Origin of the sequence: Actinoplanes sp. NPDC020271, assembly GCF_044388125.1 — a bacterium.
Taxonomy (GTDB): Bacteria; Actinomycetota; Actinomycetes; order Mycobacteriales; family Micromonosporaceae; genus Actinoplanes.
The window spans coordinates 1-54312 of the sequence record NZ_JBIRWQ010000015.1 but is presented as its reverse complement, the minus strand read 5'-3'; the positions used below and the strand labels follow the sequence as shown (position 1 = coordinate 54312).

Genomic DNA, 54312 nt, shown 5'->3' with positions numbered 1-54312 from the left:
TGCCCGGCGTCACGTGTCTGGTAGCCGAACATCGACTCGGCGACCTCGTCGAACGACTCCCCGGAGTAGATGTTGACCTGCGGCACCACGTACGGCGCGGCGACCGTCAGCGGCACGTCGATGAACTCGGTGGCCCCGTCCGGCGCGTCGGTGAGGTCACCGGAGTGCACCGCCCCGTCGTGCCGGTAGTTCGTCCACGACACCTGCCCGGCCTGGTGGAACGTCTCGTCGAGCAGCAGCACCGACAGGTCGTAGTCGGTGCTCCGGCTCGTCTGCCGCCAATACGTGAAGAACCGCAGCAGCTCACCGGTGACCGGGGCCCGCGACCCGCGCGGCAGCACCGCGAACCCGGCCTCGGACGTCTTCCCGGACAGCGGCAGAGCCACCCGCAGCACCCCCGGGTCGACCAGCAACGGCCGTTCCGGCTCGGGCAGCCGCGCGCCGATCTCCGCGTCGAGCAGCGCGGACACCTCCTCGACCAGCCCGGACGGCAGCGACGGACGCTCGTCCGCGCCGACCCAGGCACGGCGCGACCTGGTCACGTACATCCGGGAAGGGGCCGGCGTCAGCCGGTTGGCGACGTGCTCGCGCAGCGACAGCAGCACCCGCCCGGACGCGGAGGTGAGCGCCCCGGTGAGTGCCGTGACCACGGCCGAACGCTCCGCCTCCGGCGCGAGGCGCAGCAACCGGTCGGCCGAGCGCAGCAGCAGGCCCGGCGCGGCCGACAGCACCGTCGCGGCCGAGCCGATCGCCCCGTCCCGGAACGCCGCTTCGGCGCGACCGGCGATGGTGCGGACCCGGCGCTCGCCGCGCGCGACCGCGAACACCTCCCGTGCGTGCGGCCACTGGCCGAACTCGTGCGGGTGCAGGCGCTCGCCGAGCCGCTTCCACCGCTCGGCGTACCGGCTGATGTCGCCCAGCTTGGCCGGGCTCGCGCCGATGATCCGGTCGAGCGCGGCGAGCAGCACCCGCCGCTCCGGCCGCCGGAACGAGCGGAACCGGGTCGGCTCGGCCAGCGAGACGTCACCACCGGAGACCTGGCAGGCCAGGCGCAGCACGTCGGTCGTGGTGTCGACGGCGACCAGCGGGCGGCCCCGCGTCAGCCGGACCCCATTGAGCACGGCACGGTTCTCCCGCACCGGGATCTCGGCCGGCTGCGGACCGTCCACGCACGCGGCCGCCAGCTCGGCGAGAACTGCCAGGTCGGCCTCGCCGTGCGGCGTCGTGCTCCCGGCCAGCGCCAGGTAGAGCCGCTCCGCCTCCACCTCGGCGCTGTCGCCGAGATGCAGCACGGTCAGCCGATCACCGGTGGAGGCGATCAGCTCGTCACGGCGGAGGAGCATTTCCGCGTACGTGTGCTGGTAGGTGCCGTACCCCGGGAGGCCGAGCAGATCGACGGGGCCGGAGGGGACCGCCTCGCCGCCACCGACGAGCACGGCCGCGCGCAGCCGCTCGGCCCAGAACTCGATCGTGTCCGGCACCCCGGCCGGGAAATCGATGAAGTACGGGTTGTGCCGCACGTGGTCGCCGACCAGCTCGCGCGCCGCGGACACGACCGTGGCGGCCACGTCCATGGCCGGGCCCGGTGCGAGCCCGCCGACGTGACCGAGCAGCGCCCGCGACGCCGCGAACCCGGCTTCGAGCAGCGCCGCGTCGAGCTGCCGGGCCACGCCCGTGCCGTCGCCGGCGGCACCGGCGCTCGCCGGCACGCGCAGGGTCTTCTGGATGACGATCTTGTCGAGCATGTGGCACCTCGTTCCGGATGAAGTGGGCCGCCGGGGACTCGAACCCCGAACCCTTCGATCCCTGAGAAGAAGGAAGCGCCCCCATGACCGCTGACGCGGGGAGCGGAAGCACTGTTCACCCGAATGCTCTGCCAGTTGAGCTAACGGCCCGGCGAGGATCCTGCCACGCCCGTTCGCGGCGACGCCAACGGTTATCGCGACGGCGCCGGGCTCGCCGGGACGGTGACCGCCGGCTGCGGTTTGTTGAGCTGTTGCTGCTGCATCGTTGATGCGCTTCTGCTTCTGGAACGCCCCGTAGACGGCGATCGCCGCGACCACGATCGCGGTGCCGTTCGCGGCGGTTTCGGCCGAGCCCGATCCGTCGACCGGCCCGACCTTGGTGAGGCTGATGGGGGTGGAGAAGAGCGGCGCGGACCGTTCTGTCGTGATGTTCTGCACCGACCTCGGGTACTGGCATGAGGCCCAGCAGAAGAAACCCGGGGTCCGGGCGGATCGGGCGGTCGTCGAGTCGTTCGTGACGGAGAACGTCCCGACCGGCGACGGCGAGAAGCACTGGCTCGTCGACCGGCACTTCGACCCCGATACCGACCGTCGTGACCGCGCTGATGCCGGTCGGCGGCCTCGCCGAAGTGCAGGGCTCGGTGCTGAGCCCGCCGATCGGGGTGTGAACCGAGGTGCTGAGCCGGCCGATCGCGGTGTGAACCGGGGTCGGCCGATCACCCTCGCTGTCTCGTGATGTCTCGACTCTCGCGCGCCGGGGCACGTGGCGCACCAGGGAATGTCACTGGCCGCATCCGGGTCAGTCGGTGTCGGTCGCGGTCAGGACGGCCAGGCGCCGTCGGTCGGCGGAGACGACGGTCAGTTCTTCCGCGGTGTGGGCGGAGGCGAGCAGGGACGCCGCGGACCGCGTCCGGCGCTGATCGTAAACGGTCGAGGTGAGCCGGACGGCGGGTTCGACCGCGCCCGGTGCAAGGGCCGGCTGCCGCACGAGGCGGTTCAGCAGATCCCGGTACTGCCAGGGCGATTTGGGCGCGTTGCCGGAGCGCCGCCCCCAGGGGGTGCCCAGATTGACGACGAACTCGCGGTCACCGATGGTGAGCTTCTTCGCGGCGAGCCGTTCCAGGGCGGCCACGCTGTCCAGCTTGATGATCCCGGCCGCGATCGCCGGTGTCTCGTCACCCACGCCGAGCACTGTAGGACGCCGGCACACCGGACCGCTCGCATTTACGCGCGCGGAATTGTCAACAAAACGCGGGCTGATGCCGTACGCGCAAGCCTGGATTTTGAATTTCACCTCACACGAATTTCACCGTCCATTTGCGAGGGTCCACCGGCATCGCAATCGACGGGGAGGAATGCCGACAGTGGTTCGATTTCGACAGTGGGCGTGGGGGCTCGGTATCGCGACCGTGACCGCGGTGACCGCCTTCAGCGTCGCCTCCTGGCAGGCGAACGCCACGCCGAGCGCGCCGCCCAGCAGCCCGGGCGCGGCCGCCGCCGAGCAGGCCCGGGTCTCCGATCCGAGCCCGGTTCCGGAGGCCGCCGCCGGCACCGGCAGCGACCCGCTGACCACGAGCGAGGTGGACAAGGCGCGGGCGATCGCGCTCACGCCGCAGCTCGCCGCGGACGCGCAGGACGTGACCGGCAAGGCCGGCCCGGAGTATCTCGCGGCCGAGCTGGACGTGGACGGCTCCCGGCAGGCCGAGCTCTACTACTACGACTACCAGAGCGAGAAGCTGTTCAAGCAGGTCGTGGACCTGAAGAGCGGCAAGCTGACCAAGAGCTACTCGTCGGCCGGGATGCAGCCGCCGGCCTCGCCGCAGGAGGCGAGGACGGCGCTGGAGCTGCTGGTCGCGGATCCGGCGAGCGCGGATCTCAAGGAGGCCTACCGCAAGGCCACCGGCAAGACGCTGACCGGCACCGACGGCATCGAGCCGATCGCGCACATCTACACCGCGAAGCCGGCCGACAAGGGCGCGAGCCAGTGCGGGAAGAGCCGCTGCGTGCAGCTCATCGTGAAGACCGCCGACGGCCACTTCATCAACGTCACCGGCGTCGTCGTCGACCTGTCCGGGCGCACGGTCGCCCGCCTCAAGTGAGTGGAGAGCCCAGCAGCATGACGTATCGATTGTTCGCCGGCGCCGCGACGCTCGTGACCGCCGCCGCGCTGGCGGCCACCGCGCCCGTCGCCGCGCAGGCCGCCCCGGCCGCGGCGACCCCGTGCGGCGCCCAGGCGATGGTCAAGGAGACCCTGCCCAACGGCACCACCTGGCAGGCCTGCTGGCGCATCAACGACAAGGCCGGCCTGGTGCTGAGCAACGTCTTCGTGTCGACGAAGCGTTACCCCGAGCCGGTGCAGGTGCTCGACTCCATCCGGCTCGCGCAGCTCAACGTGCCGTACGACAACGGTGACACCGAGTACAACGACCTCACCGCGATCGGCATGGGCAGCTACGGCATGGAGACGCTGACCGGCGACGACTGCAAGGGCGGCTCGATCCGGCTCGGCTCCGACGGCGGCGGCGAACCCACCCAGCGCAACGTCCTGTGCGTGAGCGCCGAGCCGCGAGGCCTGGCCTACCGCCTGCACGAGCAGGAGTGGGACGACAGCAAGGACGAGCCCAAGGACACCTTCTACTCCCAGCAGGGCCACGACCTGGTGCTGCGCACGATCAGCAAGCTCGGGTGGTACGAGTACGTCACCGAGTACCGCCTGCACGACGACGGGCAGATCACGGCCCGGCTCGGCGCGACCGGCGACCTCGCCCCCAGCGAGTACTCGGTGGCCAGCAACGGCTGGCCGATCGGCAAGGGCGCCAAGGACTACTCGACCATGCACTACCACAACGCGTTCTGGCGGGTCGACTTCAACATCGCCGGCAAGGGCGGGGAGAAGGTCGAGCAGTACGACACCGCCACCGACGGGCGCGGCAGCATGACCGCCAAGCTCAAGACCACGAAGACGGCGATCGTCAAGGAGGGCACGTTCTCCCGGGTCAATCAGCGCTGGTGGCGCCTGGTCAGCCCGACCAGCAAGAACGCCGACGGGCACGCGCGCTCCTACGAGGTCGTCACCACCGGCGGCGACAAGTACGAGGGTCACCCGGAGACCAAGCCGGACATCACCTTCAGCCAGAAGAACCCGTGCGAGAAGTGGGCCAGCGACAACGCCTCCGACCCGGAGTGCCCGCTGGACATCCAGACCGTGGTGGACTTCGTCAAGAACAAGGAGACGCTGACCGACCCGGTCGCGTGGGTGCGGGTCGGCTTCCACCACGTGCCGCGCGACGAGGACCAGAGCCCGATGCCGATGCACTGGCAGGGCTTCGAGCTGGTCCCGCGCGACTTCACCGAGATGAACCCGTTGACCCCCGACGGGCGGGGCGGCGTGAACGGCAACCAGTCCGAGACGCGCTGACCCCCGGGCCGGCCCGGTTCGCCCCGGGCCGGCCCGTTCCTTGTCCGAAAGGGACCTCGTGAACCTTCGCCGCCTGGCCGCCGTCGTCGTGCTCGCCGTCGCCGGCGTCGCCGTCCTCCTGCTGCGCACCGGTCACCCACCGGCCCCGCCGCAGCCGGTCGCGGCCCCGGCCACCGCCGGGCCGTCCGGGATCGACGTGCACTACGCGCAGATGATGGTCGAGCATCACGAGCAGGCCGTCGCGATGAGCCGGACCCTGATCGCCAAGGGCGGCGCCCCGGAACGGATCCGGCTGATCGCCGAGTTCATCGTCCACGACCAGCAACGCGAGATCGACCAGACCAACGACTGGCTCAGCGCGTGGGGTGAGCCGCCGGCCGGTCCCGCCGAGGGCGGCGCCGAGCACGGGATGCTGACCGACGCCCAGCTGGCCGAGCTGACCGCTGCGACCGGCAGGGACGCGCCGGACGTCTTCCTGCGCCTGATGATCGAGCACCACCGGGGTGCGATCGCCATGTCACGCTCGCTGCTCGACGGGCCGGACGGCAACGCGTACATCCACAGTCTGGCCAAGCACGTCATCAACGAGCAGACCGCCGAGAACGACGCCATGGCCGCCCTCCTGCGTCACTGAATTGTTCGCAGAAGTTCAACGGTCAGCCGGGTACCAGCGCAATTCGACGGTATTGCCGTCGGGGTCCGCGACGTAGACGGAAATCGCATTCCCGCGCGCGCCGAAACGTCCGACCGGTCCCTCCAGGACGGTGAAGACACCGGCCGCGATCACCTCGTCCCAGTCCAGCGGTTCGACGACCAGGCACAGGTGGTCGACGTTGGAACCCGCCGGTGGGCGCCGGACGAGGTCGATGATCGTGTCCGCGGTGACCCGCAGTGACGGGAATCCGGCCTTCCCGGCGCGCCACTCGTCGACGCGCACCGGGGCGAGCCCCAGCGTCCCGCCGTAGAAATCGAGGGCCCGCTCGACGTCGGCGACGTTGAGGACGAGATGGTCGAACTCGGTCACGCGTACTGCCGCTGTGCTGTTCATGCCGTTCACGATTCCCGCATCGGGAACACCGTCCAAGCTCGATCTCGCCTACGATCGTTGACCCTGGGGCAATGAAGGGCGGGGCATGCTGGAGCGGCACGAGCTGGAGACGTTCCTGACGCTCGCCGGGGAACTGCACTTCGGGCGTACGGCCGAACGCCTGCACGTGAGCACGGGCCGGGTCAGCCGCGTCATCCGCCGGCTGGAACGTCGCGTCGGCGCGCCCCTGTTCGACCGCACGAGCCGCCGGGTCGCGATCACCGCGATCGGCCGGCAACTCGCCGACGACCTGGCGCCGCTCGTGGCCGGGATGGACGCCGCGCTGCTGCGGGCGATCACCGCGGGCCGCGGGGTGACCGGGCAGTTGCGGGTCGCGTTCCTCGGCGAGTACGTCGCGCCGGTCCTGTCGGCGGCGGTCGCGCTGTTCGGCCGCCGCCACCCGGAGTGCGACGTGCAGATCCGCGAGGCGCGGCTGCTCGACTCGCGGGCCGGCCTGATGGACGGCTCGGTCGACGTGCTGATCGCGTCGTTCCCGTTCGACGGCATGGCGACCGGCCCGGTGCTGATGGTCGAACGGCGGATGCTCGCGGTGGCGGCGGCGTCGCCACTGGCCGGGCTGGCGTCGGTGTCACTGGAGGTGCTGGCCGGGCATCCGGCCGTCCAGTACCCGGAGGTCACGTCGGCGGAGTTCAAACGGGACCGCACGCCGAGCCGTACGCCGGAAGGGCTTCCGATCCCCGAAGGGCCACGGGGCGCGACGTTCTCCGAGATGCTGTCGCTGGTCGCGATGGGCCGGGGTGTCCTGCCGGTCGGCGAGCTGACCGAGAAGTATCACCCGCGGCCGGACATCGCCTACGTGCCGATCGCCGACGCGCCGCCGATCGAGCGCGGGCCGGTCTGGCGCGCGTCGAACAGCACCGCCCGTGTCCTCGAGTTCGTCCGCGCCGCGGCCGACGCCAACCCGATCCAGTCTCAGCCCGTTTCCTGACCTCCGGCTTGCGGCGGGGCAGGCTGTCCGGCTCGGTGAAGCCGCCGGCGAGGGGTCTGTCGAGGGGGCCCGGCATCGAGACGGATCGGTCGGTGCCGGCCGTGCGCGCGACGCGGCAATGTGATCCGGCCGGCAGCGCGCCGCGAACCCCGGCTGGCTCTCACCGCGGTGATCCGGCCTCCGTGACGACGGTGAGAACCAGCTGAGACCTGGCGCCGGCGCAACGACCTCTCCGGTCGCCGGTCGCGCGTCGCGGCCGGGCACAGGTCCACGGCGGACGGCCGGCGGTCGCCTGAAGATCTGCGGCGGCGGTATGGCCGACCAGCGATCGGATTGGCTTTCGGGTGGGCTGGGTACAGAGCCGCCGGCGGGAGAGGCCCGCACGCGAAATGGAGTAAGTCATGCTGGTTATGGGACTCATCCTCTTGTTGCTGGGCATCCTGCTGAAGGTGTCGATCCTGTACACGATCGGCATCGTCCTTCTGGTGGTGGGCGCTGTGCTCTGGATTCTCGGAGCCATCGGCCGGCCGGTCGGTGGTCGAAAAGTCTGGTTCTAGTCTTACCCGTCAGCAACGCGAAAAGGGCGTCCCGCAACGGAGCGGGCGCCCTTTCGCGTAGCGGAACCCTGAAACAGGCGGATACCGAGCTCGGCAGACAAGCGGCTGTCTCGCAACCCGTTGCCGCAGCCAGCGCGAATATCGGCCGGCTGATCTCGGTCTCGGCCGCTCGTAGGACCCGCACGGTGCCGCTGGTGCGAACGCCGCGATGCGGAGGCGCCGGAGCTTGATCCGGTGTCCAACCTCCCCGGCAGAATGACGGCGCGGACGGGATCGCTTGGGGGAGATCGTCGATGCCGCGCTGAGATAGTAGATGCGGTGTCGCATGTGATCGAAGCGGACCAGGATGCGACGATCCGTCTCGTGAGCGGGCCGAAGTGGGACAACGATGCGTGGCAGCAGATCCGGGACGACGAGCAGTTCTGGACTCCGTTCGACGACCGCTTCCACTTTCGGGCGGGGATGGACCCTGCCACATGGCCCGCGATCAAGGAGCCGGCCGGTTCGGTGACGTTCGATCTCAGTGCTGTCTTCCAACGTGCCGGCGGCTTCTCCGCCGACGGGGATGCGCTGAACGAACAGGTTCTCTCCGCCATGACTGCCGTCTTCTCGGCTGACCTTCCTCTGGTCGCTCTCGATTGGCAGCACACGTCGTACTGGTTCTGGCCTCATCGGCAGGCCGTCGAAGGTCAGTCGTGGCGGGTCCCGGCCTTCCCCGACGGCGACTACCACGCGTTCATCACGCAAGATCTCGAACAGGGAACGTTCGGCCATCCTTGGGAGCAGACGATCTGTGTGTTCGGCCGCGACCTGACCGAGGTGCTCGTCCCGGAGTTCGCCCTGTGTCTGCCGGTGAAGCATAAGAACTGATCCGCACCCACCACGCGAGCCGGGGCGGGTGTCATCCCGAGGCGCCATCTCGTTGTCGCCGGTGGCCGCGTAGCCGGCTCAGGTCGCCCCGGCGAGGGTGGCGTGGTCTTCGGCGCATCCGGGGGCGCAGCGCCAGGCGAAGCAGGAAGCAGGCTCAGTCGCGCAGGCCGTCGGCCAGCAGGTCGAGCATCCGGCCGGCCTGTTCGGGGCCGGCGGCGGCCGACATGATCCCGGCCATGCTGGCGACCACGTCGTCCGGGCGGACATCGGTGCGCAGCCCGCCGCGGGCCCGCCCGGCGTCCAGGATCACGGCGACGGCACCGCTGAGGTGCTCGCGGGTGTGACCGGAACTGATCGCCCCGCTGGCGATCGCGGCGCGCAGGGCGTCGGCCATCCCGCGCTTGGTGGCGACGAAGTCCTGGTAGCGGCGCAGGAACTCGCGCATCGCCTCGAGCGGCGGCCGCTCGGCGGCCAGGTCCGGGGCGGACTCGCAGAGCCGGGCCAGCCCGCTGCGGTAGACCTCCTCGATCAGGGCCTCCCGCGACGGGAAGTTGCGGTAGAGCGTGCCGACGCCCACGCCCGCCTCCCGCGCGATGGCCTCGATCTTGACGAGGTCCTGCCCGGAGGCGAGGGCCCGGGTGGCGGCGTCGATGATCCGCTCCCGGTTGCGCTGGGCGTCCTTGCGCGCGGCGGGTCGCCGTTCGGGCACCGAGATCACTCCTCGACGGGCTAAGCGGAATCGATTCCGCTTCTGTTATGGTCGTCCACGGTCAAGCGGAATCGATTCCGCTTGGACTGCCATCGTAACGGGAGGGCCATCATGACCATGCACGGGAAGCTCGGCGACCACGACGTCCTGCGCGTCGGCTACGGCGCCATGCAGCTGGGGGACGGCGACGCCACGGCCGCCGTCACGATCCTGCGCCGCGCCGTCGACCTCGGCGTCGACCACCTCGACACCGCCCAGTTCTACGGCGCCGGCAAGGTCAACGACAGGATCAAGAGCGCCTTGCGGCCGTACGGCGTGAACCTGCGCCTGGTCACGAAGGTCGGCGCGGTGTCGCACCCGGTCGAGCACCTGGTCGTCGCCCAGAAACCAGCCGAGCTGCGGGCGCAGGTCGAGGAGAACCTGCAGGCGCTCGGCACCGACCACGTCGCGGTGGTGAACCTGCGCCGCACCGACATGCAGCCGGGCCTCGTCGCGACCGGCGACCAGATCGTCGACCTGGACAGCCAGCTGGCCGAACTGATCGCCCTGCGCGACGAGGGCAAGATCGGCGCGATCGGGCTGAGCCACGTCAGCCTCGACCAGCTTCGCCAGGCACTGCCGGCCGGGATCGTCTGCGTGCAGAACCTCTACAACGTCCTCACCCGCGACCATGAGGACGTCCTGAAGGAGTGCGAGGCGCGGGGGATCGCCTGGGTGCCGTACTTCCCGCTGGGTTCGGCCTTCGACCGGATCCCGAGTGTCAGCGCGCACCCGGTGGTCGTCGCGCACGCCGAGCGTCTCGGCATCACGCCCGCGCAGGCCGGCCTGGCCTGGCTGCTCGCGCACAGCCCGGCCACGCTGCTGATCCCCGGCACCCGCAGGCTGGACCACCTCGCCGAGAACGTCGCCGTCGCCGCGATCGAGCTCGACCAGGAAGCGATCACGGCGTTCGACGCGCTGGGCTAGACCAGTTGGTCGCGGCGGCGAGTGAGATGGGCGGTCTCGGCCGGGTTGGCGGCGAGTGCGATCGCCCGGTCGTAGGCCTCCTTCGACTCGGCGCCGCGGCCCAGGCGGCGCAGGAACTCGGCCCGGGCCGTGTGGAACGCGTGATACCCGGCCAGCGCCGCCTCGAGGCGGTTCACCGTGGCCAGGGCCACCTCCGGGCCGTCGAGCTCGGCGACCGCGACGGCCCGGTTCAGGGCCACGATCGGGGACGGGTCGACACGGAACAGAAGGTCGTAGAGGGCGACGATCTGCGACCAGTCGGTGTCCCGGGCGTCGCGGGCCGACGTGTGGACGGCGTTGATCGCGGCCAGGAGCTGGTAGCGGCCCGGCGCCACGCCACTGGCCAGGCGTTCCCGGACCAGAGCGTGACCCTCCGCGATCAGCGCCCCGTCCCAGGCGCCGCGGTCCTGCTCGGTGAGGACGACCAGGTCGCCGCCGGCCGAGACCCGGGCGGCGCGCCGGGCCTCGGTGAGCAGCATCAACGCGAGCAGACCGGCCACCTCGCCGTCGTCGGGCAGCAACGAGCGGATCAACCGGGTCAGCCTGATCGCCTCCGAGGTCAGATCATGGCGTACGGGATCAGGCCCCGAACCGGTCGCCAGGTAACCCTCGTTGAAGATCAGGAACAGCACCGCCAGCACCGCGGAGACGCGCACCGGCAGATCCTCGGAAGCCGGCACCCGGTACGGGATCCGCGCCGTCCTGATCTTGGCTTTCGCCCGGGTGATGCGCTGCTCCATGGCGCTCTCCCGGACCAGGAAGGCGCGCGCGATCTCGGGCACGGTCAGGCCGCCGACCATGCGCAGGGTCAGCGCCACCCGGGTCTCGACGGCCAGCGCCGGATGACAACAGGTGAAGATCAGCCGGAGCCGCTCGTCGTCGATCGCACCGACCGGCTCGGGCGGCTCGTGGTCGTACCCCATCGAAGCCTCCTGCTCCAACTCGTCGCGCCGCTTCTCGCGGCGGAGCCGGTCGATCGCCTTGCGGTTCGCGGTGGTGGTCAGCCAGGCGCCCGGATTCGGCGGGACGCCGTCGGCCGGCCACCGCGCGACAGCGGTCGCGAACGCCTCGGCGGCCGCCTCCTCGGCGACGTCCAGATCACCGAAGCGCCTGGCCAGGCCGGCGACGATCCGGGCCCACTCGGCGCGGTGGACCCGGGTGACCGCCTCGTGGACGCTCACCGGAACGGACGGACCTCGGTCTTGCGGTTGCACGCCCGCGACCCCTCCGCGGCCAGCTTCAACGCCACGTCCAGATCCGGCGCCTCGATGATCCAGAAGCCGATCAGGTACTCCTTCGTCTCGACGAACGGGCCGTCGGTGATCAGCCCGGCGCCGTTACGGTTGTCGATCGTGGTGCCGGTGTCCGGGCCGCCCAGGCCACCGGCGAAGACCCAGTGACCGGCGGACTGCAGGCCCGCGTTGAACACGTCGATCGCGGCCTGCTCCTCGTCGTCGGCCAGGCCGGTGCCGTCGTCGATCACCGAGATCAGGTACTGCATGTCGGACCAACTCCCGTGCGTCGGGGCCACCTCTTGCCGGCAGCCTCTCACCACTGCCACGAACCGGGCGGCCCCGAGCCGACAACACTCCCGGGGAATTCGCCCGGAATCCTGTCCGCGCGTGTCGGGGCGGGGCTCGGGTTCAATGGTCGCTTCGATGGGAGGACTCGATGGTCAAGGTGAAGATCCGGCCGGCCGATCATGACGCGTTCGTCGAGGCCGCGGCGGCGCTGGGCGTCAGCGTCGATCGGTGGCTCGTCGCGGCCGGTCGTCGTCAGGCGCTCGCTGACGCCGCGGTCAGGGGCCGGCCCGGCGCTCGGATCGTAACCGTGCCGGTGGCTGCCGCGACGGCGGCCCTGCTGGACGAGCACGCTGATCGGGCCGGGACGACCGATTGGGCGTACGCGGCGCGGCTGCTGCACGACGTGGTCGCCGCGCCCGCGGTGGACCCGGCGCAACTGTGGACCGAGGTGCTCGCGTCGATCGGGGAGGTGGTGGCGTCGGCGCAGCAGCGGGCGTACCTCGAGCGGATGTGGATCGACACGATCGTCGGCAGTACCGTGCTGCTCGTCGCGGGGGACGCGTATGCCCGGGACGTGGTGGAGCTGCGGTTGCGGGCGACAATTGCTGAGGAGCTGTCGCGGCGACTGGGGCGGCGGGTGCAGGTCGCGGTGACCGTCGAGGAAGCGCCGATGCCGGCTCGGCGGGTGCATCAGGAGCGGGATCGGGAGCGGCGGGAGACGCTGGAGCGCGCGCTGCGGAAGGTCCGCGACCTGCTCGACGGTCTCGAACCGGCGCGCGGCTGAGACCGACCCGAGGTTTGCTCCCGTGCCGGATCGACGCCGGGGGGAGTGGGGGTGGGTCTCACGACCGGCTGGCGGCTTGTGTGCGGGGTCGGAGATCTTCAGGGGTTCAGCAGGGCGATCTCGTTCTCGGTGAGGCTGCCCAGAGCGATGGTGCCCTGATGTTCTGCCACTGAAGTCACGAAGCCGTATGAGCCGTCGGTGGTTCGCAGGTCGTGTACCAGTCCGCCGTTCAGGTCGAAGGCCATCGCCCAGGCTATGGGGGTGGCCTTCGGGCGGACGGATTCTGGAAGGTTCCACACCAGCAGGCGCAGGAAGCCCGGTAGGGGGAGCAGGCGGTCCACCAGCGGGTTGCGGGGTGCGGCGATCGCCACCCAGAGCAGGTTGTCGCTGCCCAGCCACATGTTGTCCGGGAAGCCGGGGAGGTTCTCCACCAGTAGGTCCGTGTGGCCGTCCGGCCAAAAGCGGCGGATGCGGTATCCGGCGGTTTCGGCTACCAGCACGTACGTCTCGTCGGGGGCCAGGGCCAGGCCGTTGCCGAACTTGAGGTCGTCCAGGACGGTGGTGACGGCGCCGTCCGGAGTGCGGCGGATCAAGCGGCCGGTGCAGCTGTGTTCCATGATGTCGCCGAGGTGCTCGTCCAGGGTCCATTCGGTGGTGGACGTGGTGAACCAGATGGTGCCGTCGGTTGCCTCGACCACGTTGCTGGCGAACCTCAGAGGCTTGCCGTCGACCCGGTCGACCAGGACGTGGGTGGTGCCGTCCGGGCGTACCTCCACGAGGCCTTTGTCGTGGTCGCAGACCAGCACGCTGCCGTCTGCGCGGGGGTGCAGGCCCAAGGGACGGCCGCCGGTCTCGCCCAGCACGGATCTCGCGCCGGAACCGGGATCGATGCGGACGATCCGGCCGTCGGACAGGCCGGTGACGATGTGGCCGGTGTGGTCGAAGACGACGTCCTCGGGGCCGTGGCCGCCGGTGGGGAGGCGGCGGTCGATCCGCAGGGGTGCGGTCCGGCCCGGATCGGTCAGGGTGGGGGGAGTCCATCGGCGGGGGTGAATGAGGCGTCGGGGCATGTGGACCTCCGGAGGCTTTCCGTGAGTCTGCCCGGCCCGCGGTGCGGGATCAACGGGGTGAGGGAAAGGCAGAAGCCCGCCCGCTGGTCCTGGCGACCTGCGGACGGGCTGCAGCGGAGAAGCGGGAGGGTCAGGCGCCGTACTTGTCGAAGGGGACGGTCCAGTCGCCGAGGCCGTTGTAGATCGGGAGCTTGCGCGGGCTGTTCTTCACGTCGACCACGTCGCCGAGGATGAAGTTCTCGTAGACCCACTTGGCGTCCGACATGCTGAGGTTGATGCAGCCGTGCGACAGGTTGGCGCGGCCCAGCGAACCGTTCCACGGGGCGGCGTGCAGGAACTCGCCGGAGTAGGTGATGCGCGTGCAGTACTCCACGTTGTCGGACACGTAGTAGTTCGGGTTGCTCGGGTCGTTGACGCCGTAGCTCGCCGAGCTCATCGTGTGGTAGCGCTCCTTGGAGAGCACCACGTGCGGGCCGCCGGCGGTCCAGAAGCTGATGTGCTGGCCGTTCGCGCCGGTGGTGCCGCCGCCGCGGCCGAGGCTGCTCTTCATCGTGCGGACGAGCTTGCCGTCGATGTAGACCTTGGTGACGTGGGTGCGGTTGTCGGCGATCGCGATCAGCTGGCGGCCGATCTTGAAGTTGGTCGAGGCGTTCTTGGCGCCGTAGAGGCCCTTGCCGAGGCGGACGCCGAGCGCGTCGACCTTCACCTTGATCGTGGTGCCGGCCGTCCAGTACTTCGCGGGGCGCCAGTGCACGGTCGTGCTGTCGGCCCAGTAGAACTTGCCCTCGACCGACGGCGACGTGGTGATCTGGATGGCCTTCTCGGCCGCGTTCTTGTCGACGGCGCGGCTGAACGCGACGATGACCGGCTGCCCGGCCCCGTACGTCTTACCGGTCTTGATCGACGCCAGCCCGTTCGCCTGGAACGTCACGTCGACCGTGTGAGCCGGCTCGATCGTCTTGAACGTGGTGGTCTTCGTGCTCGACGCGCCCAGGCTGTCGGTGGTGGTCACGACGACCTTGTACGTCTTGTCGTAGGCCAGGTCGTCGGTCGACTCCCACGAGCCGTCGGACTTGAGCTCGCCGTCGACCTTCGTCTTGCCGGCGGTGACGGCGACCGACTTCAGCGTGCCGCCGGTGACGGTCACGGCGATCGGCTTGGCCGGGGAGATTCCGGTGGCCTTGTCGGCCGGGGTCACGGTCACCTCGACGGGCGCGGCGGTCGGGGGCGCGACCACCTCGTTGTTCGCCACCGACTCGGTGAAGACCGTGTTGTCACCGTTGGCCTTGCTGCCGCCCGACGAACAACCGGCGGCGGTCGCGGCGGCGGCCACGCCGAGCGATCCGATGATGACCTTGCGTCGCTGAATCATGGCTCTCACAATCGAGGGGGGTCACGGTGGCGCCCATCGAGGCCGCACGTAACCACAGACGCGGTCAAGACCCGGAAAGTTGCCTGCCAGGTCGATCAATTTAGCGATGCGACGCAACCTCGACAACCCGCTTCCGGCGCAATATGTCCGGCATGACAATCGATGGCCGATTTGTCGGCACGACCGTGATCAGAGCGACGTTTCACGAGGTGGGACGGGCCCACGACGTACGCCGGAAATAGGCTTTTTGTCGTGAACCCGTCCCTGGACCGCATCGGTCAGCGGACGCGACGCCGATCCCCGAGCATGTCGTCCAGCGGCACGTCGGACGACTGTTTGGCGGTGATCGACGCCGGCACGCCGGCCCAGCGACGCAGCAGAGCCGTGGCCGCCGCCGAGTCCTCCGGGGCCAACTTGGCGATGTTCGCACCGTGGTTCGCACCCGGCGCGACGAACAGCGCGGAGTCCCGCTTGCTCGGGGTGAACCGCTCGGCGCTCCACGGGTCGTTCTGACCGTAGACGAAGAGCATCCGCTCCGACGCCGTGCGCACCCAGAGGTCGACGTCGATCATCGGCACCGGGTTGTGCTTGCGGCGCAGCTCCGGCGGCAGCGACGAGTTCGCGGTGTAGAGCCCGGGGTAGTGACGCAGACCGCGCAGATGCTCGAAGCGCAGGCTCGGCCAGCCGAGCTGGCTCGCCGCCTGGTAGTAGTACGGCCAATAGGGCTCCAGGCCCTGATCGGTGTAGAAACTCCAGCCGGCGACGGTGTCGATCCACGTGTAGATCTCGTCGTCGGAGGCGGTCGCCGCGGGCACGGTCGCGCAGTCCGCGGCCGTGCTGTACTGCCAGAACGCCCACACCGAGTCGAGCACCGTCATCTCGAACGAACGGTCCGCGGTCCCGATCGAGCCGCTGAACGTCCAGCCGTTCGCGGCGGCGTCCGCCACCAACCGGGGCACGAGCCGGTCCCGCCGGCGCAACGCCTCCTGCTGAACGCCGTCGAGCGTCGCGCGGCACCCGGCCGTGCCGACGGTGTCGAAGAAGGTGTCGTAGGCGGAATCCTCCGGGTTGATCACGTCGTCCGGCGCCACGTAGGCGACCACGCCGTCCACGTCACCCGGGTAGAAACGGCGGTGATAGACCGAGGTCATGCCACCCTTGCTACCACCGGTCTGGATCCACTTGGCGGCGTAGACGCTCTTCAGCGCGGAGACGATCCGGTGCTCGTCGGACGCCTCCTGCCAGATGTTCAGATCCGACCAGTCGGCCGGTGCCGGGCGCGACGGCGTGAAGAACCGGTGCTCGACCGACACCTGGTTGCCGCCCAGCAGGGCGGCCGGCTCGGTCTGCGTCGGCCGCGGGTCGGCCGCCAGCCCGTAACCGTTGGTGTAGAGCACGGTCGGCGAAGCGGTCGACCGGTGCAGCAGCGTCAGCCGCTGCTCGAACGAACCGGCCTTCGGATGCCGGTGATCGGCCGGCTGGCGGTAGGTCAGCACGAAGAACCGGTATCCGGTGCCTTGAGTCTCGGAGACGACGGTGAGGCCGGGAATCGCCGCTAGCCGGTCCAGCAACGGGTCGTCCGCGGCGTGCGCGGCGGTGGCCGGCGACAGAATCATGAGGACGGAGGCGAGAATTGCCACGATGCGAGATCTCACGCCCGTCACCATATCGACGAGCAGCGATCACAGAAAGCGCCACCGGTCGATGAGTGAGACTCACGAGCGGCGATTGATCGCGTACGGCCGTGGAGCGCCGCGCCGGCGCCTTGTCAAGCGCGTCCACAGCGGAGGGTTGTCCACAGGCGGGCGGCGTGATCTTGGAGCGGCGCGCGACAATGGTCGTGGGTTCGCCCCCCGGTGGTGGGTGGGGACTCCGTGGTGGGAGCCGGTCGCCGCACGAAGATCACCGCACGGCCTCGCCCGACGCCCCGGTGGTTTCGCCCCGGCTGTTCGGGCCGCGCGTGACCTGGCGGCCCACTCCCGGTGGCTCCGCCGGTCCCGTGAGTGACACGCCGCGAGGCCGCGGCCCTATCCCGGTGGCTGCCGCGCTCCCGGCCCCGGCCGGGTCTCACCGTGGTCATGCGGCACGAACAACCACGGTGAGAACCGGCCGGAAACTCGCGGCGCGCTGCGGCCCGGTGCCGGGGTCAGCTCGCGGGCACGACGGGCGGGCGGGTCCTCACGGCGTACCGGGAAATGGGGTTGATCCTGGCGGCAGGAAAGGCGGCCCGGGACCGATCGGCGAGGTGCTGACTGTCAGCGGGGGTCCGGGGCGGGGTCGTCGCGGAGGCGGCTGTAGAGGTAGCCGTCGCGCCACTGGCCGGCCCGGAACTCGCACGAGCGGATCACACCCTCCAACTGGAACCCGGCCTTGACCAGCGATTTCTGCTCGGCGAGGTTCTCCGGGTGGGTCCCGGCCTGGATCCGCGGCAACGGCGTGTGCGTGAACAGGTAGTCGCAGAGCATCGCCTGCGCCCGCCACCCGATGCCCTGCCCGCGCCGTTCGGGAAGCAGCGCGATGCCGATCTCCCAGCACGCCGTGGTCGCCGGGTTGCCGAAGTGGCGCTGTCCCCACGCCACGAATCCGGTGGTGACCTGGTCCTTCTCGACGATGAGCCGGCTGCTGGTGCCGCCGAGGTACCCGTCGGCGGCGTACCGCCGGGCCGGTTCGTGCGGGTCGGTGAAGCCGCCCCAGTCGAGCCCGACCAGGCCGGGTTCGGTCACGAACCGGCGCAGCAGGGGCAGGTCGTCCTCGGTCACCGGTCGCAGCACGACAGTCATGGTGCCGATCGTAGGGTGTTCAGGCGGCGTGCAGCACGTCCTGGACGGCGATCTCGGCGGCCGGCACCGGACGGGCGTAGTGGTAGCCCTGCCCGCGCTCGCAGCCGATGCCTCGTAGCAGCGCGCCCTGCCCGGGGGCTCGATGCCCTCGGCGACCGTGGTCAGTTCCAGGCTGCGGGCGAGTTCGACGACGGCCCGGACCAGTGCGATCTGCCGGGTGTCGCGTTCGTCGGCCGGCATCAGCGAACGGCCGATCTTCAGCGTGCCGATCGGCGGATCGCGCAGGTGGGCCAGGGACGAGTAGCCGGTGCCGAAGTCGTCGACGGCGATGCGGATCCCGTCGGCGCGCAGCGACTCGAGGTGGGCGGAACACGTCGATCACGGAGAACCGCGGCCCGTCCGGGCCGAGCCACGGCGCGCCGACGACGAGGATGCCGGCGACCGCCAGGACCCCTCACGCCGCAGGACTCCGCACCACGCACCCGCTTCCGCCGCGAATGCCGCCTGTCGCCCGTGTCATCGGCACCCGACCGGCCGGCATGAGGGCAACCGGGCCGGTCGCGCCCCGGTAGGGTGGGCCGGTGCCGAAGACGCATCGATATCAGGCCACGGTGACCTGGACCGGGAACACCGGGACGGGCACCAGCGGATACCGCGACTACTCCCGCGCGCACGACATCGCCGGGGACGGCAAGGCGCCGATCGCCGGCAGTGCCGATCCCACGTTCCGCGGTGACCCGGCCCGGTGGAACCCGGAGGAGCTGCTACTGGTCGCGCTCTCCCAGTGCCACATGCTGTCGTTCCTGCACGTCTGTGTCACGGCGGGCGTCGTGGTCACCGCGTACACGGACGAGCCGCAGGGCACCATGACCACCACCGCGGACGGCGGCGGCAGCTTCGACGAGGTGGTCCTGCGGCCCCGCGTGACGCTGGCCGGCCCGGTTCGGGCGGGACTGCTCGACGAGCTGCACGAGCGGGCGAACAAGCTGTGCTTCATCGCGAACTCGGTGAACTTCCCGGTCCGGCACGAGCCCGGTCCGGTCGCCTGACTCACTCGGTGCGGGCGTGGGCCGGGCCGGTCACCCTCCTCAGCAGCGGCATCGTGGACAGGATCACCGCGGTCGAGGCGAGCAGGCCGCCGGCCACGATCAGGTAGTACTCCGGGCCGGGCGCGTGCAGGTCGTATTGCATCTGCGAGCGCAGGAACAGGTGCGCGGTCAGGAACCCGGCCCCGGCCGCGACCACGGAGACCGCGACCAGCGGCACCCCGGACTCCAGCGCGACCACGCCCCGCAGCTCGGCCAGCCGCACCCCGGTCAGGCGCAGCATCGCGAACGGGCGCTGCCGCTCGGAGAGGCCCCCGGCGACGCTGACCGCGAGGCTGCACCCGGCGATCACCAGACTCGAGATGACGGCGACGTCGGCCAGCCGCTGGAACTGCGACAACTGACGCGTGAAGTCACCGGCGTAGTCGGCCTGGGTGCCGGCGCCTCGCCCGTACGGGAAAAGGGTGTTGAGGGTCGTGCGGGCACGCTCGATCGCAGCCGGTGAGCCGTCGGTCGCCACCAGGACGTCGATCACCGGCAGGCCGGCCAGCTGATCGGGGGTCTGTGTCGCGGCGGGCCAGACCGGGCCGGTCGTCGTGCCTGTCATCGACGCCGGTTCGGTGAGGTCGGGGAACACCTCGGCCACCGTGGCTCCGGGCGGGCAAGTCCCGGCGCCGCGGATACCGGCCAGCTCGGCGCAGGCGATCAGACCGGGCAGCCGGTGGAACTCCGGGCTCTTGTCCGGGTTGGCCCGGATGAGGTGGGCACCGAGCGCGGGGGGCAGGTGCAAGCGGTCGGCCGGGACCCCGGCGTCGTCCGGGCCGGTGGCGACCGACACCACGTCGTGGGCGGCGACTCCGGCGCCCCCGCCGCCGCGCTCGGCCACGATCGTGGTGATCACACCGGTGGCGGTGCTGGTCACGAAGAGCGCCAGCATCAGCCCGCTGACCGCGCGGAACCCGGCCCGCGGGTCGTCGGCGAGCCGTCGTCCCGCGATCAGCGTGGCCGGGCGCCGCGCCCGCCGGGCCAGCAGCCGCGACCCGGCCATGGTCAGCCACGGCCCGGCGATCATCAGCCCGATCATCACGCCGAAGATCCCGGCCAGGTAACCGATCGTCTGCCCCTCCCGGGTCTGCGGGCGGTTCCCGACCAGGTACGCCAGCTCGGCCAGCGCGACCAGCAGGGGGATCGCCCGCCACGCCCGCGGCGGCTCGGGCGTGACCCGGCGGGTGACGCCGAGCGGGGAGATCCGCACCCGGCGCAGCGCGACCCGGGCGGCCACGGCCGCGGCGAGCGGGACGCCGGCCGCGACGACCAGCACGTCGGTGAGGGTCAGGGACAGGTCGCCGGGGAAGAACGGCTCCCCGGTGAACGGGATCCGGGCCAGGCCGGCGCGGATCGCGAAGAACACCCCGAACCCGGCCAGGGTGCCGGTCAGCGCGGCGGCGGCCGACTCGACGACGGCGAGCCGGGTGATCTGACGCGGGGTGGCGCCGACCAGCCGCATCGCCGCGAACCGCTGCTCCCGGCGCGCGGCGGAGAGGCGGGTCGCCGTACCGATGAAGATCAGCAGGGGGAAGAGTAGGGCCGCGGCGACGACCGAGAGGGTCAGGACGATGCCGTTCGCGCCGATGCCGACGACGCAGCCGTGGCACTCGTCCGGTGAGATGGTGACCATCCGGGTGATCTCGGTGACGCCGGCGATGCGACTCACCTCCTCCTTCGTGCCGCCGACGACCACGATCAGCGACTCCGGCGAGGGCAGGGCGTCGTCGCCGAGGACGGCGGTCTGCCGGCCGGGGAAACGGTCGCGCAACTGATCGGCCGGATGGTCGCGCAGCAGCCGGTCGAGGGCGGGGGAGACGTAGTACTCCCCGGGGCCGGGCAGCGCGCTCATGCCGGGCGGGACCGGGCCGTCGGGGCCGGAGACGGCCACGTCGATCCGGACCGTCGGATGACCGTGGAAGTAGTCCTCGCGCGCCGCCCACAGCACCGGGTCGCGGGCCTCGGGACCGGTCGCGGCGCTGGTCACGCCGCTGTTCAGCCACGGGTAGCGCATGTTCTGCGCGTGCACCGCGTTGATCCCGGCGACGGTGGCCAGCAGCATCCCGACCCCGACGGCGACCGCGGCGGCCAGCACGGCGAGGCGCACGACGGCCTCCCGGCCACCGGCGACGGCGAGACGAAGACCGAGACCGATCACGGGGCGACCACCTCGGCGGACGTGGTGACGCGACCGTCGCGGACCATGACCTTCCGATCGGCGTACGCCGCGACCCGCGCGTCATGCGTCACCAGCACCACGGTCGTGCCCTGCTCGCGGGCGGTCGCCACCAGCAGGTCCATCACCTGCTCGCCGGTGAGCGAGTCGAGCGCGCCGGTCGGCTCGTCGGCGAAGAGCACCTTCGGGCTGTTGACCAGCCCCCGGGCGAGGGCCACGCGCTGGGCCTGCCCGCCCGACAGCTCGCCGGAGCGCCGGTTGTCGAGCCCGTCGATGCCCAGCCGGCCGAACCACTCCCGGGCCTGCCGGATCGCGGCGTCACGGCGCACCCCGCCGAGCAGCAGGGGCAGGGCGACGTTCTCGGCCGCGGTCAGCTCCGGCACCAGCTGACCGAACTGGAACACGAACCCGAACCGGTCACGACGCAGTTCACTGCGGTCGTTCTCGGAAAGATCATTGAGGCGTACGCCGTCGCAGGTGATCTCCCCGGCATCCGGCACCAGGATCCCGGCCAGGCAGTGCAGCAGTGTCGACTTGCCCGACCCGCTGGGCCCCATCACGGCGACGACCTCGCCCGGCGCCACGCTCAGATCGACGCCGCGCAGGGCGGGGGTCGCGCCGAACGACAGCTCCACCCGGTGGGCGGCGAGCGCGGCGGTCACGACGTCACCGGCCGGATCTCGGTGCGCAGCGCGTCCAGCCGGGCCGCGGTCATGTCGACCCAGCGCAGGTCGGCCTCGAGGTGGAACAGGGCGTGGTCGGCCAGCATCTTCTCGATCAGCCCACCGGTCTGCTTGACCGCGGTCAGTTCGCGCATCCGGGCCAGGTGGGCGCGGCGCTGCCGGTCGAGGTAGGCCTCGGCCGGCCGGTCCAGCATCAGCGCCAGGACCACCTTGGTGAACAGGATGCTCTGCAGGTGCGGCTCGGGGGCGACCGGGTCGGCCAGCCAGGTGTTCACCTCGGTCGCGCCCTGCTCGGTGATCACGTAGCGCTTGCGCTCGGGGCCGTCGCCGGGGGAGACCTCGTCCATCACCACCTTGCCGTCCCGGGTGAGCCGGCTCAGCGTCGCGTAGACCTGCCCGAACGGCAGCGACTTGCCCACACCGAAGAAGGTGTCGTAGTCGCGCTTCAGGTCGTAGCCGTGGCTCGGTGCCCGTTCCAGCAGGCCGAGCAGTGTCAGAGGAACACTCATGGAAATTACTATACGCTGAGAGTATACGCCGAGTACATATAGGCTCGGCGGGGATCGCCCCCGGATTTCAGCCGCCGGCCACTCACGGCCGGCCCGCCCCGGCCGAACAGGGAACCGGCACCCGCCGACAGGCGGGACGAGGGAGAGGTGGGCCGTGTCCCTACGGCAGTCGATCGCCCGCACCGGGGTGTTCACCGTGCTGTACGTGCTCGCCACCTGGGCCGGCCGCCTCACGATCATGGACGGCACCAACCTCAGCCTGGTCTGGCCCGCCGCCGGGATCGGCGCGATCTGGTTCATCTGCCAGCGCTCGTCCCGGTGGCGGCTGCTCGACGCCGCCGCGATGGCCGCCGTGACCATGGTCGTCAACGTGCTCACCGGCGCCGGTGCCGCGCTGGCCGGCTTCTTCGTGGTCGCGAACCTGGTCCAGGCCGGGATGTTCGCCCACCTGTTCCAGCGCTGGCTGCCCGGCCTGTGGGGCAGCGGCGGCACCGCGCACGTGGCCCGCCCGCAACACCTGTGGCGGCTGGTGTGCATCGCCGTCCTCAGTACGTTCTGCGGCGCGCTGATCGGCCCGACCGGCGTCTGGCTCGTCAACGGCCACTACTCGGGGCCGGCCGCCGCGGTCTGGATGGCCCGCAACTCGGCCGGCATGCTCCTGATCGGCATCGCCGGTCTGCGCCTGGGCGCCGTCGGCCGGCAGGTGACCGGCGCCCGCCTGGTCGCCATCGCCCGCTCGACCCCCGGCCGCACGTGGGCCGAAGGCGTCGCGCTGCTGATCGTCTCCGCCGTCGCCTACCTGGGCGTCTTCGCCTTCGACCGAGGCGTGCCGCTCGCCTTCGTCCTGCTCACCCTGACCGTCTGGGCCGCCACCCGGATGAACACCACGTTCGTGATCCTGCACGACCTCGCCTTCGGCAGCCTGGCCGTGGTCTTCACCCTGCACGGCGACGGCCAGTTCGCCGCGATCGCCGACCACACCACCCGGGCCCTGGTCTCGCAACTGTTCGTCGCGGTCGTCGCCGTGGTCGGCCTGGCTGTCGCGCTCGGCCGGGACGAACGCGCCGCCCTGCAGAAGGCTGCCGCGGAACAGGCCCGGATGTTCGGCACCGTCATCGACGCGATGAGCGAAGGCCTGGCCGTCATCGCCGCCGACGGCTCGTTCCTGCTGAAGAACCCGGCCAGCACCGCGCTGATGGGCGGCCGGGGCAGCACCACCGGCCGGGTCGCCGACAACAGCTACTACGGGCTGCTGCACCTCGACGGCACGCCGATCGGGCCGGGCGAGCTGCCGTACCAGCGGTCCCTCGCGATCGGCGACCCACAGCAACTGGACATCCTGGTGCGCAACCCGGACGTCCCGGAGGGCCGCATCCTGTCGGTGCGGGCCACGCCGCTGCCGATCGACCTCGACGGGCGGCGCTACGCGGTCAGCGTCTTCTCCGACGTCACCGCCGAACGCCGGCACCGCGACGAACTGGCTGCCTTCGCCGGGGTCGTCGCCCATGACCTCTCGAACCCGCTCACCAGCGTCGAGGGCTGGTCGGAACAGGTCGCGGAACTGCTCGGCCCGGACGCCGGGGCGGCCGCCGACGGCATCGCCCGAGTACAGCGGGGCGCCGCGCGGATGCGCAACCTCATCGTCGACCTGCTCGCGTACGCCACCGCCCGGGACAACGCGCTGACCCTGAGCAGCTTCGACGTCGCGGACGTGGTGGCCGGCATCGCCGTGGCCCGCGTCGACCAGGCCGAGACGACCGGGGCGCCGGTCCCGCGCGTCCGCATCGGCGACCTGCCACCCGTGCACGCCGACCCCGCCCTGGTCCGGCAGCTGCTGGACAACCTGATCGGCAACGCCGTCAAGTACACCGCGCCGGGCGTCGTCCCCGACGTCACGGTCAACGGCCGCCTCGACGGCGAACGGGTTCGCATCACGGTCAGTGACAACGGCATCGGCATCCCGGCCGGGCAGCACGCCACCGTGTTCGAGAACTTTCACCGCGCGCACCGCGACGCCGGGTACAGCGGCACCGGCCTCGGCCTGGCCATCTGCAAACGCATCGTGGAACGCCACGGCGGCACCATCACCGCCGGTGACAACCCGGGCAGCGGGACCACGGTCGGATTCACCCTCCCGGTCGCCGACGTGCCGCTCCCCGCCCCGGTGCCGGAGGTGACGGCCAGTAGGGTGGCGGGATGACGGACGCGGCACGGTCACTGCGGTGGTACGGCGGGCTCGCCGTCCTCTTCTTCGGGGTCCTCCCGGCGGTGATGGTGACTCTGCTGGTCGTCCAGGGCCGCACACCCGCGTCGATGGGCCTGCTGCTGATCCCCGGGATCGGCCTGGTCGTCGCCGCGCTCGTCTACGCGGCCAAGGGCATCACCGGCTCGGACCCGGAGCTGAGCGCCCGCTGGATGCAGCGCAGCATGGCCCTCGTCGCCGGAGCGGACCTGGTGCTGCTCGGCGGCAACGCCCTGATCCGGATGGCCGCCGGCTGACTGTACAGACGCTGATGGCCAGGCGGCGGTATGTGGCGCGGGGCGTTCCCGGCGGTTACCGGATCTGGGACAACCACGCCCGCCGCTGGTGGGGCGACCTCTACGAGCTGTGCCCGGATGACCTGCTCACCGAACTGAACGGCGACCGCGACCCCGGCCGCATCACCGCGCTGCTCCGCGTCCACCGCCGCCGCACCCGATAGACAATCGAGGTCGACCTCTGCGCGGGATGCACGGCGAGTTCCCGGCCGGATCCCGTCGCCGGCGCCGGTCACGACCGCGAGGCGGCCGCTCGCGGGGTCCGGCGCGAGCAGGAGACCGCCTGCTCCTGCACGTACGGGCTGATCGGTGACAACGCCGGCCAGTTGCCGGGGTTCTCCGGTTCGCCGGGGTTCGCCGTGATCGGGGCGAGTGGTGGGGCGGGCGGCATCCCGTCGTCCGAGTCGTGCAGCGGCACTGTGGGCATCGTGCGTTTCCGTCTGCGAGATGCGTTCCGCTGTCGCCCGGTCGGGTGGGCGTCGCCGTGAGCGGATCGGGCGGCACGCAGGCAGCTAGCCGGCGGAATGCCACGGCCGGAGCGTCCACGGCAGGGCGGAAAAGGTAAACCGTTTACTTGTCCGGGGAGCTCATTACGGCGTACCCCCGGTGATCTTCATTCGGGGTTTTGTTTCCTCCAGGCATGCCATTGCCTGGAGGAAAGCGCGTTACTCCGCGGGGCGGCGGGTGAGGACCTGCGGCCCGTCCTCGGTGACCGCCACGGTGTGCTCCGAGTGCGCGGTCCGCGACCCGTCGGCCGACCGGATCGTCCACCCGTCCTTGTCGTACTTCACCTTGTCGGTGGTCGCACACAGCCATGGCTCGATCGCGATCGTCAGCCCCGGCTGCAACCGGATGCCGCGCCCGGGCCGCCCGTCGTTGTGGATGTGCGGCGCCTCGTGCATGGTCCGGCCGACGCCGTGCCCGCCGAACTCCAGGTTCACCGTGTACCCGAACTCGCGGGCGACGGCGCCGATCGCGGCCTCGATGTCACCGAGGCGGCCACCGGGTCGAGCGGCGGCGATGCCGGCTTCGAGGGCGACCTCGGTGGCCTCGATCAGCCGCAGGTCGGCCTCGGCCGGCGTGCCCGCGATCACCGAGACCGCGGAGTCGGCGACCCAGCCGTCGATCGCCACCGCCATGTCGATGCTGAGCAGGTCGCCGTCGCGCAACGTGTACTTGTGGGGGAGCCCGTGCAGCACCGCGTCGTTGACCGACAGGCACAGCACGTTGCGGAACGGCCCCCGCCCGAACGAGGGCGAATAGTCCCAGTAGGACGACACCGCGCCGCGCTCCTTGATCCGGCCGCGGGCGTGGTGTTCCAGATCCATCAGGTTGACGCCGACCTGGGTCAGGCCGGCCAACTCCGCCAGCAGCTCGCCGACGAACTGCCCGGTCACGGCCATCCGGGCGATTTCCCCGGGCGCCTTGAGCTCGATCACGTTGATCCCTCCCTATGCGGTATAGTTATACCACCACCGGAGAGGAGACCGATGATCCGCCCACCGCTCACCCCGGACCTGATCGCCGCCGGCCGGCGCCTCGGCGCCGCCCTGCGCGCCGCCCGTGGCACCCGCAGCCAGGCCGAGATCGCCCTCGCCGCCGGCATCTCCCCGGAAACCCTGCGCAAGATCGAGGGCGGCCGGGTGCCGACACCGGCCTTCGGCACCATCGTCTGCCTCAGCGAGGTCCTCGGCATCCCCCTGGCCGACCTCGCCGACGCCTGGCTCACCGCGGTCCCGTTCGACGAGCAGAGATCAACCCCCGTTTCCCGTACGGCGTGAGCCGCCCTTGCCTTGCGAAGGCACGGGCTCGCGTGAGTGCGCCGCACGTCCGGCCGCGACTCCGGGAGATGCGCTGCGGAGCGCGGGCGCAGCCACCGCGCAACCGGGCGCTCCGGGTCCACCGGTTGCCGCTCAGCGCTCCGGGTCCACCAGTTGCCGCTCAGCGCTCCGGGTCCACCAGCTGCCGCTCAGCGCTCCGGGTCCACCAGCTGCCGCTCAGTGCGCCGGCTCAGTGCGCCGCGATGTTCACCGCATGGTTCAGCGCGCCGGGGTCGCCACCGCGCGCGGCAGTCAGTGCTCTGGAGTCGCCACTGCGTGCAGCAGGAAACCGACGAGCTCGCGCGCGTGGTCCGCGGCGCGAGCCGTAAGTGCGGCCCTCTCCTCGGGCGGGGTGGTCAGCGCGTGCATCATCGCGCCGCCCGCGAGGGTGTCCAGGAGCAGGGTCACGGACGTACCCCCGGGAAGCTCTTCGCGGTGGATCCCGCGCCGGATGATGTCCCGGGCGGCCGCGATCTGCTCGGTCCGCAGGCGTGCGTAGTGCTCGGCGATGCCCCCGATCGAGGCCGCCTCCAGATTGAGCCGCAGCGCCGCCTTGCTGCACGGCCCGGCGTAGAGAGTGATCATCTGGGTGGCCAGCTCGACCAGGTCGCCGTGCAGGGTGCCCGTGTCGACGTCGCTGATCCGCGGCAGGCCGGCCGTCAGGGCATCGGTGAGCAGCGCCTCCTTGCTGCTCCAGCGCAGGTAGAGGGTGGCCTTGCCGATCCCGGCGCGGCGCGCGACCGGTTCCATCGCGAACCCGGCCCACCCCGCGTCGCCGAAGACGTCCAGCGCCGCCTGGGTGATCCGCCGATCCACGCCGGGGTCCCGCGGGCGCCCCGGCCCGGCCGCCGTCGTACTGCTCATCGCGGCCACCCTCCGTATTCCTGAACGCCTCCCGTCAGGTTACAACCGGCTCGTGGCCGATCGTCGCCCATCCGTCGCTGCGCCCGGGACGGAAACCATGCCGGCCTCCGGCCCGTCACCCCGGGTGCCGGTCCCGCACCGGCCCGGTCCGGCGCGCATCGGTCCGGCCCGGTCCGGCGCGCATCGGCCCAGCTCGGCCTGGTCCGGCGCGCATCGGTCCGGCCCGGTCAGGTCGCCGGGGTGGTGCGGGTCTTCAGGTCCTCGTCGGTGACGGGGCGGACGACGCGGCAGGGGACACCGACCGCCACCGTCATCGGCGGGATGTCGCGGCTGACCACGCTGCCGGCGCCGATCACCGAGCCGTAGCCGATGCGCACGCCCGGCAGCACCACCACGTTGCTGCCGATCCAGACCTTGTCCTCGATGACGATCGGCTCGGAGAAGCGGCGGAAGTCCTCCCTCAGGTCGGGGTGGATCGGGTGGCCGGTGGTGGTCAGCGTGACCCCGGGCGCGATCATGACGCCGTTGCCGATGCGGATCTCGACGTCGTCGACGAACGTCAGGTTGACGTTGCCGAAGAAGTCGTCGCCGAGGTGCACGTTGCTGCCGAATCCGGCGTGGAACGGCGACAGCAGCACGGTTCGCGCGCCGACCGACCCGAGGATGCGCTCCAGCAGGTCGCGCCGCCGCCCGGTGTCGCCGGGCCGGGTGTTGTTGTACTCGAAGACCAGGTCGGTGCGGCGCAGCGGGTCCTGGAACGACGCCTCCGACTCGGTGTGGAGCAGCCCTTGCCGGATCCGCTCCCGCACCTCGTCGTGGTTCTGGTTGATCTCCACCCGCCCGTGTCTACCACAGCACCGCCGGTCAGCGGCATCCATAGGCGGCTATTGACGTGATTGACGAGCGCGGATAGCGTGGCGATCACCACCGCGTTAAAACGTTTCATTTCTCGCCCGTTCCGGGAGCGTCGCCGGCCGGCGTCGGCGCTGTCGCAGCCGATTCGTCGCCGGCGGCACCACCCTGGGAGTCACCGATGAAACGTCGTGCCGTCATAGCGCTCGGGGCCGCCGCCGTCGCGCCCTGGCCCTCCGCCGTCGCAGCGTCCGCCGCGAACCCGGCCCCGGCGGAGAAAACTGCCGGGTTCCTGGCCACCGAGGTCAGTGACGGGGCGAAGTTCCGGTGGTGGTGGCCCCACGGCCTGGTCGACCCGGTGGAGATCGCGCGGGAGGTCGACCAGATCGCCGACGCCGGGTTCGCCGGGGTGGAGATCCAGGACGTGCACCACAGCGTGAAGTTCGACCTCGATCCGGCCGGGCACGGCTGGGGCACCGGCCCGTGGCGCGACGCCGTCGAGTCGGCGCTGCGCCAGGCCGGGCGGCGCGGGCTGACCGTCGACCTGGCGGTGGGTCCGAGCTGGCCGGCCGCCGTCCCCGGCATCACGCCGGACGATCCGGCCGCCGCGAAGGAACTTTTCCACACCGTCACCCCGTTCACCGGCAGCATCACGGTGCCGGTGGCGGCCGAGACTTTCGCCGTCCAGATCGCCCGCCTGGTGTCGGCCGGGGTCCTCGACCCGGCATCGGTGCAGACTTTGGAGCCGGTGAACGGGCAGGTCACGGCCACGGTGCCGGACGGGAACTGGCTACTTCTCACCTACCTGGTCCGCGGCTCGGGGCAGCAGCCGGAGGGCGGCCCGCACACCGACCCGCCGTCCTACGTGGTCGACCACTTCAGCCCGGCCGGCACGAAGGCGATCCGCGACGCGTGGAACGAGCACGTCCTGACGCCCTCGATCCGGCGACTGCTCCGGGACGCCGGCGGAGACCTGTTCGAGGACTCCCTGGAGCTCGAGACCGACTGGACGCTCTGGACGCCGGCCCTTCCCGCCGAATTCGCCGAACGCACCGGCACCGAGCTGCTGCCGGTGCTCCCGGTGCTGCTCGCCCCGAAGGGCAAGTACCTCTACGCGTTCGGCAGTGACGCCACCAACCACCTGCGGGACGCGTTCAACCAGGTGCTCTCCGACCTCTACCACGAGCACCACCTGCTGCCGCTGCGGGATTTCGCGCACTCGCTCGGGCTGAGACTGCGCGCCCAGCCGTACGGGCTGTCCACCGACGCGATCCGCAGCGCCACCCTGCTCGACGTTCCCGAGGGTGAGTCGCTCGGCTTCAAGAACCTGGACGACTTCCGGGTGCTCGCCGCCGCCCGGGACATGGCCGGCCGGAGGATTCTTTCCTGCGAGGCGGCCGCGTACGCGAACGGGGCCTACAGCACCACCTGGAACAAGGTGCTGCAGACGATGGGCAGCGTCTTCGCCGGTGGCGTCAACCAGGCGGTGCTGCACGGATTCGCGTACCGGGACGCGCCCGGCGCCGCGTGGCCCGGTTTCGCCGCGTTCTCGCCCTACAACGGCAACGGCATCGGTTACGCCGAGGCGTGGGGCCCGCGGCAGCCGACCTGGCGGCACGTCGGCGGGGTGGCCGGCTGGTTCCGCCGTACCCAGAAGATCCTGCAGGCCGGCACCGCGCGTGCGGACCTCGCATTCTTCCGGCAGAAAGGTTTCACCGCGACCGGGATCGGCGCGCCGTGGGCCACCAACGACGGCATCCCGATCGGCTGGACGCACGGTTTCGTCGACGAGGCGTCGCTGTCGCTGCCGGCGGCGAAGGTGCGTGACGGCCGGCTGGGCCCGCCGCGCTACAAGGCGGTGATTCTCGATGGCGACGTGTTCCGGGGCAAGGACCACACCCTGTCGGTACGGGCCGCCCGCCGACTCGTGGCGATCGGCCGCGCCGGCCTGCCCGTGGTCGTCGTCGGCGACTGGGCGGATGTGCACCCGGTTGCGCTGCAGCCGCCGCTGGCTCAGCTCCTGGCCCTGCCCGGTACCCGGGTCGTCGCTGATCAGACCGGCATCCCGGCCGCACTGGAGGCCCTCGGCGTGCGGCGCGACGTCGAGTACGACCGGTCGTCGCTGATGACCGTCCACCGTGTCGACGGCGACCTCGACCACTACTACCTGGCCAATGCCCGCCACGCCGAGAACCGGGTGATCACCGCGATCGACCAGGACGTCTGGCTGACCACGACGTCGCGGACGAGCGTGCCGGTCGAGGTCGACGCGTGGACGGGGGAACGGCGCGGCCTGCCGTACACCCGGGTCGGGAATCGACTGCGGATCCACGTCACGCTGCAGCCCGGTCAGTCGCGGCTCGTCACCTGTCAGCGGCAGAGAGTCTCCGTCGCCACCCGCACGTTCACCGGCGCCGAGACGCCGCTGACCGGCTGGGCCCTCGAGGTCGAGGACTGGCAGCCGACCGGCGTGACCACGCACCGCCTGACGCTCGACGGCCTGGTGCCGTGGTCGTCGATCCCGGAACTCGCCGACGTCTCCGGCGTCGGCCGGTACCGCACCACGGTCGACGCCGGTGCCGGGGGACGGGCGTCGCTGGTGCTCGGCAAGGTGGTCGACACCTGCCGGGTCCGGCTGAACGGGCGCCTGCTGCCCCCGATCGACGTCCTCGAACCGGTCGTTGATCTGACGCTCGGGCCCGGCCGGAACACCATTGAGGTGGAGGTGGCGACGACGCTGCTCAACCGTCTGCGCACGACCAGCCCGGCCGTGTTCGGCGTCGCCGCCCGGCAGGCGTACGGCCTGCTCGGCCCGGTCTCCCTGAGGTGGTACCGATGAGACGCCGCACGTTCTCGCCTCCGGGCGACGCTCGCCGACGTGCCGCCGGCCGTTCCCGATCAGGCCGCCGAAGCATCGCCGCTCGCCGGCGCCGCGGTGAGCGAGCCGGCCCCGACGCCGACGAGGACTGACCGGCCGGCCTACACCGCCCGCCACTGCGCCGGCGTCACCGCATGCTCGGCCCGGAACCGCTTGATGAAGTAGCTGACGTCCGGATAGCCCACGCGCCGGCTGATCGCCGCCACCGTCAGATCAGTTTCGGACAGCAACATCCGAGCCTCCTGCAACCGCCGCTGCGTGATCCACTGCTGCACGGTCCGCCCGGTCTTCCGCCGCACCACGGTCGTCAGGTGGTTGCCGGTCAGCGCCAGTTCGGCCGCGATGTCCGCCAGCGAGATCCCTTCGTGATACCGCTGCTCGATCAGGTCGAACACCGCCCCGAGCAGCGGTTCCTCGGCCGACCGCAACTGGTCCCCGACGTCGGCCGACAGCCGCGCCAGACCGACCAGCAACAGGGTCAGATGTGCGATCGACGCCTCCCGATACCCGTCGGCCCGTGTGCGGACCTCGGCGTCGAGCGCCGCGAACCGCCCCATCCAGGCCTCCCGCTCCTCAGGCGGGATCCGCAGGCGCTGCGCCCGCTCCGCGCCCCGCGCGAACGGGAACAGCAGCGGATGCGAGCGCCACGAGGCATAGGCGCCGGAGCGCACCAGTTCGGCCGGGAACCACACCACCCAGCCGTCGTCGGCGATCCGGTCCGCCGCGCCGAACCCGATCACCTGCCCCGGCGCGAACACGAACAGATCACCATCGGACACCGTCCACTGGCGCCCGTCGATCCGGACGTCCGATTCGGCCCGATGCGTGTAGCACAGCACGAGGAAGTCGTGCGCATGCTCGGCGATCCCCGGTTGCGGCACGGCACCGGGCAGTCGCGCCGACCCGATCGGCAGTTCCGCGGCCGAGCGACCGAAACCGTAGACCGTCACGCCGTCCCCGGTCCGCCCGACCGGAACCGAGAATTGTCGGATCATCTCCGCGAATTCGCCGCTGTGCGCGTCATTCTCCGCCACGAAGCTGAGAGTACGACCGAGTTTCGTCGGATACCAGGAGCGTGACATGACCCAGCAGACGTATCTTCCCGCCGCCGGACTGCGCTGGCTGCTGCCCCTCTACGACCCGTTCTGCCGCCTCGCCGGCGTCCAGCGCATCCACCGGCAGCTGATCGAGCACGCCGCCCCGCGCCCCGGGCACCGCGTCCTGGAGATCGGGTGCGGCACCGGCACGCTGCTGACCGCGCTCGCCCGCACGCATCCCGGTGTCGAGGCGATCGGCATCGATCCCGATCCGGCTGCGCTGCGCCGCGCCCGGCGCAAGGCCGCCAGGAACCAGATCAAAGTCAACTTCCAGCGTGCGTACGCCGGAAGCCTCCCCCTGCCCGACGCGAGCGTCGACCGGGTCCTCTCCGCCCTGATGCTGCACCACCTGGAAAGGGCCGAGCACGAGCGCGCGCTGCGCGAGGCCCGCCGCGTGCTGCTCCCCGGCGGCGAACTGCACGTCCTCGACCTCGTCGCCGACCACGTGCGCCCGTCCCGCCTGGCCGCGACCGAACCTGATCGGGTCCTCACCGCCATGTTCGACGCCGGCCTGACCCAGCCGGTGGAGCTCGCCCGGGCCCGCGTCGCCTTCGGTCGCGTCGTCTTCTACCGCGCCTCCGCCTGAGCCGCGGGCCGCACCGGGATCGGAGCCGGCCCAGGAAGCGCAGCCCGCCCGGCGTCGCCGGGCCCGCCTTTCCGTCCGGCGGGAAGCGCGCCGTGCGGAGGGCGCCGCGCGGAGGGCGCCGTGCGGAGGGCGCCGCGCGGAAGGCGCCGGCAGTGGGGCCGGGCCGGACGCGGCGCGGGCCGGCACGTCCGGAGGAGACGTACCGGCCCGCGCCTTGCGGGGGAATCAGGACGGGATCAGCAGGTGGGCTCGCCGGACTGGGCCGGCAGGCTGACCGCGTTCCACGCGGCCTTGACCGCGTTGAACTGGGTGCAGCTGCCCGGGTACAGGTTCTTCGCGGCCTGCAGCGTCCACACCCGGTACTTGGCGTAGGACGAGCTGGACGTCTTCAGCAGCATCGCGTTGTACATGATCTTGATGGCGGTCTGGATGCCGACGCCGGTCACCGTCGAGCTGTTGCAGGTCGGGCTGGCCGGCTGCCCGTTGCCGCCGCTGCCCTGCGCGAGCAGGTAGAACCAGTGGTTGCCGGGCCCGGCCGCGGCGTGCACCTCCTGGCTGGGCGTACTGCTGGAGTAGCAGTTGCTGTCACCGGCGAGCGACGGGTTGTACATGTAGCGGATCGGACCGCTGCCGACCAGGTTGACCTCTTCGCCGACCTGGTAGTCCGGCGGGTCGTTGGGGTTGTTGGCGTACCACTCGGTGGCCGCGCCGAACGTGTCGGCGACGAACTCCTGCGTGCCGCCCTTGGAGATGCCGCCCGGCGTCTTGTCGTCGATGCCGTGGCCCAGTTCGTGACCGACCACGTCGGCCGAGGAGATCCACTTACCGGCGGTGTTCTTGCCGATCTGGACCTGCGTGCCGTCGTAGTACGCGTTCTGGTCGTTGAGCCCGACCCGGATCGGCCACGCCGCGCCGGAACCGTTCTGGGCGTTGCGGCCCAGCCACGAGGACAGCATCGCGACCTGCTTCTGCGCGACGTAGAGCGCGTCGACGCAGCCGGTCTCCTTGTTGGTGCCGGTGCCGTTGCCCCACACGTTGTCCGAGCCGGTGAACGTCGCCTTGGTGGACGCGTCCTGGCAGCTCAGGTTCGTGACGGTGGGGTCCTTGAGCGAGTACGTCGAGCCGGAGAGCGTGGTGTTCAGCGACACCGAGCCGTTGATCCAGCCGGTGCCGGTGCCGGTCACCTCGGTGACGTGTTCCTCGGTGCCGAGCACCCTCCCGGTGACCGCGTCCACGTCGACGGTGAGGCGGCTGACGCCGTTCGCGCCGGTGCCGTTGACGGTGGTCTCGTAGGCCAGTTTCGCGGTGTCGCCGGCGATCACCACCAGCGACGTGCCCTCGACCCCGGTGACGGTCTTGAGTTGCGCCTTCGCCGTGGCGACGGCGGTGCTCGCGGTCACCTTGGCGGTGGTCGACAGCTCCCCGATCGGGTTGCTCTGCGCCACCGAGGTGTAGCGGGTCTGCCCGGCGCTGTCGGTGACGACGACCAGGTCACCGCCCTTGACCGCGAGCCCCTTGTAGGTGCGGTCGTAGGCCGCGTAGGTCAGGCCGGCCGACTGGACGACCTGCCGCCGCTGGAAGGCGTCGTGCGAGCCGGCGTGCAGGGCGGCCGGCCGGGCCGCGATCATGGAGTCGGCGGCCGCCACGGCGTCGACGGCCGGCGCGGACGGCTGGGCCGCCGCCGGACCGGTGGCCGCGACCAGCGCCGAGGCGGCCGCGGTGCCGACGGCCAAGCCGACGACCAGGGATTTTCGTGCCATATCGGAACTCCTTTCCCGCCCGCGGGGGTAGGGGGGCGGGTTGGTCCTCCGGTCCGGCGGGGTAGCCGTACCGGGTGAGTCAGGAGTGACGATATATATGCAGGTCTATTGACGGAATAGGGAAAACCCTAAGGATCAACCCGATTTGCGCGTACGCCGTCAGTCGCCCCGGACGTTGCCCAGTTCCCGGTTCCCCCACAAAAGGGGCATAGCCCTGCATAGCCTGGACGCCGACCGCGTCCTCGCCCGAAGGGAACCAGCCGTGCGCCGCCTACTGACCCTGACCCTCGTGGCCACCGGCCTGCTCACCCCCGCGCCCGCCGTCGCCGCCCCGGCCGCCGGGACCGCGGTGGTGACCGCGGCGAGCAGCCCGCGCGACGATCTGTCGGGGCACCGCTATCGCAGCCCCGGCAGCGCCAGCATCTACCTGGTCGACCCGGAGGGATACGCCCGCGCCTTCCCGGACATCGCCACCTACTCGAACTTCTACGGCGACACCGACGACGTCGAGGTCGGCTACGACCTGGATGACATCAGCCGCGGCCCGGCCTTCAGCCGCGACGCCTACCTGCTGCGCGTCCTCGGTGACGACGACGTCTGGCTGGTCAGCGACGACGTCCGCCGCCGCGTCACCTGGCGCGCCCTGGACCGCTACGGCTTCGACGCCGACCGCGCCCGCGAGGTCCCCTGGGGCGCCGCGGACGAGATCCCGGAAGGCCCGGTCTGGCGCTGACCGCCGGTCACTCCTCCAGGTGCTGCCGCCACTGGTGCAGGCCGTCGGCGAGCTGGTCCAGGGTCTGCCGGGGCAGCGCCGCGCCGAGTTCGGTCACCGCGGCCGCGAAGGTGGGCAGCGCCGCGGCCAGGGCCTGCTCGCCGGCCGGGGTCAGGAGGAGCAGGGACGAGCGCCGGTCGTCGGGGTTGGCGCGGCGTTCGCACCAGCCGCGGGCGACGAGCCGGTCGACGGCCTTGCTGGTGGCGCCGACGGTGATGTCGACCTCGTGGGCGATGTCGTAGACCCGGCAGACCGGGCGGCCGCCGATGATCCGCAGGAACTCCAGGGAGCCGAGCGGCATGTCGTGCCCGGCCCGCAGGCGTGCGTCGATGCGGTTGTAGAGCCGCGTCTCGGTGCGCACCAGGTCGGTGAAGAGCGTCGTGGCGTCCGTCACAGAGCTACGTCCATTCATGGGAATTAGCTTCGAAGGAATCTACTTTGATTCCTAGGAAGTCATTTTCTCATGGAGGCCGACATGAACCGACAGCAGCAGCGCGACGCCGTCCGGGCTGCCCTGGCCGCCGGTCCGCGCGAGCGCGGCACCGTGCAGCAGGAACGGGCCGGGTTCGAGGCGTTCGGGACCGCCCGCCCCCTCGCCCCCGGAGTGACCGCCGGCGAGGTGACCGTGGCCGGGCGCCCGGCGGTGCGACTGCAGGCCGGCACGAGTCGCACCGTGCTGCTCTACCTGCACGGCGGCGGCTACGTCGTCGGCTCGGGCCGCACCGGCGCACGGCTCGCCTCGGCGCTGATCGCCCGCACCGGCGGCACCGCGTACTCGCTGGACTACCGGCTCGCGCCCGAGCACCCGTTCCCGGCCGCGGCCGACGACGCGCTCGCCGCGTACCGGGAACTGCTGCAGACCACGGCGGCCGAGGACGTCCTGGTCGCGGGCGACTCGGCCGGCGGCGGGCTCGCGGTCACCACCCTGGTCGCCGCGCGCGAGGCCGGCCTGCCGCAACCGGCCGCCGCCGCGGTGTTCTCGCCGTGGACCGACCTCACCCTCAGCGGCGACAGCATCCGCACCCGGGCCGCGGCCGACCCGCTGTTCACCGCCGCCGCGCTGCGCTGGTACGCGGACCACTTCACCCCGGAGCCTGCCGCCGCCCGTGCGGCCAGCCCGATCTTCGCGGACCTGTCCGGGCTCGCGCCGCTGCTGGTCCAGGTCGGCTCCGACGAACTACTGCTCGACGACGCCGTACGCCTGGCCACGCGCGCCGCAGCGGACGACGTCGAGGTGACGCTCGAGGTGGGTACCGGGCTGCCGCACGTCTACCAGTTGAACTTCGGTGACCTCGACGACGCCGACGACGCCCTCGACCGGGCCGGCACCTTCCTGGCCCGCAAACTGCCCGCGACCGCCGGCGCAAGCAAAATTCCAGCAGGCAGGAGCGGTTATGCGGAAGCTGTGACCGTTCTAACCAACCCGGCCTGAGACGGAAGAAACCGGCTGCGCGGGGGCTTGTCGCGATTGTGGCCGAAACTCAGACCGTAACCCCACCCGACGACGACCTGTCCGCCGGAGAGCTGCTCCCGCCCGGGCGCCGCTTCCGGATCGTGCTCGTGCTCGGCTTCCTCACGGCCCTTGGCCCGCTCACCATCGACATGTACCTGCCGTCGCTGCCGACGATCACCACCGACCTGCACGCGAGCGCCGCCGCCGTGCAGCTCACGCTGACCGGCACGCTGGTCGGCCTGGCCTTCGGGCAGCTGCTGGCCGGCCCGCTCGCCGACGCGCTGGGACGGCGCCGCCCGCTGCTGGCCGGCATCGCGGTGCACGTCCTGGCCTCGGTGCTCTGCGTCCTCGCGCCGAACCTGGCGGTCCTCGGCTCGCTGCGGGTGCTGCAGGGCCTGGGGGCGGCCGCGGCGGCGGTCGTCGCGATGGCGATGGTCCGTGACCTGTTCGACGGGCTGGCCGCGGCCCGCCTGTTCTCCCGGCTGATGCTGGTCGTCGGCGTGGCGCCGATCCTCGCCCCGACCGTCGGCGGCCTGGTCCTCAACTGGACGTCGTGGCGCGGCGTGTTCGTGGTCCTCGCCGTGACCGGCCTGGCCATCATGGCGGCGACCGCCCTGGTGCTGCCGGAGACCCTGCCACCCGCGCGCCGCCGCAACGGCGGTGTGCTCGGCACGGTCCGCGACTACGGCCGGCTCTTCACCGACCGGGTGTACGTCGGCCTGATCCTGGTCGCCGGCCTGGCCATGGCCGCGCTCTTCGCCTACGTGAGCGGCGCGTCCTTCGTCTTCCAGGACGGGTTCGGGATGACCGAGCAGCAGTTCGCCTACGTCTTCGCGGGCGGCGCGGCCGGTCTGATCGCCGCGACGCAGTTCAACGTGCGGCTGCTGCGCCGCTGGACGCCGCAGCAGATCATGGGCGGCGCCCTCGTGGCCGGCCTGCTGTTCGCCGTGGTGCTGCTGATCCTGGCCGGCACCGGGACCGGCGGGCTGGCCGGCATCCTGGTCCCGCTCTGGCTGGTCCTGATCACGGTCGGCCTGGCGATGCCGAACGCCCCGGCGCTGGCCCTCGGCCGGCACGGCGAGGCCGCCGGCACCGCGGCGGCACTGCTCGGTGCGGTCCAGTTCGGCGTCGGCGCGCTGGCCGCACCCCTGGTCGGCGTCCTCGGCGTCGGTGCGGTCGCGATGGCGATCGTGGTCTTCGGCGGCATGCTGGCCGCGACGCTGGTCTGCTTCCTGGTGGTCCGCCCGCACCGCCTCCCCGTCGAGCACGTCGATCAGCCGGTGGTCGCCATGGCCCACTGACCGGGCCACCCTCGCCAGGTCCGGGCGAGGGTGCGGGGCGACCATAGACTCCTGGCTCCACAAAGGAGGGGAGTGGCGTGATCACCGAGCACCTGCGCGACCTGGCCGTGTCCGTGGCGATCTTCGGGTTCTTCGCCTCGACCTGGTTCGGCTGGGCGCAGGAGGCGCCGCCCCCCGCCTGGCGGCGGTGGCTGGGCGCCGCTTCGGTGCTCAGCCTCCTGACCCTCGGGGCCGGCGTGCTGCTCGCCGTCCGGCACCGGCACGGCGGCACCGTCTTCGACGACGACACCAGCCGCACGTTCGGCATCGTCGTCGGCGTCGAGTTCGCCGCGGCCGCCCTCGGCGCGGGTCTGCTGGCCTGGCGCCGGCACGCCGAACTGATGGCGGCGTGGATCGCGTTCGTGGTCGGCGTCCACCTGTTCCCGGTTGCCGCGATCATGGACTACCCGCTCGTGCACGTGACCGGCGCGCTGATCACCGTGACCGCGGCCGCCGCCGTGCCGGTCGCCCGGTCCCGCGGCCTGACCCCCAGCGCCGTCGTCGGCGCCGCGACCGGCCTCGTCCTGCTGGCCACCGCGGTGGTGTCGGCCGTCGCCGCGTAACCGCCGCCCGGCGCCCGGACGTGTGCGCGGGCTCGCTGCCCGCGACGCCGCGCCGAGCCGGGGGGCCCGGACGTGTGCGCGGGCTTGCCCCCGCGAGGCGGTGACGATCGGGCCTCCGAGGTTCGCGCTCGGTCCGGCTCGCGAGGCAGCGACGATCGGGCGCCCGGAGATTCGCGCGCGGGCTCGGCCACGCTGCGGGGTGACGATCGTCTGCTCGGCGGGCAGGCTGTGGGAACGTACGGGGACATCGGGGTGGTCTTCCGGATGGGGATCTTCCGGCGTGGGCCCGGACGGCACGTGTGACGATGGTGCCGTCATGTCCAACTCCTCGCTGGTCCGGGCCGGGATCGGGATCGATTGCCGGGCGCTGTTCCGCAGCGCCCCGGTCGCCCTGCTCGTGCTCGACACCGACTTGGTGATCGTCGAGGTCAGCGACGCCTACCTGGTGGCGACCATGCGGGTTCGCGAGGAACTGGTGGGCCGGGAGATCTTCGCGGCCTTCCCGGACAATCCCGCGGACGCCACGTCGGGCGGCCCGGCGCGGCTCCGGGCCTCGCTGGAACGGGCGCGAGGCCCTCGGCGTGATGCAGCGCGACACCGCCGGCCTGCGCGACATCGTGATGCGGCTGCTCGACGTGGCCGGGCTGCGCTCGGGGCACATCGAGCTGCGGCGGGCACCGGCCGACCTGAGCGACCTGGTCTGCGAGACGGCCGGTGGACGGGACGGCATCCTGGTCGACGCCACCGGGCCGGTCGTCGTCGACGGCGACCGCGACCGCCTGTGTGAAGTGCTGACCGAGCTGCTCGACAACGCGGTGACCTGGGCCGCGGCCGCGACCACGGTCGGCGTGCGGTTGAGCGCCGAGGCCGGGGCGGCGATCGTGGACGTCACCAACGTGGGCGACGGGATCGCCGCGGACGAGCGGGAACGGCTGTTCGAGCTCTTCTTCCGCGGGGAAGCGGCCCGGCATCGAGGGGTGCCCGGTAACGGGCTCGGTCTGGCCGTGGCCCGGGCGATCATCGGGCAGCACGGGGGGACGCTGACGGTGAGCGAGGCCGGGGCGACGACCACGACGTTCACCGTGCGGTTGCCGCTCGCCGCCTGATCGGTGCCGGAGCGCTCAGCGGCGGCTCATCGACAAGGGAGACTCCGGCCGGCGTGGGGCGATGATCGCCGCTTGAGGTGAACCCGGGTCGAGGGTGCACGCTGTGGCGATGACAGTGACCGAGGAGGCACGGCAGGCGCTCGACCGGCACCGGACCGTGGAGATCACCACGATCGGCCGGCGCAGCGGACAACCACGACGGATCGAGACGTGGCGTTACCGGGCCGGCGGGCGGTACTGGCTGACCGGCAGCCCCGGCACCCGCGACTGGTACGCCAACCTCACCGCCCATCCCGGGTTCACGCTCCACGTCGAAGGGCACGACCTGCCCGTACGGGCGCGGGTTGTCACCGACCCGGACGAACGGGCCTGGGTCTTCGGCGAGATCGTGCCCGGCCTGGACTGGGCGGGCAACCTGGAGAGCTGGATCGACGGCAGCCCGCTGGTCGAGATCGAACTGCCCTGACCCTGTCAGGCCGGGACGGTCGCCGCGCGGCGGACGGTGACGGCCGCCGCGATCACCGGGAGCATGCAGACGGCCTGCGCGGCGGTGTACCAGATCGGACAGACACCGGGGATCAGGTCGACGCCGACGATCGCCACCGGCAGGATCGCCGACAGAGTGCGGACCCGGTCGAGCCGGCCGCGGGCGGTCAGCACGTAGAGCAGGATCGCGGCGGCGGGGAGGAGCAGACCGCGTACCCACATGAAGGTGTTGATCGTGTGGCCGGTGCTCGCCATCGCGATGACAGCGCCGAGGGCGAAGGTGCTCAGAGCGGCGAATTCCTGGAAGTACTGCTTCAGTTTCTCCATGCCGGCAACGCTACGGAGACGGCGGGCCGGTCGGAATCCGTCCAGGCGCCCGCCCGGGTGGGGCCAGACCCACCGTCCACGCCCGGGCCGGTCCGGATCGTGGCGCAGGGACCGAAGACCAGGAAGGGAACCGCTACCTGCGCGACGGGGGCGCCTCCCCCGCGGGGAGAGGCCATTCATGACCGTGGCGTATCAATGGCGCGGGTTCGGCATTTCCGTGGTGCGGGCCGCGGGCTTAGCGTCGGTGCCATGAGGATCCTGCTCGTCGGGGGCACCGGCACGCTCGGTGCGGCCCTGCACAAAGAACTGGCCGGCCGGGGCCACGAGGTGCTCACCGTCGCCCGGAACGGGGGAGACCTGCGCTACGACGTGACCGACCCGGCCCAGGTCGGCGCGATGTACGCGCAGGCCGGCCGTCTCGGTGCCGTGGTCAGCGCGGCCGGCCACGTGCCGTACAAACCGGTGATCGAGATGACCACTCAGGACTACCTGGACGGCTTCCGCGGGAAGGCGCTCAGTCAGATCGAGCTGGTCCGGCAGGGGATCCCGCACGTCGCCGAGCGTGGCTCGTTCACCCTGATCACGGGCATACTGGCCCGGGAACCGATCGTCACCGGCAGCGCCGCCTCGATGGCGAACGGCGCGGTGGAGGCGTTCGCACGGGCGGCGGCCGTCGAGATCGCCCCGCAGCGGGTCAACGTGGTCAGCCCGGCCGTGTTCACGGAGAGTCTCACGGCGTACGCGCCATTCTTTCCCGGCATGGAACCGGTCGACCTGAGCCGGGTCGCGCAGGCCTATGTCCGCTCGGTCGAGGGTGCGCAGACCGGGCAGATCTACACCCTGTGAAGGCCCCGCCGGGGCCGGCACTTCTCAGCCCTGAGCGGCCTCGGCCTGGATCCGGGGGAACTGCGCGTTCATCGCCTCGGCGAGTGCCTGCGCGGCCGACAACGGGCGCACCATCACCGTGAACTCGTCGATCAGGCCGTTCTCGTCGAGGTGAAGGAAGTCGCAGCCGGTGAGGGCCTTGCCGCCGACGGTCGCCTCGAAGACCAGCGCGTGGTCGCGCTCGCCGGCGGCGGAAAGTTCCTTCACGTAGCGGAAGTCCTCGAAGACCCGCAGGACTGCTCGCAGGATCGCGGCGGTGACCGCCTTCCCCGGGTACGGCTTGAACGCCACTGGGCTGGTGAACACCACGTTCTCGGCGAGCAGGGCCTCGATCGCGGCACTGTCCCGGGCCTCGACCGCCTCACGGAACGCTTTCACGTGCGACTCCTCCTACAACGACGACAGGGTGACGACTTCAGAGCGGCGACGGCGCGACGACTCCAGGGTGCCGGCTTCAGGGCGGCGACTTCAGGGCGGCGACTTCAGAGCGGCGACAGCGCGACGACTCCGGGGTGCCGGCTTCAGGGCGACGACAGGGTGACGACGATGCCGATGCCGGCCGGGCGCCTCAGACGCAGGAGACGGACGAAGAAACCGCCGATCCGCGCCGTGACATACCGGCTCTCCAGCAGGCGGCGGGCATTCTCGGTCTCCGACTCCGGCAGCAGCACCGCGGTGCCGCGGACCGTCTGCGCGCCCGGCGTGACCTTCCCCCGCAGGTCACACGCGGTGACCTCGACCTGCGGGTTGTTACGGATCCGCTTGACCTTCCCCGCGTCGGCCGCCGACACGGTGGTCACCGTGTCGCCGTCGGCGACGTGCCAGACCGCGGTCGGCACCGGCGTCCCGTTCTTGCGGAACGTAGTCAGGCTGATCTGCTTGCTGGCGGCGATCTCCGCGGGGACGGTCATGACGCTGATCCTATGGTGGTGCCGTGACTGACCGGGACCGGCCGACCCGGAGTTCTTCCCGTCGGGCGTGAACCAGGCGTAGCCGGGCGAGGGACGGGTATTGGACCGGTGTCGCCCGCCGTCACGAGGAGTGCCCGTCATGATCCCGAACCTGATCCGCCGCTTCGTCATCATGGCGATCGCCGTGCCGCTGGCGGCAGCCGGTGCCCGCAAGCTCGGCGACGTCCTGGAGGCCCGGCGCGGCAAGAACCGGACCAGCAACCTGCTGCGGCAGGGCGCCGACACGCTGCAGGGTTTCGGCCGCCAGAAGAAGCAGCAGCGCCGCTTCTCCCTGAGCCGCTGACCACGGTACCGCCGGCGACGCCGGTCACGGACAATGCCGGCGGCGACGCCCGCCGCTGACAGTGCCGGCGACGCCGGTCGCTGAGCGACCAGGTGCCGCCACGTGGACCGGAACCGGAGCGGCGCGAAGTGGTACACGCATTCCCGCGGCGCATACCGCCGGTGGCGCGGTTCGAGTCCCCGGTCCCGAACCTGACGGGCCCGCGCGTGACAGTTGGTCACCCCGCGTTTTTCCGGTACCAATGTCGCGTGCCGGAATTGCTGCCCGAGCCGCCCGCGCGGCGCCCCGACCTCGACGACGACTTCACCGGCTCGCGCCTGCGTGACGACCTGTGGATCGATCATTACCTGCCGCACTGGACCACCGCGGACCGGTCGCGGGCACGTTACGACTTCGACGACGCCGGGCTGCGGCTGCGCATCGACGAGGATCAGCTCGACTGGCGCCCGGAGGACGCCCCGCTGCGCGTCTCGAACGTGCAGACCGGCAACCACCAGGGCACCCACCGGCACCGCCCGGACGGCTTGGTGGTGCGCACCCCGTCACCCACGCGACTGCTCTGGGCGCCGTCCGCGGGCCGCGTCGACATCACCGTGACCGCCAGCACCGACGCCGGCTGCATGCTGGCCGCGTGGACGGTCGGCACCGAGCACCTCGACCCGCGGGAGAGCGGCGAGATCTGCGTCTTCGAGATCGACGCCGGTTCGGCCGTGGCCCGCTGCGGGGTCAAGGCGCACCACGACGACCGGTTGAGCACCGACATGTCCGAGGTCCCGGTCCCGGCCGGGCGCCACACGTGGACGGCGATCTGGGGTCCGGAGGGCACCGTCATCGGCTGTGCGGGTGTGGTGGTGAAACGGTCCGCGCAGGCGCCGCTCTACCCGCAGTTCCTGCTGGTCGACCTGTTCGAGATCGGTCCTCGTTCCGGGTCTTATCCCAAGACCGCACACCTTCATCGCGTACGCGGGTGGGATCTCACGCCGTGACGATGTTGCCGTCGCTCTCCTTGACCGCGGTCTCGGTGAGCGACTTCGTGGCGGGCCCCCGGTCGGTGCGCCGGTGGTGATGTCGAATGTGCTCCGGTGGCAGTTGCACGTGATCGCCTTGTCGGCCACCTCGGCGACTTTGCAGCCCTGGTGTGTGCAGACGTTGGAGAACGCCTTGTAGGTCCCCGACTCGGGCTGCGTCACCACGTACGTGTCGGTGATGACCCCACCGCCGACCGGCACATCGGCCGCCTTGGTGATGACCGTCCCGCCGGCGCCGGGGGCGGGGGCCGTCGTGGCCGAGCTTCCCGCACCGGAACTGGAGCTGGAGTCGCTGTCGGAGTCCCCGCAGGCCGCCAGCAGCATCCCGGTGCCGGCCACCCCGGCCATCCCGATCACCGCGCGCCGATCCACACCGCTCATCGTTCTCGCTTCCCCGTGACCTGGATGTCCCGCGCGTCACTGTACCGAGGTCGGGACGGCGGTCAGGCGATTTCCATCGCGTCGAGCGAGGCGATGGTGCCCTGCACCCGGCCGTGGTGGCCGCAGTTCGCGCAGGTGTGCTCGGCGGCGGAGCTGCGCCAGCAGTTGAGTTCGCCGCAGCCGCCACACCGGACGAAGTTGTCCGCGCCGCAGCCCGGGCACCCGGGGTAGCCGCTCGCCGTCCGGAACTCGCCGGACATCGCGATCCGCCCGGGGATCGCACCGCCCTCCGGCAGCGGGTCCGTGGCGACCTCGGTCAGTTCCCACGCCGTGCCGCGGCGGCGGAAGGTGGCGACCCGGGTCTCTCGGCCGGTCTCGCAGTGAAAGTTGAGCCACGCGTTCTCTGCCATCGATGACCTCCTGGCCGCGAGCGTATGGCTACCGGTCAATCGACTGTCGTCATCGAGGTCCGTCGCCGGGCGACGTGTCGAAGCCGGCCGGGTCGAACTCGTCGAAGACCAGCAGCGTGCGGGTGTTGACGACGCCCGGCATGCCCTGGATCTCGTCGAGCACCAGGCGCCGCAGGTCGGTGTTGTCCTTCGCGCGGACCAGCATGATGACGTCGAACTCGCCGCCGACCAGCGCGATGTGCACCACCCCGGGCAGCGTGCGCAGCCGTTCGCCGACCTCGCGCCACTCGGCCTGGTGCAGGTTCACCGTCACGTAGGCCGAGGTGCCCATCCCGGCCGCGGCGTGGTCGATCTGCGCGCGGAAACCCTTGATGACGTTGGTCTCGCGCAGGCGCTGCACCCGGGCGTACGCGTTGGCACGCGAGATGTGCAGGGACTCCGAGAGCTGCCGGATCGACATGCGGCCATCCCGGGTGAGCTCGGCGAGGATGCGGCGATCGATGTCGTCGAGCTCACTGACCACCTGTCTGCCACCCCTCGCCTGAACGTTCACTTGGTTGGACGGTTGGCACCGTCACGGCGTACGCGGAACGCATTTTTCTCGATCTGTCTCAGATTATGGAACAACTGTGGTCCAGGGCACAGCATTACCGCATGACGCCTGACTCCCGTCGGCTGTTGCCGTCCGATGCCCCCGTCACCATGATCAACCCGCAGGGAGAAGCGCTCGGCGAGGTGCCCGGCGACGCGGCGCTGCTGCGTTCGCTCGGGCTGCTGATCACCGCCCGCCGACTCAACGACCAGGCGTATGCGCTGGTCCGGCAGGGGCGGCTGGCCGTCTACCCGTCGTCGCACGGGCAGGAGGCCTGCCAGGTCGCGGCCGCACAGGTGCTCGACGCCGGCGACTGGCTGTTCCCGACCTACCGCGACACGATCGCCGCGGCGGTCAAGGGCGTCGACCCGGTGGAGGCGCTGAGCCTGCTCAAGGGCGACTGGCACTGCGGCTACGACCCCTACGAGCACCACGTCGCCCCGCACACCACGCCCCTGGCGACGCAGCTGCCGCACGCGGTCGGTGTCGCGCACGCGGCCCGGCTGCGCGGCGAGCCGACGGTGGTGATGGCGATGTGCGGCGACGGTGGCACCAGCGAGGGAGACTTTCACGAGGCGATGAACTTCGCCGCCGTGTTCCAGGCGCCGGTGGTCTTCTTCATCCAGAACAACGAGTACGCGATCAGCGTTCCGCTCGCCCGGCAGACCCACGCGCCGTCCCTCGCGCACAAAGGAATCGGCTACGGCATTCCCGGGGAACGCGTCGACGGCAACGACATGGCCGCCCTGCTCAGCGTGCTCGGTGCCGCCGTCGCCCGGGCCCGCGCGGGGGAGGGGCCGCAGCTCGTCGAGGCGCACACCTACCGCATGCAGGCGCACACCAACGCCGACGACGCCACCCGTTACCGCGACGAGGGCGAGGTGCAGGCGTGGGTGGAGCGTGACCCGATCACGCGGCTGCGCACCTACCTCACCGGTCGCGGCGTGCTGACTCCCGCCGCCGAGAAGGAATTCTCCGCCGAGGCCGAGCGCGCCGCCACGCATCTGCGCGACGGCCTCAACCAGGACGTCACCCCCAACCCCGAAGACCTTTTCGCGTACGTCTTCTCGACACCCACCCCGCAGCTGCGCGCGCAGTCGGCGCTGGTGGCGGACGAGCTGAGCCGGGAGGTAACGGCGTGACCACCGTGACGCACGACAAGCTGTCGATGGCGCAGGCGCTGAACCATGCGCTGCGCGACGCGATGACCGAGGACCCCACGGTGGTGATGTTCGGGGAGGACGTCGGCCCGCTCGGCGGCGTCTTCCGGATCACCGACGGGCTGACCGCCGAGTTCGGGGAGAACCGCTGCTTCGACACTCCGCTGGCCGAGTCCGGCATCGTCGGGCTGGCGGTCGGGATGGCCATGAACGGCATGCGCCCGGTCGTCGAGATGCAGTTCGACGCGTTCGCGTACCCGGCGTTCGAGCAGATCGTCAGCCACGTCGCGAAGATGCACAACCGCACCCGCGGCCGGGTCCGGCTGCCGATGGTCATCCGCGTGCCGTACGCCGGTGGCATCGGCGGCGTCGAGCACCACTGCGACTCCTCCGAGGCGTACTACGCGCACACCCCCGGCCTGCAGGTCGTCGCCCCGGCCACCCCCGGTGACGCGTACGCGCTGCTCAGAGCGGCGATCGAGGCACCCGACCCGGTCGTCTTCCTGGAACCGAAGAAGCTCTACTGGAGCAAGGAGGAGATCGAGTTCCCGGTACGGGCGCCGGGCATCGGCACCGCCGTGATCCGCCGCCCCGGCACCGACGCGACGCTGATCGCCTACGGGCCCAGCGTCCCCGTGGCCCTGGAAGCGGCCGAGGTCGCCGCCCAGGAGGGCCGCAGCCTGCAGGTCGTCGACCTGCGCTCGATCGTCCCGTTCGACGACGAGACCGTCTGCGCCGCGGTTCGTGCCACCGGCCGCGCCGTGGTCGTCACCGAGTCGGCCGGCTTCGCCGGGGTCGCCGCGGAGATCGCCGCGCGGGTCACCGAGCGGTGTTTCAGCAGCTTGGCCGCGCCGGTACACCGGGTGACCGGGTTCGACATCCCGTACCCGCCGCCGAAACTCGAACACCTCCAGCTGCCCGGCGTGGACCGGGTGCTCGACGCCGTCGACGACCTCCAGTGGGAGCAGTGATGATCTTTCGCCTGCCGGACCTCGGCGAGGGGCTGACCGAGGCCGAGATCGTGCGGTGGCTGGTCGCCGAGGGGGACGTGGTCGCGGTGGACCAGAGCATCGCCGAGGTGGAGACGGCCAAGTCGATGGTGGAGGTGCCGTCGCCGTACGCGGGAAGGGTTTCCGTTCTGCACGCGAAGGCCGGTGAGACCCTCGCCGTCGGGGAGCCGCTGATCACCGTGGAGGACGTCGCCGCCGAGACCTACCGCGAGGAGGAGAAGGCCGGATCGGGCAGCGTCCTGGTCGGTTACGGCACCTCGACCGCGGTGTCGTCGCGGCGGCACCGCAAGCCGCGGGTGCCGGTGCGTCCGGCCCCGCACGTGCGCCCGGCGCAGGTCGTGTCGCCGCTGGTCCGCAACCTCGCCCGGAGCAACGGCGTCGACCTGGGCAAGGTCGAGCCGACCGGGCGCGGTGGCGTGATCGTGCGGGCCGACGTCGAGCGCGCGATGGCGGGCACCGGCGCATCCGCGTCCGGGGAACGACGCGTGCCGCTGAACGGTTTCGGGAAGGCCGCCGCGGCGGCACTGACCAGGAGCCGGGCCGAGATCCCCGAGGCGACCGTGTGGGTCGACGTGGACGCCACGAAACTCTGGGAGCTGCGGGAGAGCAACCCGGACGGGCCGGGACTGCTGGCCTACCTCGCGCGGTTCACGGTGGCCGCGCTGCGGGAGTTCCCGGTGCTCAACGCGCGCTTCGACGCCGCCACGCAGGAGATCGTCACCGTCGACGCGGTCAACCTCGGCATCGCCGTACAGGGTGATCGGGGTCTGATGGTGCCCGCGGTGCTCGGCGCGGAGAAGATGACCACCACGACCCTCGGCGACCACATCCGCCGTCTCACGGCGGCCGCCCGCGAGGGGCGCGTCTCCGCCGAGGAGCTGTCGGGGGGAACCTTCACCCTCAACAACTACGGCAGTTTCGGCGTCGACGGCAGCGCTGCGATCATCAACCACCCGCAGGTGGCGATCCTCGGCTTCGGCCGCATCCTGGACCGGCCCTGGGTCGTCGACGGCGAACTGTGCGTTCGTAAGATCACGCAGATGAGCTTCGTCTTCGACCACCGCGTCGGCGACGGCGCCGTGGCCGCCGGTTTCATGCGGCGCGTCGCCGACGCGATCGAGAACCCGGCCTCGGTGATCGCCCGCCTGTGATCCTGATCGACCTCTCCGGCAGCGGCCCGGCGCAGGACGTGGCGCTCGGGCCGCTGCTGCTGCGGCACGGCCTCGGCGACGCCCGCGACATCCTCCGGGTCTACTCGCCGGCGCCGACCGCGGCGTTCAGCCGCCGGGACACGCTGCGCCCCGGCTACGCGCGGGCCGCCGCGGCGGTCCACGACGAAGGTTTTCTTCCGGTCGTCCGGCCGCAGGGCGGCAGCCTCGCCGCGTACGACCGCGGCAGCGTCGTCATCGACCACGTGCACCGCTCGGGCGCCGCGCTCGCCGACCCCGGCCCGCGGTTCCGGCACTTCGCCGGGATGCACGCCGACGTTCTGGCCGGGCTCGGTGTCCCCGCGCGGGTCGGGCCGGTCCCGCGCGAGTACTGCCCCGGCGAGTACAGCCTGCACGCCGGCGGGGCGAAGATCGTCGGATCGGCCCAGCGCGTCACCCGGGACGGCTGGCTGTTCAGCACCGTCATCCAGGTCAGCGGGGCCGCCCGGCTCCGCGCCGTGCTCACCCCGGCCTACCGGGAGCTCGGTTACGACTTCGACCCGTCGACGGCCGGCGCGGCCGAGGACACCACGCCGTCGGTGACCCCCGCGTCGGTCACGGCGGCCGTCCTCACCGCCTACGGCGTCACCGGCCCGCCGATGATCCTGCCGAGCCCGGAGGAGTGACGATCCCGCGGTGCCTGCCGATCCGCGGGGCGACGGCCTCCGGGTCGCTCGGGAGGCGCCTCCGGACGGGTCGCGGACGGCCCGGCGGTCAGCCCTTGAGCAGTGGCAGCAGCAGTTCGAGCACCCGTTCCAACTCGGAGTGGCCACCGGAGCAGTCGTCGGCGGTGTAGGTCCAGGACGGGGTGGCCAGCCGGTACCGGAACCCGTCGGCACAGATCGCCGAGCCCGCCGACGGGGACGCCGTCGCCAGGTTCGGCGCGCTCAGCACCTGCTGCAACGCGGCGACGACAGCCGGGTCGGCCGCGACCGGCGGCCCGCCGACCCCCTTGTGCGACACCGTCATCATGCCGTCGGCGCCGAGGTGCAGCCGGTCGTCGAACCCGGCGAAACCACCGGTGCGCGAGAAGTCCAGCGGGAACATCGCGGCCGCCGGGGTCGCGGCGTCACCGCTGACCCGCGGGGTGGAACCACCCGGGGCGCCGGTCTGGTCGGCGCAGCCCGCGATGACGGCCACGAGCAGGAGCACCGGAAGAAAGCTTCGAGTCATGGAGTTCTGACGTACCCGCCGTGCGACCGGTTCCCACGTTCGGGTCGCTCCGAGGGTGGAATGTGCCGCCGTGTCCGCGTTGCCGGTCGCGGACACGGCGGGTCGAGGTGTAGCGAACGGGGTGATATGGCTAGACTCTCGCCGTTCCGCCTCGCCTCCTCTCTGGGCGAGATAGTTTGAGTGCGCGGGCGAGGAGATCAGTGAGCCGAACGTAACTTCATAGTGACTGATCGTTTTGGCAATTGCCAGCGGCGATTGACGATTGGCATTGCCAGCGGCAATTGCCACGTGGCACATTGGCAGGTAGCTGTTTACGACACGGTTCTTGCTGATCCCCGGAGGTCCCGATCATCCCCAGCCACCCTGGGCCGTTGGTCCGCCGCCGGCAACTCGGGTCCGCGTTGCGGCAATACCGCATCGACGCGGATCTCAGCGTGAAGGACGTGGCCGGTCGGCTCCTCTGCTCCCCGTCGAAGATCAGTCGCATGGAATCGGCGCAGCGCAACATCTCGGCGCGCGACGTCCGCGATCTCATCGACATCTATCGCATCACTGATCCCGACGTCCGGGCGCATCTCATGCAACTCGCGGAGGAGAGCCGCGAGACCGCGTGGTGGGCGCCCTACAACCTCGGTCCCGCCTACGAGAGGCTCATAGGCCTCGAGGGGTCGGCGACCGTCATCTACGACTATCAGATGGGAGCCGTTCCGGGCCTACTGCAGATACCCGAATACACCGCCGCGGTGGTCGGCGAATGGAACAGCGACCCGGACGCCGTCCGGAAAGCGGTCGAGGTTCGCCAGGCGCGGCAGAAATTCATCAGCGAAAACACCAAATTAGAGTTCGTGGTCGACGAGTCCGTGTTCCGCCGATCGGTGGGAGGGCCGGAGACCATGCGTGCCCAGATCCGTAAACTCGTCGACCTGAGTGAAGGATCTACCATCGAACTCCAGGTCGTACCCTTTTCCTCCGGTGCACACCAGGGGATGGTCACTGGGTTCAACATTCTGCGATTTGCCAGCTCACAACCGCTCGATCAGGCAGCCGGAATGTCCGACGTGGTGTACCTCGAGGGTGTCGTCGAGCCGGCTTATCTGGAGCAGGCCGACGAGGTGGACGGCTACCTGACGGCTTTCTTCGGTCTGCAGAGGAAAGCGCTGACGAAGCAGGAGACCATCTCCTTCATGAGGGCGGTCCTCCGGGATCTGTGAACTGGTCGGGCGTTGTCGGATGCCGGCCATCACATCCCAGGAGAAGAACATATGTTCGCCGATCTGCCGTGGCGCACGTCCTCTTTCTGCAACAACTCGTCGTGCGTCGAGGTCGCCGTGACCTCCGACTTCGTGGCGGTGCGGGACTCGAAGAATCCGCAGCACCCGCCCATGGTGTACACCAATGACGAATGGCGGCAGTTCATCGCCGGGGCGAAGAACGGCGAATTCGACATCTGACCGGGCCGGTCGGCACGGGCCGGCGCGGTGTCCCCTGGAGGAACGCGCCGGTCCGAAGCTTCCGCCGGGCACCGCACCGAGGTGCCCCTGGACGGCGAGTGCGAGGTCGCCCGGGTTCTCGTCCCCGCGCCCTAACCGGGAATCAGGTCCGGCTCCGGTGCCGTCCCGGCGTCCAGTTCAGCCGCGGGCACGATCCGGTTGAGCGGCTCGTTGTCCACCCGCACCCGGTACCGCGCGGGCGGCCCGGTCAGCTCCCACTCGGCGCCGATCACCGTGGCCGCCTGCCCGTCGACCCGCACCCGGATGCCCGGCGCGAGCGCCCCGAACGGCTCCACCAGGACCGCGTCCAGAATGTGCCGGACCCCCTCCAGGGAGCCGCGCAGGCTGGTCGAGCGCAGCTCCCGCCCGAGCGCGCCGGCCGCGTCCCGCACGCGCCGGTCCGGGTCGGACTCCCCGGCCGTCAGGGCCGTCTCCACGCGCGCCCACAACTGCCATCGGCCCTGGTCGAGCAGTTGACGGGCGGCCCGGTCGAGCGCGGCGCAGGCGATGTCGACGGCGGCCTCCTCACCCAGCTCGGCGGCCCACGTCAGCTCGTCGGGCGGGGGCAGCAGCGCCGGGGACTCGTGCGCGAGCACCGCGTACAGCATCGCGATGATCGTTTCCCGGCCCTCGCCCGCGTAGAGCGGGCCGGCCGCGGTGATCGCGCGCAGCGGCGGGAACCGCCGGACCAGGTGCTCGGCCCGGCCCAGCGGCAGTCCGGCGGCGAGCCGGGTGTCGTTGACCCGGGCGTGGAACGTCCGGCCGGCGCGGGCCTCGGACATCCAGGCGCGGTGCTCGTCGGCACCGGCCGGGCTCTCCGCCGGCGGCCGGCCCGATGGCGTCTGGGCGGCATGCAGCCGCGCCGCGACCGAATATGCCACTCCGAGCTCGGCGGCCAGTGCCCGGATCGCACGTTTGCGGGCCCGGTCGGGCACGGGTCGTCGGTTTCGCGTTGCGGTCATGGGCTTCCTCCCGGGCATATCGTATGCCGCCGGGGTTGTAAGGTGGTGGTGCAGCGCGCCTGCACGAGCGTTGTGCGGTTCCCCACGCGGACCGCGCGTCAACGCCAAGAGGCCCCGACTCAGCGCATGTGACACCTGTCCGTTTCCGCACGTCTGCGTGCGTGGTGTTGGGCGGGGCGCGTGGGGCTTCGCCGTGAGGACGTGTGTCGTGTTCGAGCGGTTCACCGACCGGGCTCGCCGGGTTGTCGTCCTGGCCCAGGAAGAGGCCCGGATGCTCAACCACAACTACATCGGTACGGAACATGTCCTGCTGGGTCTGATCCACGAGGGCGAAGGTGTCGCCGCGAAGGCTCTGGAGAGCCTCGGCGTCTCCCTCGAGGGGGTCCGGCAGCAGGTCGAGGAGATCATCGGCCAGGGTCAGCAGGCGCCGAGCGGGCACATCCCGTTCACCCCGCGGGCGAAGAAGGTGCTGGAGCTCTCCCTGCGGGAGGCGCTGCAGCTGGGCCACAACTACATCGGCACCGAGCACATCCTGCTCGGCCTGATCCGTGAGGGCGAGGGCGTCGCCGCCCAGGTCCTGGTGAAGCTCGGCGCCGACCTGGGCCGGGTCCGCCAGCAGGTCATCCAGCTGGTCGCCGGCCACACCGAGGCCCCGGCCTCGGCCAGTGGCGGTGCGGCCACCGGCGAGGCGGCCGGCGCGACCAATTCGGCCCTGCTCGACCAGTTCGGGCGCAACCTCACGCAGGACGCGCGGGACGGCAAGCTCGACCCGGTCATCGGCCGGGAGAAGGAGATCGAGCAGGTCATGCAGGGCCTGTCGCGGCGCCGGAAGAACAATCCGGTGCTGATCGGCGAGCCCGGCGTCGGCAAGACCGCCGCGGTCGAGGGCCTCGCCCAGGCGATCGTCAAGGGCGACGTGCCCGAGACGCTCAAGGAGAAGCAGCTCTACACCATGGACATGGGCTCGATGGTGGCCGGCTCGCGCTACCGCGGTGACTTCGAGGAGCGCCTGAAGAAGGTGCTCAAGGAGATCCGCACGCGCGGCGACATCATCCTGTTCATCGACGAGATCCACACCCTGGTCGGCGCCGGTGCCGCCGAGGGCGCGATCGACGCCGCCTCGATCCTCAAGCCGATGCTGGCCCGGGGTGAGCTGCAGATGATCGGCGCCACCACCCTGGACGAGTACCGGAAGTTCGTCGAGAAGGACAAGGCCCTCGAGCGCCGGCTGCTGCCGATCCAGGTCGGCGAGCCGTCCCTCGCGCACTCGATCGAGATCCTCAAGGGCCTGCGGGACTCCTACGAGGCGCACCACCGGGTCACCTACACCGACTCGGCCCTGGTCGCCGCGGCCACGCTGGCCGACCGGTACATCTCGGACCGCTTCCTGCCGGACAAGGCGATCGACCTGATCGACGAGGCCGGCGCGCGGATGCGCATCCGCCGGATGAGCACCCCGCCGGACCTGCGTGAGCTCGACGAGAAGATCGCCCAGGTGCGCCGGGACAAGGAGTCGGTGATCGACTCGCAGGACTTCGAGCGCGCCGCGCAACTGCGGGACGACGAGAAGAAGCTGCTCGACCAGCGCTCGCAGCGGGAGAAGGAGTGGAAGGCGGGTGACCTCGACGTCGTCTCCGAGATCGACGACGAGCAGATCGCCGAGGTCCTCGGCCTCTGGACCGGTATCCCGGTCTACAAGCTGACCGAGGAGGAGACGACCCGCCTGCTGCGCATGGAGGACGAGCTGCACAAGCGCGTCATCGGCCAGGAGGATGCGGTCAAGGCGGTCTCCAAGGCGATCCGGCGTACGCGGGCCGGTCTGAAGGACCCGAAGCGCCCGTCCGGCTCGTTCATCTTCGCCGGCCCCTCGGGTGTCGGTAAGACCGAGCTGTCCAAGGCCCTGGCCGAGTTCCTCTTCGGCTCCGAGGACGCGCTGATCCAGCTGGACATGTCGGAGTTCCACGACCGGTACACGGTGTCCCGGCTCGT

At 71.3% G+C, this 54312-nt stretch carries 60 protein-coding genes, 1 tRNA gene and 2 pseudogenes (1 of these 63 only partly in view); 33 read left to right on the top strand and 30 right to left on the bottom strand.

Annotated elements, in window-relative coordinates; genetic code table 11:
* Together ACH442_RS29205 and ACH442_RS29200 are read right to left on the bottom strand one after the other, a co-directional pair.
* Nucleotides 1-1745, bottom strand: partial view of a hypothetical protein gene (locus ACH442_RS29205; protein WP_396341310.1) — the 5' portion only. The gene continues 391 nt to the left of window position 1, outside the view; the window shows 1745 of its 2136 coding nt (coding positions 1-1745); its start codon is at nucleotides 1743-1745; its stop codon lies beyond the left edge, outside the window.
* Nucleotides 1746-1768: 23 nt separating this feature from the next.
* Nucleotides 1769-1895: transfer RNA gene (locus tag ACH442_RS29200), tRNA-OTHER, on the bottom strand.
* A 175-nt stretch (nucleotides 1896-2070) separates the two neighbouring features.
* On the opposite strand from ACH442_RS29200, the gene ACH442_RS29195 reads away from it, so the two are divergent.
* A complete protein-coding gene (locus tag ACH442_RS29195) occupies nucleotides 2071-2481 on the top strand; it encodes a hypothetical protein (protein ID WP_396341309.1) in 411 nt (136 codons plus the stop codon).
* A 63-nt stretch (nucleotides 2482-2544) separates the two neighbouring features.
* On the opposite strand, the gene ACH442_RS29190 is transcribed toward ACH442_RS29195, so the two are convergent.
* Nucleotides 2545-2928 carry a DUF6183 family protein gene (locus ACH442_RS29190; protein ID WP_396341308.1) on the bottom strand — a complete coding sequence of 128 codons (384 nt, stop codon included), beginning with the start codon at nucleotides 2926-2928 and terminating at the stop codon, nucleotides 2545-2547.
* Nucleotides 2929-3109: 181 nt separating this feature from the next.
* Between ACH442_RS29190 and ACH442_RS29185 the strand changes: the two genes are divergently transcribed.
* The 3 genes from ACH442_RS29185 to ACH442_RS29175 are packed head-to-tail and all read left to right on the top strand — an operon-like array spanning nucleotide 3110 to nucleotide 5797.
* Entirely contained in the window at nucleotides 3110-3844 is a 735-nt protein-coding gene (locus tag ACH442_RS29185) for a hypothetical protein (RefSeq protein ID WP_396341307.1), read from the top strand.
* A gap of 17 nt (nucleotides 3845-3861) precedes the next feature.
* A complete protein-coding gene (locus ACH442_RS29180; protein ID WP_396341306.1) occupies nucleotides 3862-5163 on the top strand; it encodes a primary-amine oxidase in 1302 nt (433 codons plus the stop codon).
* 58 nt (nucleotides 5164-5221) lie between these two features.
* Nucleotides 5222-5797, top strand: coding sequence for a DUF305 domain-containing protein (locus ACH442_RS29175; protein WP_396341305.1), 576 nt, complete (start codon nucleotides 5222-5224; stop codon nucleotides 5795-5797).
* A gap of 15 nt (nucleotides 5798-5812) precedes the next feature.
* Here the strand turns inward: ACH442_RS29175 and ACH442_RS29170 are convergent, their stop codons facing one another.
* The gene (locus ACH442_RS29170; RefSeq protein ID WP_396341304.1) at nucleotides 5813-6211 is read right to left on the bottom strand and encodes a VOC family protein; all 399 of its coding nucleotides are present in this window, start codon (nucleotides 6209-6211) and stop codon (nucleotides 5813-5815) included.
* 85 nt (nucleotides 6212-6296) lie between these two features.
* On the opposite strand from ACH442_RS29170, the gene ACH442_RS29165 reads away from it, so the two are divergent.
* The 3 genes from ACH442_RS29165 (at nucleotide 6297) to ACH442_RS29155 (ending at nucleotide 8626) form a co-directional block, all read left to right on the top strand.
* Nucleotides 6297-7199: a LysR family transcriptional regulator gene (locus ACH442_RS29165; RefSeq protein ID WP_396341303.1), complete on the top strand. Its 903-nt coding sequence runs from the start codon at nucleotides 6297-6299 to the stop codon at nucleotides 7197-7199.
* A 401-nt stretch (nucleotides 7200-7600) separates the two neighbouring features.
* Nucleotides 7601-7756 (top strand): hypothetical protein, encoded by a 156-nt coding sequence (locus ACH442_RS29160; RefSeq protein WP_396341302.1) that lies wholly within the window; start codon nucleotides 7601-7603, stop codon nucleotides 7754-7756.
* A 318-nt stretch (nucleotides 7757-8074) separates the two neighbouring features.
* Nucleotides 8075-8626, top strand: coding sequence for a DUF2716 domain-containing protein (locus ACH442_RS29155; protein ID WP_396341301.1), 552 nt, complete (start codon nucleotides 8075-8077; stop codon nucleotides 8624-8626).
* A 154-nt stretch (nucleotides 8627-8780) separates the two neighbouring features.
* On the opposite strand, the gene ACH442_RS29150 is transcribed toward ACH442_RS29155, so the two are convergent.
* On the bottom strand, nucleotides 8781-9335 hold the full coding sequence (locus ACH442_RS29150) for a TetR/AcrR family transcriptional regulator (RefSeq protein WP_396341300.1): 555 nt from the start codon (nucleotides 9333-9335) through the stop codon (nucleotides 8781-8783).
* A gap of 111 nt (nucleotides 9336-9446) precedes the next feature.
* Here ACH442_RS29150 and ACH442_RS29145 point away from each other — a divergent pair, with 111 nt between their 5' ends.
* Nucleotides 9447-10301 carry an aldo/keto reductase gene (locus ACH442_RS29145; protein ID WP_396341299.1) on the top strand — a complete coding sequence of 285 codons (855 nt, stop codon included), beginning with the start codon at nucleotides 9447-9449 and terminating at the stop codon, nucleotides 10299-10301.
* Here the strand turns inward: ACH442_RS29145 and ACH442_RS29140 are convergent.
* Entirely contained in the window at nucleotides 10298-11521 is a 1224-nt protein-coding gene (locus ACH442_RS29140; RefSeq protein WP_396341298.1) for an RNA polymerase sigma factor, read from the bottom strand. The two genes, ACH442_RS29145 and ACH442_RS29140, sit on opposite strands and share 4 nt — an antisense overlap.
* Nucleotides 11518-11841 carry a YciI family protein gene (locus ACH442_RS29135; RefSeq protein WP_396341297.1) on the bottom strand — a complete coding sequence of 108 codons (324 nt, stop codon included), beginning with the start codon at nucleotides 11839-11841 and terminating at the stop codon, nucleotides 11518-11520. The genes ACH442_RS29140 and ACH442_RS29135 overlap by 4 nt, the downstream gene beginning before the upstream one ends.
* A gap of 170 nt (nucleotides 11842-12011) precedes the next feature.
* Here ACH442_RS29135 and ACH442_RS29130 point away from each other — a divergent pair, with 170 nt between their 5' ends.
* The gene (locus ACH442_RS29130) at nucleotides 12012-12647 is read left to right on the top strand and encodes a hypothetical protein (RefSeq protein ID WP_396341296.1); all 636 of its coding nucleotides are present in this window, start codon (nucleotides 12012-12014) and stop codon (nucleotides 12645-12647) included.
* A 98-nt stretch (nucleotides 12648-12745) separates the two neighbouring features.
* Here the strand turns inward: ACH442_RS29130 and ACH442_RS29125 are convergent, their stop codons facing one another.
* From ACH442_RS29125 to ACH442_RS29105, 5 genes and pseudogenes are all read right to left on the bottom strand, one after another.
* Nucleotides 12746-13717, bottom strand: a complete 972-nt coding sequence (locus ACH442_RS29125) for an SMP-30/gluconolactonase/LRE family protein (protein ID WP_396341295.1) — start codon at nucleotides 13715-13717, stop codon at nucleotides 12746-12748.
* 130 nt (nucleotides 13718-13847) lie between these two features.
* A complete protein-coding gene (locus ACH442_RS29120) occupies nucleotides 13848-15089 on the bottom strand; it encodes an Ig-like domain-containing protein (RefSeq protein ID WP_396341294.1) in 1242 nt (413 codons plus the stop codon).
* 278 nt (nucleotides 15090-15367) lie between these two features.
* Nucleotides 15368-16744: a S28 family serine protease gene (locus ACH442_RS29115; protein WP_396341293.1), complete on the bottom strand. Its 1377-nt coding sequence runs from the start codon at nucleotides 16742-16744 to the stop codon at nucleotides 15368-15370.
* Nucleotides 16745-17344: 600 nt separating this feature from the next.
* Nucleotides 17345-17869, bottom strand: a complete 525-nt coding sequence (locus tag ACH442_RS29110; protein ID WP_396341292.1) for a GNAT family N-acetyltransferase — start codon at nucleotides 17867-17869, stop codon at nucleotides 17345-17347.
* A 144-nt stretch (nucleotides 17870-18013) separates the two neighbouring features.
* A pseudogene (locus tag ACH442_RS29105) lies at nucleotides 18014-18229 on the bottom strand (EAL domain-containing protein); the annotation flags it as partial.
* A gap of 221 nt (nucleotides 18230-18450) precedes the next feature.
* On the opposite strand from ACH442_RS29105, the gene ACH442_RS29100 reads away from it, so the two are divergent.
* A complete protein-coding gene (locus ACH442_RS29100; RefSeq protein ID WP_396341291.1) occupies nucleotides 18451-18918 on the top strand; it encodes an OsmC family protein in 468 nt (155 codons plus the stop codon).
* A gap of 1 nt (nucleotide 18919) precedes the next feature.
* On the opposite strand, the gene ACH442_RS29095 is transcribed toward ACH442_RS29100, so the two are convergent.
* Genes ACH442_RS29095 through ACH442_RS29085 form a run of 3 tightly spaced genes read right to left on the bottom strand, consistent with a single transcriptional unit; the run spans nucleotide 18920 to nucleotide 22328 of the window.
* A complete protein-coding gene (locus ACH442_RS29095; RefSeq protein WP_396341290.1) occupies nucleotides 18920-21118 on the bottom strand; it encodes an FtsX-like permease family protein in 2199 nt (732 codons plus the stop codon).
* Nucleotides 21115-21798, bottom strand: coding sequence for an ABC transporter ATP-binding protein (locus tag ACH442_RS29090; RefSeq protein WP_396341289.1), 684 nt, complete (start codon nucleotides 21796-21798; stop codon nucleotides 21115-21117). Before ACH442_RS29090 ends, ACH442_RS29095 begins: the two co-directional genes overlap by 4 nt.
* Nucleotides 21795-22328 carry a PadR family transcriptional regulator gene (locus ACH442_RS29085; protein WP_396341287.1) on the bottom strand — a complete coding sequence of 178 codons (534 nt, stop codon included), beginning with the start codon at nucleotides 22326-22328 and terminating at the stop codon, nucleotides 21795-21797. The genes ACH442_RS29090 and ACH442_RS29085 overlap by 4 nt, the downstream gene beginning before the upstream one ends.
* A 154-nt stretch (nucleotides 22329-22482) precedes the next feature.
* Between ACH442_RS29085 and ACH442_RS29080 the strand changes: the two genes are divergently transcribed.
* The 3 genes from ACH442_RS29080 to ACH442_RS29070 are packed head-to-tail and all read left to right on the top strand — an operon-like array spanning nucleotide 22483 to nucleotide 25030.
* On the top strand, nucleotides 22483-24528 hold the full coding sequence (locus tag ACH442_RS29080; protein WP_396341286.1) for an ATP-binding protein: 2046 nt from the start codon (nucleotides 22483-22485) through the stop codon (nucleotides 24526-24528).
* Nucleotides 24525-24827 (top strand): hypothetical protein, encoded by a 303-nt coding sequence (locus ACH442_RS29075; protein WP_396341285.1) that lies wholly within the window; start codon nucleotides 24525-24527, stop codon nucleotides 24825-24827. Before ACH442_RS29080 ends, ACH442_RS29075 begins: the two co-directional genes overlap by 4 nt.
* A gap of 14 nt (nucleotides 24828-24841) precedes the next feature.
* A complete protein-coding gene (locus tag ACH442_RS29070; RefSeq protein WP_396341284.1) occupies nucleotides 24842-25030 on the top strand; it encodes a hypothetical protein in 189 nt (62 codons plus the stop codon).
* Between the two features lie 68 nt (nucleotides 25031-25098).
* Here ACH442_RS29070 and ACH442_RS29065 read toward each other — a convergent pair whose 3' ends face one another.
* Together ACH442_RS29065 and map are read right to left on the bottom strand one after the other, a co-directional pair.
* Nucleotides 25099-25293, bottom strand: a complete 195-nt coding sequence (locus tag ACH442_RS29065) for a hypothetical protein (RefSeq protein WP_396341283.1) — start codon at nucleotides 25291-25293, stop codon at nucleotides 25099-25101.
* 238 nt (nucleotides 25294-25531) lie between these two features.
* Nucleotides 25532-26305 (bottom strand): type I methionyl aminopeptidase, encoded by a 774-nt coding sequence (gene map, locus ACH442_RS29060; RefSeq protein WP_396341282.1) that lies wholly within the window; start codon nucleotides 26303-26305, stop codon nucleotides 25532-25534.
* A 51-nt stretch (nucleotides 26306-26356) separates the two neighbouring features.
* On the opposite strand from map, the gene ACH442_RS29055 reads away from it, so the two are divergent.
* Nucleotides 26357-26647, top strand: coding sequence for a helix-turn-helix domain-containing protein (locus ACH442_RS29055; protein ID WP_396341281.1), 291 nt, complete (start codon nucleotides 26357-26359; stop codon nucleotides 26645-26647).
* Between the two features lie 291 nt (nucleotides 26648-26938).
* On the opposite strand, the gene ACH442_RS29050 is transcribed toward ACH442_RS29055, so the two are convergent.
* Nucleotides 26939-27550 carry a TetR/AcrR family transcriptional regulator gene (locus ACH442_RS29050; protein WP_396341280.1) on the bottom strand — a complete coding sequence of 204 codons (612 nt, stop codon included), beginning with the start codon at nucleotides 27548-27550 and terminating at the stop codon, nucleotides 26939-26941.
* 227 nt (nucleotides 27551-27777) lie between these two features.
* Nucleotides 27778-28386, bottom strand: a complete 609-nt coding sequence (locus ACH442_RS29045; RefSeq protein ID WP_396341279.1) for a sugar O-acetyltransferase — start codon at nucleotides 28384-28386, stop codon at nucleotides 27778-27780.
* Nucleotides 28387-28583: 197 nt separating this feature from the next.
* On the opposite strand from ACH442_RS29045, the gene ACH442_RS29040 reads away from it, so the two are divergent.
* Nucleotides 28584-31241: a glycosyl hydrolase gene (locus tag ACH442_RS29040; protein WP_396341278.1), complete on the top strand. Its 2658-nt coding sequence runs from the start codon at nucleotides 28584-28586 to the stop codon at nucleotides 31239-31241.
* A 140-nt stretch (nucleotides 31242-31381) separates the two neighbouring features.
* Here the strand turns inward: ACH442_RS29040 and ACH442_RS29035 are convergent, their stop codons facing one another.
* Nucleotides 31382-32230, bottom strand: a complete 849-nt coding sequence (locus ACH442_RS29035) for an AraC family transcriptional regulator (protein WP_396341426.1) — start codon at nucleotides 32228-32230, stop codon at nucleotides 31382-31384.
* A gap of 130 nt (nucleotides 32231-32360) precedes the next feature.
* Here ACH442_RS29035 and ACH442_RS29030 point away from each other — a divergent pair, with 130 nt between their 5' ends.
* On the top strand, nucleotides 32361-32963 hold the full coding sequence (locus tag ACH442_RS29030; RefSeq protein WP_396341277.1) for a class I SAM-dependent methyltransferase: 603 nt from the start codon (nucleotides 32361-32363) through the stop codon (nucleotides 32961-32963).
* 236 nt (nucleotides 32964-33199) lie between these two features.
* Here ACH442_RS29030 and ACH442_RS29025 read toward each other — a convergent pair whose 3' ends face one another.
* Nucleotides 33200-34723, bottom strand: coding sequence for a M4 family metallopeptidase (locus ACH442_RS29025; RefSeq protein ID WP_396341276.1), 1524 nt, complete (start codon nucleotides 34721-34723; stop codon nucleotides 33200-33202).
* 262 nt (nucleotides 34724-34985) lie between these two features.
* On the opposite strand from ACH442_RS29025, the gene ACH442_RS29020 reads away from it, so the two are divergent.
* Entirely contained in the window at nucleotides 34986-35456 is a 471-nt protein-coding gene (locus tag ACH442_RS29020) for a hypothetical protein (RefSeq protein WP_396341275.1), read from the top strand.
* Between the two features lie 7 nt (nucleotides 35457-35463).
* Here the strand turns inward: ACH442_RS29020 and ACH442_RS29015 are convergent, their stop codons facing one another.
* On the bottom strand, nucleotides 35464-35889 hold the full coding sequence (locus ACH442_RS29015) for a MarR family winged helix-turn-helix transcriptional regulator (RefSeq protein WP_396341273.1): 426 nt from the start codon (nucleotides 35887-35889) through the stop codon (nucleotides 35464-35466).
* An 81-nt stretch (nucleotides 35890-35970) separates the two neighbouring features.
* Here ACH442_RS29015 and ACH442_RS29010 point away from each other — a divergent pair, with 81 nt between their 5' ends.
* The 5 genes from ACH442_RS29010 to ACH442_RS28990 all read left to right on the top strand — a co-directional run bounded on the left by ACH442_RS29010 (nucleotide 35971) and on the right by ACH442_RS28990 (nucleotide 40423).
* On the top strand, nucleotides 35971-36927 hold the full coding sequence (locus ACH442_RS29010; RefSeq protein WP_396341272.1) for an alpha/beta hydrolase: 957 nt from the start codon (nucleotides 35971-35973) through the stop codon (nucleotides 36925-36927).
* Nucleotides 36928-36965: 38 nt separating this feature from the next.
* On the top strand, nucleotides 36966-38249 hold the full coding sequence (locus tag ACH442_RS29005; RefSeq protein ID WP_396341271.1) for a multidrug effflux MFS transporter: 1284 nt from the start codon (nucleotides 36966-36968) through the stop codon (nucleotides 38247-38249).
* Nucleotides 38250-38326: 77 nt separating this feature from the next.
* On the top strand, nucleotides 38327-38851 hold the full coding sequence (locus ACH442_RS29000; protein WP_396341270.1) for a hypothetical protein: 525 nt from the start codon (nucleotides 38327-38329) through the stop codon (nucleotides 38849-38851).
* A 584-nt stretch (nucleotides 38852-39435) separates the two neighbouring features.
* Nucleotides 39436-39957 (top strand): sensor histidine kinase, encoded by a 522-nt coding sequence (locus ACH442_RS28995; RefSeq protein WP_396341269.1) that lies wholly within the window; start codon nucleotides 39436-39438, stop codon nucleotides 39955-39957.
* Nucleotides 39958-40066: 109 nt separating this feature from the next.
* The gene (locus ACH442_RS28990) at nucleotides 40067-40423 is read left to right on the top strand and encodes a nitroreductase family deazaflavin-dependent oxidoreductase (RefSeq protein WP_396341268.1); all 357 of its coding nucleotides are present in this window, start codon (nucleotides 40067-40069) and stop codon (nucleotides 40421-40423) included.
* A 5-nt stretch (nucleotides 40424-40428) separates the two neighbouring features.
* Here ACH442_RS28990 and ACH442_RS28985 read toward each other — a convergent pair whose 3' ends face one another.
* Nucleotides 40429-40770: a hypothetical protein gene (locus tag ACH442_RS28985; RefSeq protein ID WP_396341267.1), complete on the bottom strand. Its 342-nt coding sequence runs from the start codon at nucleotides 40768-40770 to the stop codon at nucleotides 40429-40431.
* A gap of 249 nt (nucleotides 40771-41019) precedes the next feature.
* Here ACH442_RS28985 and ACH442_RS28980 point away from each other — a divergent pair, with 249 nt between their 5' ends.
* Nucleotides 41020-41616, top strand: coding sequence for a short chain dehydrogenase (locus ACH442_RS28980; RefSeq protein WP_396341266.1), 597 nt, complete (start codon nucleotides 41020-41022; stop codon nucleotides 41614-41616).
* Nucleotides 41617-41640: 24 nt separating this feature from the next.
* On the opposite strand, the gene ACH442_RS28975 is transcribed toward ACH442_RS28980, so the two are convergent.
* Nucleotides 41641-42033: a nuclear transport factor 2 family protein gene (locus tag ACH442_RS28975; protein ID WP_396341265.1), complete on the bottom strand. Its 393-nt coding sequence runs from the start codon at nucleotides 42031-42033 to the stop codon at nucleotides 41641-41643.
* Nucleotides 42034-42176: 143 nt separating this feature from the next.
* Nucleotides 42177-42566, bottom strand: a complete 390-nt coding sequence (locus tag ACH442_RS28970) for a PPOX class F420-dependent oxidoreductase (protein ID WP_396341264.1) — start codon at nucleotides 42564-42566, stop codon at nucleotides 42177-42179.
* 139 nt (nucleotides 42567-42705) lie between these two features.
* On the opposite strand from ACH442_RS28970, the gene ACH442_RS28965 reads away from it, so the two are divergent.
* Together ACH442_RS28965 and ACH442_RS28960 are read left to right on the top strand one after the other, a co-directional pair.
* The gene (locus ACH442_RS28965) at nucleotides 42706-42909 is read left to right on the top strand and encodes a hypothetical protein (RefSeq protein ID WP_396341263.1); all 204 of its coding nucleotides are present in this window, start codon (nucleotides 42706-42708) and stop codon (nucleotides 42907-42909) included.
* A 248-nt stretch (nucleotides 42910-43157) separates the two neighbouring features.
* Nucleotides 43158-43895 (top strand): hypothetical protein, encoded by a 738-nt coding sequence (locus tag ACH442_RS28960; RefSeq protein WP_396341262.1) that lies wholly within the window; start codon nucleotides 43158-43160, stop codon nucleotides 43893-43895.
* Between the two features lie 102 nt (nucleotides 43896-43997).
* Here ACH442_RS28960 and ACH442_RS28955 read toward each other — a convergent pair.
* Nucleotides 43998-44099, bottom strand: a pseudogene (locus ACH442_RS28955) (Rieske 2Fe-2S domain-containing protein); the annotation flags it as partial.
* A gap of 16 nt (nucleotides 44100-44115) precedes the next feature.
* On the opposite strand from ACH442_RS28955, the gene ACH442_RS28950 reads away from it, so the two are divergent.
* Complete coding sequence (locus ACH442_RS28950) at nucleotides 44116-44337, top strand: hypothetical protein (protein WP_396341261.1); 222 nt, start codon at nucleotides 44116-44118, stop codon at nucleotides 44335-44337.
* 43 nt (nucleotides 44338-44380) lie between these two features.
* Here ACH442_RS28950 and ACH442_RS28945 read toward each other — a convergent pair whose 3' ends face one another.
* Together ACH442_RS28945 and ACH442_RS28940 are read right to left on the bottom strand one after the other, a co-directional pair.
* Nucleotides 44381-44728: a hypothetical protein gene (locus ACH442_RS28945; protein WP_396341260.1), complete on the bottom strand. Its 348-nt coding sequence runs from the start codon at nucleotides 44726-44728 to the stop codon at nucleotides 44381-44383.
* Nucleotides 44729-44777: 49 nt separating this feature from the next.
* Nucleotides 44778-45251 (bottom strand): Lrp/AsnC family transcriptional regulator, encoded by a 474-nt coding sequence (locus ACH442_RS28940; protein WP_396341259.1) that lies wholly within the window; start codon nucleotides 45249-45251, stop codon nucleotides 44778-44780.
* Between the two features lie 131 nt (nucleotides 45252-45382).
* Between ACH442_RS28940 and ACH442_RS28935 the strand changes: the two genes are divergently transcribed.
* From ACH442_RS28935 to ACH442_RS28920, 4 genes are read left to right on the top strand one after another with little or no spacing between them, the layout of a single operon-like run.
* Nucleotides 45383-46462 (top strand): thiamine pyrophosphate-dependent enzyme, encoded by a 1080-nt coding sequence (locus ACH442_RS28935; protein WP_396341258.1) that lies wholly within the window; start codon nucleotides 45383-45385, stop codon nucleotides 46460-46462.
* Nucleotides 46463-46488: 26 nt separating this feature from the next.
* Entirely contained in the window at nucleotides 46489-47451 is a 963-nt protein-coding gene (locus ACH442_RS28930; RefSeq protein WP_396341425.1) for an alpha-ketoacid dehydrogenase subunit beta, read from the top strand.
* Nucleotides 47451-48641: a dihydrolipoamide acetyltransferase family protein gene (locus ACH442_RS28925; protein ID WP_396341257.1), complete on the top strand. Its 1191-nt coding sequence runs from the start codon at nucleotides 47451-47453 to the stop codon at nucleotides 48639-48641. Before ACH442_RS28930 ends, ACH442_RS28925 begins: the two co-directional genes overlap by 1 nt.
* On the top strand, nucleotides 48638-49324 hold the full coding sequence (locus ACH442_RS28920; RefSeq protein WP_396341256.1) for a biotin/lipoate A/B protein ligase family protein: 687 nt from the start codon (nucleotides 48638-48640) through the stop codon (nucleotides 49322-49324). The genes ACH442_RS28925 and ACH442_RS28920 overlap by 4 nt, the downstream gene beginning before the upstream one ends.
* 88 nt (nucleotides 49325-49412) lie before the next feature.
* Here ACH442_RS28920 and ACH442_RS28915 read toward each other — a convergent pair whose 3' ends face one another.
* The gene (locus ACH442_RS28915) at nucleotides 49413-49850 is read right to left on the bottom strand and encodes a hypothetical protein (RefSeq protein WP_396341255.1); all 438 of its coding nucleotides are present in this window, start codon (nucleotides 49848-49850) and stop codon (nucleotides 49413-49415) included.
* Nucleotides 49851-50242: 392 nt separating this feature from the next.
* Between ACH442_RS28915 and ACH442_RS28910 the strand changes: the two genes are divergently transcribed.
* Both ACH442_RS28910 and ACH442_RS28905 read left to right on the top strand, forming a co-directional pair.
* A complete protein-coding gene (locus ACH442_RS28910) occupies nucleotides 50243-51082 on the top strand; it encodes a helix-turn-helix domain-containing protein (RefSeq protein ID WP_396341254.1) in 840 nt (279 codons plus the stop codon).
* Nucleotides 51083-51133: 51 nt separating this feature from the next.
* The gene (locus ACH442_RS28905) at nucleotides 51134-51322 is read left to right on the top strand and encodes a DUF397 domain-containing protein (RefSeq protein ID WP_396341253.1); all 189 of its coding nucleotides are present in this window, start codon (nucleotides 51134-51136) and stop codon (nucleotides 51320-51322) included.
* A gap of 131 nt (nucleotides 51323-51453) precedes the next feature.
* Here the strand turns inward: ACH442_RS28905 and ACH442_RS28900 are convergent, their stop codons facing one another.
* On the bottom strand, nucleotides 51454-52323 hold the full coding sequence (locus ACH442_RS28900; RefSeq protein ID WP_396341252.1) for a hypothetical protein: 870 nt from the start codon (nucleotides 52321-52323) through the stop codon (nucleotides 51454-51456).
* A gap of 208 nt (nucleotides 52324-52531) precedes the next feature.
* Between ACH442_RS28900 and ACH442_RS28895 the strand changes: the two genes are divergently transcribed.
* Nucleotides 52532-54312, top strand: a 1781-nt coding sequence (locus ACH442_RS28895) for an ATP-dependent Clp protease ATP-binding subunit (protein ID WP_396341251.1), incomplete at its 3' end; no start/stop codon positions are given.

What these genes read in the sequence shown, in the direction of transcription:
- ACH442_RS29180 (WP_396341306.1), top strand. Translation starts at nt 3,862, where the DNA reads ATGACGTATCGATTGTTCGCCGGCGCCGCGACGCTCGTGACCGCCGCC.
- ACH442_RS29170 (WP_396341304.1), bottom strand. Translation starts at nt 6,211, where the DNA reads ATGAACAGCACAGCGGCAGTACGCGTGACCGAGTTCGACCATCTCGTC.
- ACH442_RS29165 (WP_396341303.1), top strand. Translation starts at nt 6,297, where the DNA reads ATGCTGGAGCGGCACGAGCTGGAGACGTTCCTGACGCTCGCCGGGGAA.
- ACH442_RS29160 (WP_396341302.1), top strand. Translation starts at nt 7,601, where the DNA reads ATGCTGGTTATGGGACTCATCCTCTTGTTGCTGGGCATCCTGCTGAAG.
- ACH442_RS29145 (WP_396341299.1), top strand. Translation starts at nt 9,447, where the DNA reads ATGACCATGCACGGGAAGCTCGGCGACCACGACGTCCTGCGCGTCGGC.
- ACH442_RS29135 (WP_396341297.1), bottom strand. Translation starts at nt 11,841, where the DNA reads ATGCAGTACCTGATCTCGGTGATCGACGACGGCACCGGCCTGGCCGAC.
- ACH442_RS29130 (WP_396341296.1), top strand. Translation starts at nt 12,012, where the DNA reads ATGGTCAAGGTGAAGATCCGGCCGGCCGATCATGACGCGTTCGTCGAG.
- ACH442_RS29125 (WP_396341295.1), bottom strand. Translation starts at nt 13,717, where the DNA reads ATGCCCCGACGCCTCATTCACCCCCGCCGATGGACTCCCCCCACCCTG.
- ACH442_RS29120 (WP_396341294.1), bottom strand. Translation starts at nt 15,089, where the DNA reads ATGATTCAGCGACGCAAGGTCATCATCGGATCGCTCGGCGTGGCCGCC.
- ACH442_RS29110 (WP_396341292.1), bottom strand. Translation starts at nt 17,869, where the DNA reads ATGACTGTCGTGCTGCGACCGGTGACCGAGGACGACCTGCCCCTGCTG.
- ACH442_RS29085 (WP_396341287.1), bottom strand. Translation starts at nt 22,328, where the DNA reads ATGAGTGTTCCTCTGACACTGCTCGGCCTGCTGGAACGGGCACCGAGC.
- ACH442_RS29075 (WP_396341285.1), top strand. Translation starts at nt 24,525, where the DNA reads ATGACGGACGCGGCACGGTCACTGCGGTGGTACGGCGGGCTCGCCGTC.
- ACH442_RS29070 (WP_396341284.1), top strand. Translation starts at nt 24,842, where the DNA reads ATGGCCAGGCGGCGGTATGTGGCGCGGGGCGTTCCCGGCGGTTACCGG.
- ACH442_RS29065 (WP_396341283.1), bottom strand. Translation starts at nt 25,293, where the DNA reads ATGCCCACAGTGCCGCTGCACGACTCGGACGACGGGATGCCGCCCGCC.
- ACH442_RS29055 (WP_396341281.1), top strand. Translation starts at nt 26,357, where the DNA reads ATGATCCGCCCACCGCTCACCCCGGACCTGATCGCCGCCGGCCGGCGC.
- ACH442_RS29050 (WP_396341280.1), bottom strand. Translation starts at nt 27,550, where the DNA reads ATGAGCAGTACGACGGCGGCCGGGCCGGGGCGCCCGCGGGACCCCGGC.
- ACH442_RS29040 (WP_396341278.1), top strand. Translation starts at nt 28,584, where the DNA reads ATGAAACGTCGTGCCGTCATAGCGCTCGGGGCCGCCGCCGTCGCGCCC.
- ACH442_RS29030 (WP_396341277.1), top strand. Translation starts at nt 32,361, where the DNA reads ATGACCCAGCAGACGTATCTTCCCGCCGCCGGACTGCGCTGGCTGCTG.
- ACH442_RS29025 (WP_396341276.1), bottom strand. Translation starts at nt 34,723, where the DNA reads ATGGCACGAAAATCCCTGGTCGTCGGCTTGGCCGTCGGCACCGCGGCC.
- ACH442_RS29010 (WP_396341272.1), top strand. Translation starts at nt 35,971, where the DNA reads ATGAACCGACAGCAGCAGCGCGACGCCGTCCGGGCTGCCCTGGCCGCC.
- ACH442_RS28995 (WP_396341269.1), top strand. Translation starts at nt 39,436, where the DNA reads ATGCAGCGCGACACCGCCGGCCTGCGCGACATCGTGATGCGGCTGCTC.
- ACH442_RS28990 (WP_396341268.1), top strand. Translation starts at nt 40,067, where the DNA reads ATGACAGTGACCGAGGAGGCACGGCAGGCGCTCGACCGGCACCGGACC.
- ACH442_RS28985 (WP_396341267.1), bottom strand. Translation starts at nt 40,770, where the DNA reads ATGGAGAAACTGAAGCAGTACTTCCAGGAATTCGCCGCTCTGAGCACC.
- ACH442_RS28980 (WP_396341266.1), top strand. Translation starts at nt 41,020, where the DNA reads ATGAGGATCCTGCTCGTCGGGGGCACCGGCACGCTCGGTGCGGCCCTG.
- ACH442_RS28970 (WP_396341264.1), bottom strand. Translation starts at nt 42,566, where the DNA reads ATGACCGTCCCCGCGGAGATCGCCGCCAGCAAGCAGATCAGCCTGACT.
- ACH442_RS28965 (WP_396341263.1), top strand. Translation starts at nt 42,706, where the DNA reads ATGATCCCGAACCTGATCCGCCGCTTCGTCATCATGGCGATCGCCGTG.
- ACH442_RS28950 (WP_396341261.1), top strand. Translation starts at nt 44,116, where the DNA reads ATGACCCCACCGCCGACCGGCACATCGGCCGCCTTGGTGATGACCGTC.
- ACH442_RS28945 (WP_396341260.1), bottom strand. Translation starts at nt 44,728, where the DNA reads ATGGCAGAGAACGCGTGGCTCAACTTTCACTGCGAGACCGGCCGAGAG.
- ACH442_RS28935 (WP_396341258.1), top strand. Translation starts at nt 45,383, where the DNA reads ATGACGCCTGACTCCCGTCGGCTGTTGCCGTCCGATGCCCCCGTCACC.
- ACH442_RS28930 (WP_396341425.1), top strand. Translation starts at nt 46,489, where the DNA reads ATGGCGCAGGCGCTGAACCATGCGCTGCGCGACGCGATGACCGAGGAC.
- ACH442_RS28925 (WP_396341257.1), top strand. Translation starts at nt 47,451, where the DNA reads ATGATCTTTCGCCTGCCGGACCTCGGCGAGGGGCTGACCGAGGCCGAG.
- ACH442_RS28905 (WP_396341253.1), top strand. Translation starts at nt 51,134, where the DNA reads ATGTTCGCCGATCTGCCGTGGCGCACGTCCTCTTTCTGCAACAACTCG.
- ACH442_RS28900 (WP_396341252.1), bottom strand. Translation starts at nt 52,323, where the DNA reads ATGACCGCAACGCGAAACCGACGACCCGTGCCCGACCGGGCCCGCAAA.